The sequence below is a fragment of the Paenactinomyces guangxiensis genome, from assembly GCF_016055185.1.
Taxonomy (GTDB): Bacteria; Bacillota; Bacilli; order Thermoactinomycetales; family Thermoactinomycetaceae; genus Paenactinomyces; species Paenactinomyces guangxiensis.
Window position 1 is genome coordinate 57,672 of sequence record NZ_JAECVR010000006.1, and the last position, 57,671, is coordinate 115,342.

57 protein-coding genes, 4 pseudogenes and 1 riboswitch (1 of these 62 only partly in view) are annotated in these 57,671 nt (G+C 46.0%); of the genes and pseudogenes, 20 read left to right on the top strand and 41 right to left on the bottom strand.

What is annotated here, in order from left to right:
• Positions 1-94: 94 nt before the first annotated feature.
• From I8U27_RS07710 to I8U27_RS07765, 12 genes are all read right to left on the bottom strand, one after another.
• Positions 95-721, bottom strand: a complete 627-nt coding sequence (locus I8U27_RS07710) for a fumarylacetoacetate hydrolase family protein (protein ID WP_181751087.1) — start codon at positions 719-721, stop codon at positions 95-97.
• Positions 722-1,039: 318 nt separating this feature from the next.
• Positions 1,040-1,426, bottom strand: a complete 387-nt coding sequence (locus tag I8U27_RS07715; RefSeq protein WP_181751088.1) for a hypothetical protein — start codon at positions 1,424-1,426, stop codon at positions 1,040-1,042.
• Between the two features lie 142 nt (positions 1,427-1,568).
• Positions 1,569-2,297 (bottom strand): ABC transporter permease, encoded by a 729-nt coding sequence (locus tag I8U27_RS07720; RefSeq protein WP_309506105.1) that lies wholly within the window; start codon positions 2,295-2,297, stop codon positions 1,569-1,571.
• A 16-nt stretch (positions 2,298-2,313) separates the two neighbouring features.
• Positions 2,314-3,039: an ABC transporter permease gene (locus I8U27_RS07725; protein WP_181751089.1), complete on the bottom strand. Its 726-nt coding sequence runs from the start codon at positions 3,037-3,039 to the stop codon at positions 2,314-2,316.
• Positions 3,036-3,950, bottom strand: coding sequence for an ABC transporter ATP-binding protein (locus tag I8U27_RS07730; RefSeq protein ID WP_181751090.1), 915 nt, complete (start codon positions 3,948-3,950; stop codon positions 3,036-3,038). The genes I8U27_RS07725 and I8U27_RS07730 overlap by 4 nt, the downstream gene beginning before the upstream one ends.
• An 85-nt stretch (positions 3,951-4,035) precedes the next feature.
• On the bottom strand, positions 4,036-5,817 hold the full coding sequence (locus I8U27_RS07735; RefSeq protein WP_181751091.1) for a sensor histidine kinase: 1,782 nt from the start codon (positions 5,815-5,817) through the stop codon (positions 4,036-4,038).
• Positions 5,814-6,533 carry a response regulator transcription factor gene (locus I8U27_RS07740; RefSeq protein ID WP_181751092.1) on the bottom strand — a complete coding sequence of 240 codons (720 nt, stop codon included), beginning with the start codon at positions 6,531-6,533 and terminating at the stop codon, positions 5,814-5,816. The genes I8U27_RS07735 and I8U27_RS07740 overlap by 4 nt, the downstream gene beginning before the upstream one ends.
• Positions 6,534-6,688: 155 nt before the next feature.
• A complete protein-coding gene (locus tag I8U27_RS07745) occupies positions 6,689-7,465 on the bottom strand; it encodes a sporulation protein (RefSeq protein WP_181751093.1) in 777 nt (258 codons plus the stop codon).
• A gap of 71 nt (positions 7,466-7,536) precedes the next feature.
• Positions 7,537-8,367 (bottom strand): methyltransferase domain-containing protein, encoded by an 831-nt coding sequence (locus tag I8U27_RS07750; protein WP_181751094.1) that lies wholly within the window; start codon positions 8,365-8,367, stop codon positions 7,537-7,539.
• A 348-nt stretch (positions 8,368-8,715) separates the two neighbouring features.
• On the bottom strand, positions 8,716-9,723 hold the full coding sequence (gene bioB / locus I8U27_RS07755) for a biotin synthase BioB (protein WP_181751095.1): 1,008 nt from the start codon (positions 9,721-9,723) through the stop codon (positions 8,716-8,718).
• A 267-nt stretch (positions 9,724-9,990) separates the two neighbouring features.
• Positions 9,991-10,920: a hypothetical protein gene (locus tag I8U27_RS07760; RefSeq protein ID WP_181751096.1), complete on the bottom strand. Its 930-nt coding sequence runs from the start codon at positions 10,918-10,920 to the stop codon at positions 9,991-9,993.
• Positions 10,921-11,057: 137 nt separating this feature from the next.
• On the bottom strand, positions 11,058-12,566 hold the full coding sequence (locus I8U27_RS07765; RefSeq protein ID WP_181751097.1) for a carboxypeptidase M32: 1,509 nt from the start codon (positions 12,564-12,566) through the stop codon (positions 11,058-11,060).
• 205 nt (positions 12,567-12,771) lie between these two features.
• Between I8U27_RS07765 and I8U27_RS07770 the strand changes: the two genes are divergently transcribed.
• The 4 genes from I8U27_RS07770 (at position 12,772) to ptsP (ending at position 17,996) form a co-directional block, all read left to right on the top strand.
• Positions 12,772-15,096 carry a sigma 54-interacting transcriptional regulator gene (locus I8U27_RS07770; RefSeq protein ID WP_181751098.1) on the top strand — a complete coding sequence of 775 codons (2,325 nt, stop codon included), beginning with the start codon at positions 12,772-12,774 and terminating at the stop codon, positions 15,094-15,096.
• Between the two features lie 498 nt (positions 15,097-15,594).
• Entirely contained in the window at positions 15,595-15,993 is a 399-nt protein-coding gene (locus I8U27_RS07775; RefSeq protein ID WP_232345309.1) for a PTS sugar transporter subunit IIB, read from the top strand.
• A 6-nt stretch (positions 15,994-15,999) separates the two neighbouring features.
• The gene (locus I8U27_RS07780) at positions 16,000-16,260 is read left to right on the top strand and encodes an HPr family phosphocarrier protein (RefSeq protein WP_181751099.1); all 261 of its coding nucleotides are present in this window, start codon (positions 16,000-16,002) and stop codon (positions 16,258-16,260) included.
• 26 nt (positions 16,261-16,286) lie between these two features.
• Positions 16,287-17,996: a phosphoenolpyruvate--protein phosphotransferase gene (ptsP, locus tag I8U27_RS07785; protein ID WP_181751100.1), complete on the top strand. Its 1,710-nt coding sequence runs from the start codon at positions 16,287-16,289 to the stop codon at positions 17,994-17,996.
• Positions 17,997-18,090: 94 nt separating this feature from the next.
• Here ptsP and speD read toward each other — a convergent pair whose 3' ends face one another.
• Positions 18,091-18,498, bottom strand: a complete 408-nt coding sequence (speD, locus tag I8U27_RS07790) for an adenosylmethionine decarboxylase (RefSeq protein ID WP_181751101.1) — start codon at positions 18,496-18,498, stop codon at positions 18,091-18,093.
• Between the two features lie 313 nt (positions 18,499-18,811).
• Between speD and I8U27_RS07795 the strand changes: the two genes are divergently transcribed.
• Positions 18,812-19,294: a DinB family protein gene (locus tag I8U27_RS07795; RefSeq protein WP_181751102.1), complete on the top strand. Its 483-nt coding sequence runs from the start codon at positions 18,812-18,814 to the stop codon at positions 19,292-19,294.
• A 51-nt stretch (positions 19,295-19,345) separates the two neighbouring features.
• On the opposite strand, the gene ablB is transcribed toward I8U27_RS07795, so the two are convergent.
• Positions 19,346-20,185 carry a putative beta-lysine N-acetyltransferase gene (gene ablB, locus I8U27_RS07800; RefSeq protein ID WP_181751103.1) on the bottom strand — a complete coding sequence of 280 codons (840 nt, stop codon included), beginning with the start codon at positions 20,183-20,185 and terminating at the stop codon, positions 19,346-19,348.
• Positions 20,186-20,719: 534 nt separating this feature from the next.
• On the opposite strand from ablB, the gene I8U27_RS07805 reads away from it, so the two are divergent.
• Both I8U27_RS07805 and I8U27_RS07810 read left to right on the top strand, forming a co-directional pair.
• Complete coding sequence (locus I8U27_RS07805; RefSeq protein WP_181751104.1) at positions 20,720-20,905, top strand: hypothetical protein; 186 nt, start codon at positions 20,720-20,722, stop codon at positions 20,903-20,905.
• A 59-nt stretch (positions 20,906-20,964) separates the two neighbouring features.
• A complete protein-coding gene (locus tag I8U27_RS07810) occupies positions 20,965-21,318 on the top strand; it encodes a L,D-transpeptidase (RefSeq protein ID WP_181751105.1) in 354 nt (117 codons plus the stop codon).
• Between the two features lie 44 nt (positions 21,319-21,362).
• On the opposite strand, the gene I8U27_RS07815 is transcribed toward I8U27_RS07810, so the two are convergent.
• Entirely contained in the window at positions 21,363-21,749 is a 387-nt protein-coding gene (locus I8U27_RS07815; RefSeq protein ID WP_181751106.1) for a hypothetical protein, read from the bottom strand.
• A gap of 17 nt (positions 21,750-21,766) precedes the next feature.
• A complete protein-coding gene (locus I8U27_RS07820; RefSeq protein WP_181751107.1) occupies positions 21,767-22,696 on the bottom strand; it encodes an alkaline phosphatase family protein in 930 nt (309 codons plus the stop codon).
• 248 nt (positions 22,697-22,944) lie between these two features.
• Between I8U27_RS07820 and I8U27_RS07825 the strand changes: the two genes are divergently transcribed.
• Positions 22,945-23,124: a hypothetical protein gene (locus I8U27_RS07825; protein ID WP_181751108.1), complete on the top strand. Its 180-nt coding sequence runs from the start codon at positions 22,945-22,947 to the stop codon at positions 23,122-23,124.
• Between the two features lie 63 nt (positions 23,125-23,187).
• Here I8U27_RS07825 and I8U27_RS07830 read toward each other — a convergent pair whose 3' ends face one another.
• A complete protein-coding gene (locus I8U27_RS07830; protein WP_181751109.1) occupies positions 23,188-24,147 on the bottom strand; it encodes a 4-hydroxy-3-methylbut-2-enyl diphosphate reductase in 960 nt (319 codons plus the stop codon).
• 190 nt (positions 24,148-24,337) lie between these two features.
• Between I8U27_RS07830 and I8U27_RS07835 the strand changes: the two genes are divergently transcribed.
• Complete coding sequence (locus tag I8U27_RS07835) at positions 24,338-24,730, top strand: hypothetical protein (protein WP_181751110.1); 393 nt, start codon at positions 24,338-24,340, stop codon at positions 24,728-24,730.
• Positions 24,731-25,454: 724 nt separating this feature from the next.
• Here the strand turns inward: I8U27_RS07835 and I8U27_RS07840 are convergent.
• Genes I8U27_RS07840 through I8U27_RS07855 form a run of 4 tightly spaced genes read right to left on the bottom strand, consistent with a single transcriptional unit; the run spans position 25,455 to position 28,413 of the window.
• The gene (locus tag I8U27_RS07840) at positions 25,455-26,627 is read right to left on the bottom strand and encodes an ABC transporter permease (RefSeq protein ID WP_181751111.1); all 1,173 of its coding nucleotides are present in this window, start codon (positions 26,625-26,627) and stop codon (positions 25,455-25,457) included.
• Positions 26,624-27,313 carry an ABC transporter ATP-binding protein gene (locus tag I8U27_RS07845; protein ID WP_269751010.1) on the bottom strand — a complete coding sequence of 230 codons (690 nt, stop codon included), beginning with the start codon at positions 27,311-27,313 and terminating at the stop codon, positions 26,624-26,626. Before I8U27_RS07845 ends, I8U27_RS07840 begins: the two co-directional genes overlap by 4 nt.
• Positions 27,310-27,504, bottom strand: a complete 195-nt coding sequence (locus tag I8U27_RS07850; protein ID WP_181751112.1) for a hypothetical protein — start codon at positions 27,502-27,504, stop codon at positions 27,310-27,312. Before I8U27_RS07850 ends, I8U27_RS07845 begins: the two co-directional genes overlap by 4 nt.
• 3 nt (positions 27,505-27,507) lie before the next feature.
• Positions 27,508-28,413, bottom strand: coding sequence for an efflux RND transporter periplasmic adaptor subunit (locus I8U27_RS07855; protein WP_181751113.1), 906 nt, complete (start codon positions 28,411-28,413; stop codon positions 27,508-27,510).
• Between the two features lie 343 nt (positions 28,414-28,756).
• Here I8U27_RS07855 and I8U27_RS07860 point away from each other — a divergent pair, with 343 nt between their 5' ends.
• From I8U27_RS07860 to I8U27_RS07875, 4 genes are all read left to right on the top strand, one after another.
• Entirely contained in the window at positions 28,757-29,428 is a 672-nt protein-coding gene (locus tag I8U27_RS07860; protein ID WP_181751114.1) for a response regulator transcription factor, read from the top strand.
• Between the two features lie 2 nt (positions 29,429-29,430).
• Positions 29,431-30,663 (top strand): sensor histidine kinase, encoded by a 1,233-nt coding sequence (locus I8U27_RS07865; protein WP_181751115.1) that lies wholly within the window; start codon positions 29,431-29,433, stop codon positions 30,661-30,663.
• A 129-nt stretch (positions 30,664-30,792) separates the two neighbouring features.
• Positions 30,793-30,990: a hypothetical protein gene (locus tag I8U27_RS07870; RefSeq protein ID WP_181751116.1), complete on the top strand. Its 198-nt coding sequence runs from the start codon at positions 30,793-30,795 to the stop codon at positions 30,988-30,990.
• Between the two features lie 253 nt (positions 30,991-31,243).
• Positions 31,244-31,570 (top strand): metal-sensitive transcriptional regulator, encoded by a 327-nt coding sequence (locus I8U27_RS07875; protein WP_181751117.1) that lies wholly within the window; start codon positions 31,244-31,246, stop codon positions 31,568-31,570.
• Between the two features lie 143 nt (positions 31,571-31,713).
• Here the strand turns inward: I8U27_RS07875 and I8U27_RS07880 are convergent, their stop codons facing one another.
• The 5 genes from I8U27_RS07880 to I8U27_RS07900 form a co-directional block, all read right to left on the bottom strand.
• The gene (locus tag I8U27_RS07880) at positions 31,714-33,576 is read right to left on the bottom strand and encodes a bifunctional homocysteine S-methyltransferase/methylenetetrahydrofolate reductase (protein ID WP_181751118.1); all 1,863 of its coding nucleotides are present in this window, start codon (positions 33,574-33,576) and stop codon (positions 31,714-31,716) included.
• 12 nt (positions 33,577-33,588) lie between these two features.
• A complete protein-coding gene (metH, locus tag I8U27_RS07885) occupies positions 33,589-36,981 on the bottom strand; it encodes a methionine synthase (RefSeq protein ID WP_374057911.1) in 3,393 nt (1,130 codons plus the stop codon).
• A gap of 138 nt (positions 36,982-37,119) precedes the next feature.
• Positions 37,120-37,230: riboswitch (SAM riboswitch) on the bottom strand.
• Between the two features lie 84 nt (positions 37,231-37,314).
• The gene (locus tag I8U27_RS07890) at positions 37,315-38,649 is read right to left on the bottom strand and encodes a helix-turn-helix domain-containing protein (protein ID WP_181751120.1); all 1,335 of its coding nucleotides are present in this window, start codon (positions 38,647-38,649) and stop codon (positions 37,315-37,317) included.
• Positions 38,650-38,936: 287 nt separating this feature from the next.
• Positions 38,937-39,767 carry a DUF4397 domain-containing protein gene (locus I8U27_RS07895; RefSeq protein ID WP_181751121.1) on the bottom strand — a complete coding sequence of 277 codons (831 nt, stop codon included), beginning with the start codon at positions 39,765-39,767 and terminating at the stop codon, positions 38,937-38,939.
• Positions 39,768-39,896: 129 nt separating this feature from the next.
• Entirely contained in the window at positions 39,897-40,073 is a 177-nt protein-coding gene (locus I8U27_RS07900; RefSeq protein ID WP_181751122.1) for a hypothetical protein, read from the bottom strand.
• A 192-nt stretch (positions 40,074-40,265) separates the two neighbouring features.
• On the opposite strand from I8U27_RS07900, the gene I8U27_RS07905 reads away from it, so the two are divergent.
• Positions 40,266-41,036 (top strand): sporulation protein, encoded by a 771-nt coding sequence (locus tag I8U27_RS07905; protein ID WP_181751123.1) that lies wholly within the window; start codon positions 40,266-40,268, stop codon positions 41,034-41,036.
• Between the two features lie 139 nt (positions 41,037-41,175).
• On the opposite strand, the gene I8U27_RS07910 is transcribed toward I8U27_RS07905, so the two are convergent.
• The 6 genes from I8U27_RS07910 to I8U27_RS20955 all read right to left on the bottom strand — a co-directional run bounded on the left by I8U27_RS07910 (position 41,176) and on the right by I8U27_RS20955 (position 47,431).
• Positions 41,176-42,180, bottom strand: coding sequence for a helix-turn-helix transcriptional regulator (locus I8U27_RS07910; RefSeq protein WP_181751124.1), 1,005 nt, complete (start codon positions 42,178-42,180; stop codon positions 41,176-41,178).
• A 179-nt stretch (positions 42,181-42,359) separates the two neighbouring features.
• Positions 42,360-43,685, bottom strand: a complete 1,326-nt coding sequence (locus tag I8U27_RS07915) for a DUF4139 domain-containing protein (protein ID WP_181751125.1) — start codon at positions 43,683-43,685, stop codon at positions 42,360-42,362.
• Positions 43,686-43,741: 56 nt separating this feature from the next.
• Complete coding sequence (locus I8U27_RS07920; protein ID WP_181751126.1) at positions 43,742-44,065, bottom strand: nucleoside triphosphate pyrophosphohydrolase; 324 nt, start codon at positions 44,063-44,065, stop codon at positions 43,742-43,744.
• Between the two features lie 268 nt (positions 44,066-44,333).
• Positions 44,334-45,539, bottom strand: a complete 1,206-nt coding sequence (locus I8U27_RS07925; RefSeq protein ID WP_181751127.1) for an ATP-grasp domain-containing protein — start codon at positions 45,537-45,539, stop codon at positions 44,334-44,336.
• A 427-nt stretch (positions 45,540-45,966) separates the two neighbouring features.
• Positions 45,967-46,809, bottom strand: a complete 843-nt coding sequence (locus I8U27_RS07930) for a GNAT family N-acetyltransferase (protein ID WP_309506106.1) — start codon at positions 46,807-46,809, stop codon at positions 45,967-45,969.
• A gap of 499 nt (positions 46,810-47,308) precedes the next feature.
• Positions 47,309-47,431, bottom strand: a complete 123-nt coding sequence (locus I8U27_RS20955) for a hypothetical protein (RefSeq protein WP_258567744.1) — start codon at positions 47,429-47,431, stop codon at positions 47,309-47,311.
• A 191-nt stretch (positions 47,432-47,622) separates the two neighbouring features.
• Here I8U27_RS20955 and I8U27_RS07935 point away from each other — a divergent pair, with 191 nt between their 5' ends.
• The 3 genes from I8U27_RS07935 to I8U27_RS07945 are packed head-to-tail and all read left to right on the top strand — an operon-like array spanning position 47,623 to position 49,465.
• Positions 47,623-48,006 carry a GntR family transcriptional regulator gene (locus I8U27_RS07935; protein WP_181751128.1) on the top strand — a complete coding sequence of 128 codons (384 nt, stop codon included), beginning with the start codon at positions 47,623-47,625 and terminating at the stop codon, positions 48,004-48,006.
• Positions 48,006-48,701 carry an ABC transporter ATP-binding protein gene (locus I8U27_RS07940; protein WP_181751237.1) on the top strand — a complete coding sequence of 232 codons (696 nt, stop codon included), beginning with the start codon at positions 48,006-48,008 and terminating at the stop codon, positions 48,699-48,701. Before I8U27_RS07935 ends, I8U27_RS07940 begins: the two co-directional genes overlap by 1 nt.
• Positions 48,698-49,465: a hypothetical protein gene (locus I8U27_RS07945; RefSeq protein ID WP_181751129.1), complete on the top strand. Its 768-nt coding sequence runs from the start codon at positions 48,698-48,700 to the stop codon at positions 49,463-49,465. The genes I8U27_RS07940 and I8U27_RS07945 overlap by 4 nt, the downstream gene beginning before the upstream one ends.
• Before the next feature lie 202 nt (positions 49,466-49,667).
• Here the strand turns inward: I8U27_RS07945 and I8U27_RS07950 are convergent, their stop codons facing one another.
• Complete coding sequence (locus tag I8U27_RS07950; protein WP_181751130.1) at positions 49,668-50,147, bottom strand: DinB family protein; 480 nt, start codon at positions 50,145-50,147, stop codon at positions 49,668-49,670.
• 271 nt (positions 50,148-50,418) lie between these two features.
• On the bottom strand, positions 50,419-50,826 hold the full coding sequence (locus I8U27_RS07955) for a sensor histidine kinase (RefSeq protein ID WP_181751131.1): 408 nt from the start codon (positions 50,824-50,826) through the stop codon (positions 50,419-50,421).
• A 266-nt stretch (positions 50,827-51,092) separates the two neighbouring features.
• On the opposite strand from I8U27_RS07955, the gene I8U27_RS20960 reads away from it, so the two are divergent.
• The 3 genes and pseudogenes from I8U27_RS20960 to I8U27_RS07965 all read left to right on the top strand — a co-directional run bounded on the left by I8U27_RS20960 (position 51,093) and on the right by I8U27_RS07965 (position 52,777).
• Positions 51,093-51,224, top strand: a complete 132-nt coding sequence (locus tag I8U27_RS20960) for a hypothetical protein (RefSeq protein WP_258567745.1) — start codon at positions 51,093-51,095, stop codon at positions 51,222-51,224.
• Positions 51,225-51,236: 12 nt separating this feature from the next.
• A pseudogene (locus I8U27_RS07960) lies at positions 51,237-51,755 on the top strand (MFS transporter); the annotation flags it as partial.
• Positions 51,756-52,129: 374 nt separating this feature from the next.
• Positions 52,130-52,777 (top strand): TetR/AcrR family transcriptional regulator, encoded by a 648-nt coding sequence (locus I8U27_RS07965; protein ID WP_181751133.1) that lies wholly within the window; start codon positions 52,130-52,132, stop codon positions 52,775-52,777.
• Positions 52,778-52,873: 96 nt separating this feature from the next.
• Here I8U27_RS07965 and I8U27_RS07970 read toward each other — a convergent pair.
• The 7 genes and pseudogenes from I8U27_RS07970 to I8U27_RS07990 form a co-directional block, all read right to left on the bottom strand.
• Positions 52,874-53,035 (bottom strand): annotated as a pseudogene (locus tag I8U27_RS07970) (6-phospho-beta-glucosidase); the annotation flags it as partial.
• A 48-nt stretch (positions 53,036-53,083) separates the two neighbouring features.
• Positions 53,084-54,310: a family 16 glycosylhydrolase gene (locus I8U27_RS07975; protein WP_181751134.1), complete on the bottom strand. Its 1,227-nt coding sequence runs from the start codon at positions 54,308-54,310 to the stop codon at positions 53,084-53,086.
• Between the two features lie 463 nt (positions 54,311-54,773).
• Positions 54,774-55,200, bottom strand: a pseudogene (locus I8U27_RS20550) (family 4 glycosyl hydrolase); the annotation flags it as partial.
• Positions 55,199-55,942, bottom strand: coding sequence for a chitin disaccharide deacetylase (gene chbG / locus I8U27_RS07980; protein WP_181751135.1), 744 nt, complete (start codon positions 55,940-55,942; stop codon positions 55,199-55,201). The gene chbG and the pseudogene I8U27_RS20550, both read right to left, overlap by 2 nt.
• A gap of 19 nt (positions 55,943-55,961) precedes the next feature.
• A complete protein-coding gene (gene celB / locus I8U27_RS07985) occupies positions 55,962-57,290 on the bottom strand; it encodes a PTS cellobiose transporter subunit IIC (protein ID WP_181751136.1) in 1,329 nt (442 codons plus the stop codon).
• Position 57,291: 1 nt separating this feature from the next.
• Positions 57,292-57,549: pseudogene (locus tag I8U27_RS20555) on the bottom strand (PTS sugar transporter subunit IIB).
• A protein-coding gene (locus tag I8U27_RS07990) for a DgaE family pyridoxal phosphate-dependent ammonia lyase (RefSeq protein ID WP_181751137.1) crosses the window boundary here: on the bottom strand, positions 57,518-57,671 show its end. 1,001 nt of this gene lie beyond the right edge of the window; only the last 154 of its 1,155 coding nucleotides appear in the window; its start codon lies beyond the right edge, outside the window; the stop codon is at positions 57,518-57,520. Before I8U27_RS07990 ends, I8U27_RS20555 begins: the two are co-directional and overlap by 32 nt.

A 57,671-nucleotide genomic window follows, 5' to 3' on the forward strand; every position in this document is an offset into this window, starting at 1 on the left:
TATACCATTTACCCGTAAATGAAGCAAATCCCCCCCCGTTATCGACAAATAAAACAAAAGGGTACAGGAACTGATTCCCGCACCCTTTTTGTTTTCACCTCATTTTGACCAGACAATCGCCAAGAACCTCGTCTCCCCATCTGAGCTGCAATTGGTCTCCGTCTGCCACCGCACCAACACCTGCCGGCGTTCCGGTGAAGATAATATCCCCTTTGCCGAGTCCAAAATGAGAAGAGCAGAATGAAATAATCGTTTCTAAATCGAACAGCATGTCACTGATCTTGCCCCGTTGCACCTGTTCACCGTTTTTGACCAGGGAAAAATCAATGGTTTTACAAACGTCAATACCGGGGAATTCTCGAAATGCCGTAATGACGGCTGAGTTTGGAAACCCTTTGGCCAGGAGCCAGGGGTGCCCCTTCTTTTTCAATTGACTCTGTACGTCGCGCAAAGTGAAATCAATGCCAAGGGCCATACGGTCTACCAGTTCTTCTACTTTCATTCCGGGCTGATAGGGCTTTGAAATATGAACCACCCATTCTGCTTCATAATGCACTTCACCACGGTCTGCAGGCAACAAAATTTCCTGTCCCTTTGCTTCCACAAGAGCGTGCGTTGGTTTAGAAAATATCATGGGGGACTGAGGCACGTCATTTCCCAGTTCCTCCGCATGCATCCGATAATTTCTGCCCACACAGTAAATATTGTGAATTGATTCCATTGGCTCTCCTCTTTTCCCCTTTGGTATATTCAATTTTTGGTGTATTCCCGAAATCTTTATCTACAAATGTAACAAAAATGACGCCTTTGTCCAATATCATCATTGACATAGCAAAAACGCCTCCTAACATGTTTCGCAACCATTGATCACAAAAACACGCCAGAAGACGTTTCGGGTCTCACCGGTCGGGTCAGGTTTTCGACGGGACCATGCTTTTATTCCATTACAGGTCTGAAGAAACCTGTGACATGGTCACGACTGCGCTGCCAAACCATCATATCATTCAACCTTAACCACTAAATACCTTTTTTACCATGACTAGAGGGATGAACGATGCAGGCGGGAGGTTCTGGGGCGAAGCGCCGGGGTTTGCGGGATAAAATGTTTTACTTTCCAGGCGGCGTAAATCACCCACCAGAGATAGTTCAATACAAAAAAGACAGCCAGTTCCACCCACAACGCTTTTAACCGCAACAGGTCAATAGCGACCAGATAAGCAGGGATAATGGAAAGTTGTGCCATGCGGCCGATTGTATCAGCCATTTCCCAGTAGTAAATTTCCTCGACTCGCGCCAGCTTTTCGTGAAAATAGAGCCTTAAAACGGGGCGAACGCTGGAGTAATACAAAAAGCCAGGAATGCCTAGTAATCTCCCGTTTAAAACCATGAGGAAGTAAGTGAGGAAGATTAAAATGATGTAGGTCATGCGATCACCTCTAGCTGATCATTACACAGGGGTTCGCTGATGATCAAAACATGATGTACTAATTATTTCTTTTTTTCTTTCTCTTTTCCTTTAAAGTTTTATTTAAAAAACGTTTGGCTTTTTTAGAGCCAAACGCTTTTTTCTATTGCCAGTCCCGCTGAGTAAACGAGATCCAGCCTCCCCAGAAAAAGAAGAGAAAACTTCCCAGGATCACGATATAAAAGGTTTCCGGCGAAACGGAAAACCAGCTTTGATCCATGGACAACATGGCCAGATAAGGCTGTGCCCAGGGATACCAGGGGCCGAATGTTTCGGAGTTGGCAACCAGGATGGAAGGGATGGACAGCACCACATTTAAGGCGAGCGGAGCGGCAAAATTTTTCCACAAGAAGGAGACACACAGCTGTAAAGCAGCGAGCGGCAACAGTGCCACCCAGCCGGAAAAAATACTTAACCCCAGCGGTTCCCAGGGGATTTCACCTTTATATCCCTGAATGATACCGGCAAGTATAAATCCGCCGAACAGAATCAGCTGCATCAAGCCGGCCAGGCCGATCACAATGAGATACTTGGAAACAAACACTTGCGGGCGGGAAACAGGGAGTGCCAGCAGTTGTTTCCATCCTCCGCCTACATGTTCATACCGACAAAGGATTGCCGCAAAGACACCGACCACAATCGGCAAAAACAGAGAAGCATACTGGTTGATTGAGAACAGGTAAGCAGCGATCCATTCAGACTTAATCTCCATAAAAAGCTTTGGTCTCCCCCAGCCTGACAAGAGAGCAAGCGCCGGGCCGATCCAGATAATCCCGAAAATCAAACCCCATCTTGCTTTCATGCATTCTGCGGCAAAAACTCGGGCAAACACATGATCCGCCTCCTTTCTATTGTACCTCTTTGCGTGAAAAATGAATGGCACCGGCGATCAAAAAGAGCAAGCCGACAGCCGCCCCCATCCACACCCACTGCTCCGGTTCCTGATAAACCTCGGATAACGGGCTGGCATTGTACGGATAGGACCAAATGAGCCAGTGCAGATGCTGATGAGCCTGGCTGCTGCTAAACGGGGCAAACACAGTTCCGGCTATTCCGATCGCTACAGGCAGAGCCTGATTTTTTATGATCATCGATAACCACAATTGCAAAGCTAAGAAGGGAAAAAGCGCCAGATAAGGATAGAGGATCAATTGGGTTAGCTGCTTCCAGGGAACCGGGTCAGGCAAGCCGATGATCATGCCAAACAATCCGACTCCGGCAATTGTAAGCGTGACTGCCACAGCGAGGCAGATGACCAGCCAGATAAATTTGCCGGCAAAAAATTGAAAGCGGGAGACCGGCAAGGCAAATGTTTGTTTCCAGGCACGGGCATCATGTTCATGTGCTGAAGACATCGCGGCTAAAATCGCCGATCCCAACATCAGTGTGAAGAAGAGAAGAGCCTGGACCCAGAACATAAGGCCATTCCATCCCTGAGGAAGCAGGTAATCCATGCGGACTCCATAATTCAGCACCTGGACCAGGACAGTGCAGACAGGCCCCAGCAAAGTCAGCCAGATTACCCAGGTCCGCCTGATTTTAATCCAGTCGGCTGTCAGAATTCGGAGCATCATAAACTCCGCTCCTTTCCGGTCAGCCCAATAAAGATATCTTCCAGCGATTTTTTATTCTCAGCCACACGGTAGACGGAAAATTTGCTGAGCACAAGTGACTCTACAATAGCGGCTGTCTGCTCCCGGTCCGTTGTTTCCAAACATAATGATTTTTGCTCCAGATAGCAGTTCCAGCCCTGCTTTTGCAACAGGCGGCAGGCATCAGCCGGTCGGTTTACTTCCAGTTCCAATCTGACCTGGCTGTGGTTTCGCAAAGATTCGATGGTATCCTGAAAGATCAGCCTTCCGTCGGAGATAATCCCCACATAGGTAGCCATCTGGTCAATCTCACTTAACAGATGGCTGGAGACCAGAACAGTTACACCGGTTTGTTTGGGCAATTCTATAATCATTTCCCGTATTTCCTGGATTCCTGCAGGGTCCAGTCCGTTGGTAGGCTCATCCAGGATCAGCAGTTCCGGTTGTGCAATTAAAGCGGCAGCAATACCCAGCCGTTGTTTCATTCCCAGCGAGTATCCTTTCACTTTGCGATGGGCATCCTTTTGCAGCCGCACTATTTTTAACACTTCGGAAATGCGTGGTGAGGGTAATCCCAACAGCCTGGCAATCACATTTAAATTTTCGTAACCGGTTAAGTGGCCATAATATGAAGGAGATTCCACCAGTGAGCCGACCCGCTTCAAGATCGACATCCGATGCCGGTTCAATTCCTTGCCAAACAGACGGATCGAACCTTCTGTCGGCTTAATCAGCCCCAGCAACATACGAATCGTCGTTGTTTTTCCGGCTCCATTCGGGCCCAGAAAGCCGTAAATCTCCCCCTGGGGCACTTTCAGATCCATTTGCTGAACGGAAATCTTTTTGCCAAAGCGACGTGATAATTGATTGGTTTCTACCACATATGTGTGCATCTTTTTCACCTCATTTTGCATTTTAGCGCGGCAAAATGAAGTGAACTGAAACAAAAGCTGAACAGAAGCTTAATTATGAACCGTTTTACCTTTCAGATTCGCCCCCGCTTAAGCAGATCAAAATTTTGGTTCCCTTTCCGACCGAACTTTCTATTTTAATAGTGCCTCCGTGTGCTTTAATCAATTGCTCGGCGATGGCCATGCCAAGCCCCGTTCCTGCTCCTTTATGTGACGTACTGGTTCCCCGGTAATATCTGTCAAAAAGCCGTGATACGGTTTCCGCGTCCATTCCCTGCCCGTTATCTTCGATGGATATGACGACAGATTCCCCATCCCCGCTCTTTCCGATCTGAACCGCAATCTCAGTGCCCGGAGGGTTATGAATAGAAGCATTGGTCAGCAGATTATTAAAAGCCCGCTGGAACCACTGTTGATCGACCGGAAAATAAATGCTGTTTTCCTCCGAGTGAAAAGTGATATGCTGATCTTCCGCACTGGAGTTATTCGCCAGGTCGATCACGGAGCGGCGGACAATTTCAACCAGGTCTTCCTTTTTTCGCTGTAAAGGAAGGGCTTCATTTTTTAAGCGGAACGTCAGATTGAGATCTTCGATCAGGTGCTCCATGTAGAGAGCTTTATCCTGGATCACCTTTGCATACTGACGCACTTCATCCTGTTTCCAGTCATATCCTTCTTCTGACAGCAAATCGGCATAGCCTTTGACCGAAGATAACGGAGTTTTTAAATCGTGAGAAACCCCGGCAATCCACTCTTCCCTGGTCCTTTCCAAACGGCGCCTGTTTTCTTCATTTTCCTTCAGGGTATCTGTCAACTGTTGCAAAGAGGCAATCACCTCTTTGAAGGTACGATAGGGACGGCGCAGTTTTCCGCTGGATGGATGGATACTTTTCGGCAACCCCTTTTTATTGACAGGTTCCCGGTAGACTCCCCGCGCCAAATGTTGCAGCCAGTTCATCATATGCAAAACGGGACGGCTTATACGGTTTCCAAATAAAAAAGCCACAAACAGGAAGATCCCGATACTCCCGATAAACGATGAATAATAGAACAGCTGAAACCATTCTTTCGCTTTATTTATCTGATAATGGCTCGCCTCGGAGTAGGGGTAAATATCACTTTGCTTCTTCGCCCCTCCCAACACCCATGTGTAGGTTTTGCCGTTTATGGTGTCATTGAGATAGTACATATTTGATCCGTATTGGTCGTGATACACAAAGAAACCCGGAGGATATACCCGCGGTTGTTTGTCGGGGCGGTGATGCGCAAAAATCTCCTTGCCCTGATCATCCAAAATTTGCACCCAGGATTTCATTTTTTCAATTTTCTTCAGCACCTGGGGAGCTACTGCCGCCCGTCCGTGGTGAATGGATGTATGCTTCTTCATCTCCAGCAGAGTAAGTTCATTTATATTCGGCAAAGCATAAATCCACGTATAGATGCGGTTATTTTTCTTCTGGTACCAGGTATGGATGTCGTAACCTGACTGCTTCCGGTCATTTTGGTAATCCGCGAGGACACCCGGAGAATATCGCACCGGAAAATGGGAAGGCCGCCGATATTGGTAAATTTCCCTGCCCTGGTCGTCAAGAACTTGCATCCACCCCCGCCTCTTTTTGATTTCCTGCAAGAGATCAGGCGGGGGGGTTACTTTTTCACCATGAATGTCTGTTTTATCAGATAAATCTGCGATTAAATTTCTTGGACTCTCAAGCCGGTCTTCTTTTGGCGATTTAAGGGGAAAGTTAAATAAAACGAGAATCCCTCCGACATATAAAAGAAAGCTCAATATAGTGGCAGAGAATAACCGCCATAAAAACTGCCACATAATCCGTCCGCTCAGCTTCATCGCACCAAACCTCTTTGCGGAACAACCAGTTTATAACCAAGCCCGCGTACGGTGACCAGCCATTCGGGGTGGCTGGGGTCCCGTTCAATCTTCTCCCGCAATCTTCGCATATGGACCATAACTGTATTCTCGTCACCCAAACTCTCTTCTCCCCACACCTGTTCATAGAGTTGCTTCTTGCTGAAGATCCGGTTGGGATGGGAACAAAGAAAGAGGAGAAGTTTAAATTCCATTGCCGGACAGGAAACTTCCTTCCCTTCGACAAACAGCTGTCCTGATTCTTCATGGATACAAAAACGGCCAAAATCATGGATCTTAGGTCTTGCTTGAGAACTGGCCTGGACAAGCTGCAATCGGCGCAATTGAGCCTTGATCCGTGCCGCCAGTTCCAACGGATTAAACGGCTTGGTAATATAATCATCCCCGCCCATACTAAAGCCGGTCAATTTATCCAAGTCGGTAGTTCGTGCAGTGAGAAACAGAATCGGAGCATTTGTCATCTGTCTCATCTCCCTGCACACGTCAAATCCTTCCCCATCAGGCAACATCACATCCAGTACAATTAAATGGGGCTGGTGTTGCCGGCATTGATGTATCGCTTCAGCTGCACTCATCGCAGTAAAAATCTGCGTAAATCCTTCTTTCTTTAAAACAATGCGAATGAGGTTTAATATTTCCGTTTCATCATCGACGAGCAAAATGCGAATCTCCCTCATTCAGACCTCTCCTCCTTATCCAATTCTATCTTAGCAAAAGAAAAGAATAGTCAGGGAGAGAGGAGTAAAATTAAGGTATTGTTCAGGTTGAGATAAATGGTATAAAAAAACCGGAAGTTTATCGCTGCCGGTTCATTGGAAAAAAGAATGAGTGCTTACATTCCGTAAAGGCCTTCTGAATTGGAAATGATAAATTGACGAATCGTTTGCGCCGCTTTGTCCGGGGAGGCAAGATCTTCGGCATCAAAATAAAAACGACCTTTTTTCTCATCCAAATCAAGCTCATCCGCAATCTTGCCCAATATACCTGTCGTACGTTTATCTAATTCAAAGTATCCGCTGACGGAATTTTGTGTCAGGTGAGGTTGATACATAAAAACGATTTCGTCATACTGGCCGCGCAGCCAATTGGTGGGCCGGAACTGAATGATTTGGTACCCCTGATCTCTGCTTCCGCTATATCCTTCTCCCTGGTGAACAAATCCCAGGGCTTTAAATCCTTGTAAAAAGTTGTTCTGTATACCTGTCGCATACACGTCAACAAAATCACGATCCTGCGCATCCAGTCCCTCTTTGATCTCCAGGTGGGTCTGGAAATAGTAACGGGTATTAATAGATGAAACCGGTAAATGGCGGGGACAGATAAAGGAAAATGGATATTCTTTGATTTGATCAGGATAAACGGTAAATATCTCAGAAGTAACCGGGATTGTGGCGATATTTTCATTGATATTTACATGATGGTCACCTTTTTTATAACTGGAAGACAAACGAAATTCCACATTGAGCCCCTCGATCAGTTGTTTCACATCTCCGCCTTTCAGTACAATTTTCCCTGTAACTTCTTCGCCCATAATCACGGAATCCCGATCTAAAATAAGGTCAATTTTAGCTGCACCTACACCCAGAGAAGCAAAAAATTGTTTCAGCATGTCACCATTCCTTTCCTGTGGTAACTCCATAGTAGCACAAAATTTTCAAGAATAGAGACCGCAACCTTTTCTTATATACAGAAGCTTGGAATTGAACTCCATCCTTTTTGTCCTGCGATCTGCAACAGGTGATAGGTACTGTAAACGCCTTCCCCGGACCGGTAGGCCCAATTATATCTTTTTATGACCTCAAGCAACACAAGGCGGGCAGTACTGAAGCTTTGATCGGCTTCACTGTAGCTGTCCCCCATTGCTTTCACGGATTGTAAAAATTGCCGGCAATCGTCATAGATCGACCGATTCCAAAATTCAACGCTATAAACCCGGGACAAACCTGTTTCTTGCAGCAGCCGCTCCCAATGCCCGGCAGATCGCAACAACATGGTATGCTGTTGCGGTGTCATCCCCAGCTCAAGCTCTACCCTTTCAAATATAAGGCGCAATTCTTGAAAAGTATCCGGTCCATAGGTGGTCGCAATGAACCATCCGCCCTTTTTCAGCCTTTGCACCCAGCGGGTCAATGTTCCCTCCGGGTTTTGCAGCCAGTGTAAGGTGGCATTAGAAACGATTAAATCAAAAGAATCCTGTTTGCCGAGGTCGATCAACTCTGCATCTCCAACTAAAAAACGCACCCGTGAGCTGGGTTCCACCTTCTCACCCGCCATTTCCGACATTTTTTCCGCTAAATCAACAGCGGTTACCGATGCCTGCGGGTAATGGTCGATCAGCAGTTGTGTCAAATAGCCGGTTCCACATCCAATCTCCAAAATATTCTCCGCCTGAAGCACTTTCTCTTTTAAAGTGCAAAGAATGCGGTGAGCCATTTTTTTATGTACAACAGCATGTTCATCATAAGTGATGACTGACCGGTTCATCTGTCGTGCCAACCGCTCTTTATCCATCTTCCTGACACCCCTCTCATTATGAAAAATAGTTTAATATGAAAGTGGAAAATCTATCGTAATATTACGGAAAATTCCGTCTTTTATAGTCGGTCTAGACATCATTGAATGTTCAATTACTTTTTCGCCAACCCGGTTACAAACTCCTGCTTAAACATTCTCAAATATAAAACATTCACAACTTGACCTGTTACAGGCCGGCGGATGAACGATTTTATACATTTGCCTTCCCCTGGTGACACACACTTTCACAAAAAAATGGGGAAATGAATTCCCCACCTGAGTTACGGCATATTTTGTTATCTTCTTACTGCGATGACTGCATCACTCGAGAGTCAGAAAAGACGTTTAATATGCACATTCTTCAATCTCAAATCCCAAATCCTTGATCATCTGATGATCTGTAAAGACTTCCTGTCCTTCAGTCGTCAGATAATCACCTACAAAGACAGCGTTGGCGGGGTATAAGGAGAGCGGTTGCAAATGGCGCAAGTTTACCTCTCTTCCTCCTGAGACACGAATTTCCTTACCGGGGCAAATGAAGCGGAAAAGTGCCAGCACTTTTAAACAGTAGCGCGGATTAAGATCTTTCATATTTTCCAGGGGTGTCCCCGGGATCGGGTTTAGAAAGTTGACCGGAATCGAATCGGCGTCCAGTTCACGCAGCTCATAGGCGATCTGTATCACTTGTTCATCAGATTCACCCATGCCGACAATACAGCCTGAACAGGGGGACATTCCCGCAGCTTTAGCAGCTTTTACCGTTTGTACCCGATGATTATAAGTATGTGTAGTTGTTATGTTGTGAAAGTGGTCGGCACTGGTATTTAAATTGTGGTTATAGCGATCCACACCGGCTTCTTTCAGCCGTTTCGCCTGATCCTCCTTTAAGATCCCCAAACAGGCACACACTTTCATTTTCATCTCATGTTTAATCTCTTTCACTGCTGCAATCACTTCTTCCAGTTCCCGCTCCGTCGGTCCCCGTCCACTGGCAACAATGCAATATGTACCCACTTTCCTGGAAAGTGCTTCCCTCGCTCCTTCGACAAGCACATCTTTTTTCAGAAATGTATATTTTTCAATCGGTGCACCAGAGACGATCGATTGAGAGCAGTATCCGCAGTCTTCAGGGCAATTACCGCTCTTCGCGTTCATGATCATGTTCAGCTTCACTTTTTTTCCGAAATAATGGCGGCGGACACGGAAAGCGGCATGAAGGAGCGGAAGCAGTTCAGCATCATCCGCCCGCAGAACAGACAAGCCTTCTTCCACTGTTAAACAATCACCCGCTAAAGCCTTATCTGCATATTGTTCCCAATGTGACACTCTGCCGACAGCCATTTGTGCACTCATTCCCAACCCTCCATTTGGAATCGAACAGGACAAACTCCTGGCCCTCGTTTATACTTGCAGTTCTGCTGCCTTTACACTTCATTAAATGTAAACCATATATTAAAATTAAGTTTACATTTAAAGTAGAGTATAGCATGAGTAAAAACATAAAAAAAGAGACCGCCACAGGTCTTATATCATGAAAAGGCAAACAAATCAGAGCCATTTCCCCCCCTGCCGCCGGTGAAAAAATGGCTCCGTGACAACTCATGTCTTCCGCCAGTGCAATTAACGATGATATTGCATAATGACCCGATGCACTTCACGTGATGTTTGCACCGAATCTACCAGCTCATTGTCCACATAGATATCAAGCATAAGAGGGGCGTCTCCTTCTTTGCGTCCGACCACTTCGATCACAACATTGCTGTTGTCATAAATGCCCCATTTCCAATCATGTTCAAAAAAGTCAAACGGGTAGACTTCCCAGCCCCCGACCGGTTTGTTGTTCTCCATTTTTATGTAAGGGGAATCCTGCTCTCCGACTGCTTCAAAATATCCTTTGTTAACCTGGACCCAACCTTTTTCTGCTTTTTCCCAGAGCTTTTGATAATACTTGCCTTCAATCACTTCAAAACCATACAACTCTTCTTCAGTAAAAAAGTCAGAGGGAAAACAGCGATATTTACCAGTTTGCGGGTCTTTAATCAGTTTTGCCGGTTCGCCCTCAGCAAGTCCTTTTCTGCGAATTTTGTCCAATTCCGCTTGCCGGCAGGCTTCCTCCAAGGCTTTAAGTACAAATTCATTTCTTTTCATTTTTCTTTCTCTGACAGATTCCTCCAGGCGCTGTGACAGTTCGGGCGGGAGAGCCGTGACCAGGTATTTTTCCGGATTCAGGCGCCAGCGCTCCAGCCAGGCATCCTCTTCCCAGTTCTCTTCCAATTCCAGGCTCACAGGAAGTGGTGTATTTTCCCATTTACTATTGTTGTTAAACGGGTCCGTATCAAAGCTTTCTTCATTAAATTTATCAAGTACATTGCTGTTCAAGCGGCCGGTCGTCACCGTCTTTTCCTGAAAAAATTCAACTTCTTGATCGGCCAATTCCTCCCACTGGTCTGTTTCCAAATCATCTTCAATGGTGGTATACTCAGCTTCCAACTCTGAGGTACGGTGAAACTCCAACTCATCCGTGCTGTTAAAACTGTTTTTTGTGCTCACCAACTATACACCCTTTCTGCTTTTTATTATTTTCAATCACTATCAAAGCAAATCAATCGTCTTCGTTGATGCGAAAGGCCTAAAATTGCTAAAGAATCGGGAATCAGGATTCTTTAGCAACCATTATCTTATTTTCATTATTTGCCTGGGTACAGTTCACCATATTTGCTGCGCAGGTAGTTCATATATGGTTCAATTGTCAGGGAAGAGCCGGTTGCTCTCTCGATAATTTCTTCAGCGGTAAACTTGCTGCCGTGGCGGTAAATGTTATCTTTCAGCCATTCATGCAAGGTTCCAAACTCTCCTTGAGTAATCTGAACGGGAATTTCCGGACAGGCTTTTAAAGCCGCTTCGTAAAACTGACAGCTTAAAATATTGCCAAGTGTATAGCCCTGGAACATACCTCCTATGTAATCCATGTACCAATGAATATCCTGTAAAACCCCGTTTTTATCATCCGGGGAAGCAATGCCGATATCAGACTGGTAACGGCTGCGCCACGCTTCCGGAAGGTCTTTAACCGCCAGCTTACCTTCCAGCATGGCCAGTTCCAAATCAAAGCGGATGATCACATGCAAGTTGTAAGTCAGTTCATCTGCATCGGTACGGATGAGAGAGCGCTCCACACGGTTAATTGCGCGGTAAAATTGATCCAGCGTCACATTGCCTAACTGTGAGGGGAACACCTCCTGCAATTGCGGATAAAAATAGGTCCAGAAACCGTAGCTTCTTCCGACGATATTTTCCCACAAACGAGATTGGCTTTCGTGAACGCCGGCAGATGTTCCATCATGGAGAGGAGTTCCTTCCAGATGGGAGTCGATCCCCAATTCATACAGGGCATGTCCCGTTTCATGTATGCTGCTGAACAGCGCCTCTCCCAGTTGATTTTCATTGATGCGGGTGGTAATGCGCACATCACCGTGGGCAAATTTGGTCATAAATGGATGGGGAGCCATGTCCTGACGCCCTCGTTCAAAATCAAAACCTAACTTTTTAATGACTTTCAGCCCAAATTCAATTTGTTTCTCTTTGGGGAAATGCTGCAGCAGGCAGGAATTGTCTGTCGGCGGATATGAAGTTACTTCTTCGACCAGCGGCACCAACTGGCGGCGAAGCTCAACAAACAGCTTTTTCAAAGCAGAAGCTTTCATCCCGTAATCTGCCCGGTCAATCAGCGGATCAGCAATATGTTCATAGCCATTAAAATAACTGGCATACTGGCGGCTGTATTCCAGCGTTTTTTCCAGATACGGCTCTACTTTGGCAAAGTTATCCTCTTCACGCGCTTCCACCCATGCCTGGTAAGTTTGCGCCACATGATTATAAAAAGCCGCAATAAAGTCAGGCGGAACACGAACAGCATTTACATACTGGCGGCGCACTACGCGCAAGAAACCGGCTTCATCCGAGTCATAGGGAATATTCTTCTCATAGCCGGAGAGATCTTCCAGCAACTGTCCTACAGCCGGATCCGTCAATTTTTCATGGGCAATGTGCCCGAGCGTTGACATTTGTCTGCCCCTGGCCTCTGTTCCGGCCGGCGGCATGTAAGTATTCTGGTCCCAGCTCAATACCGACAGTGCGGAGTGAATATCATAAATCTCACGGTAGCGGGTCTTTAATTCTTGCATTTTTTTCTCCATATATTGCTGCCTCCCATGAAAGAAAAATACGTCTTAAAAATACACAGAAACATCCTGCATGGGTACAATTCTGCACCCGCCCCCTTCTTCCCTCTTCGGGTTTAGAAATAAAACAATTTCAATACCTAACATTAACATTCACATAAACTGTGCAAAGTGTGTATGATAGAAAGAGAGAAACCGGAGTAGTTTGGAGAATGATCCCATGAAAAAAATTCAGCGGGTTGAGCAAATACTGATCCAGTTACATCGAAAATATGAACAGGGAGTGCCTGCACAGGCGGTGGCACAAGAGCTGATGCTTGACCGCTCTACGGCCAGCCGCTATTTAAATCAACTGGTGAAAGAGAACAAAGCGCAAAAAAAGATCGGCCGCCCGGTCCGGTATATCCCGGTACCGCCTGTGCCGCAAATGGACAAGCCTTCTCCCGTCAGCTCCGCAAAGACACCTTTGCATTCCGGTGAGCCTGAGTTTGTCTCTTTCGCGGCGGGGGTGGGCAAAAGCCTGCAGCCGGTTTTGCACGAGGCAATGGCCGCCCTGCTTTACCCGCCCTATGGATTGCCGATCCTTCTTACCGGTGAAACAGGAGTCGGGAAAAGTTATCTTGCCCACACCCTGTACCAAATCGCTGTCAGAGACCGGCGCCTCCCTTCATCTTCACCTTTTATTTCTTTTAATTGTGCCGAATATGCCCAGAATCCCGAACTGCTGATGGCACAGTTATTTGGTGTGGAAAAAGGAGCCTTTACCGGTGCCCTGACAGATAAGGCAGGTCTCGTTGAACGGGCAAATGAGGGAATTTTATTCTTAGACGAGATTCACCGCTTGCCACCGGCGGGACAAGAAATGCTCTTTTACCTCATCGATCAGGGTTCCTATCGCCGCTTGGGAGAAACGGGCACTCACCGAAAAGGAAATATTCACCTAATCGGGGCAACCACTGAATCCCCGGAAAAAGTATTGCTGCCGGCGTTATACAGGCGCTTTTCGGTCCGGTTGACTCTTCCGCCGCTGAGAGATCGGCCTCGCGAGGAACGGGAAGATTTACTGCAATTTTTCCTGGAGCAGGAAGCCGGTAAGATGGGCGTTCCTTTACAGATGTCCCCGGAGTGTTACACTGCTTTCCTCCAATATGAATGTCCGGGAAATATTGGGCAGCTCCGGAGTGATATACAAATCGCATGCGCCCGGGCATTTCTGCGCCATCTCTACCGTCCCGGTCAAGAAGTGATGGTTCAATTTGCCGACTTACCGCGTTCTTTGCGTGAATATCGCCCTGTAACCACCGCGATTCGGCCACTTGTCTCCACAGAAGGTTTGCCAGGTACAACTGAAACGGAAGAACTGGAGAACATCTATCAACAGTGCACCAAACACCGGGAGCAGCTGCTGAAACAAAATGCAAGCTCCATGCAAATCGATCAGGAACTGCAAGCCATTATAAATCAATATATCCATTCCCTGCTTGATTCGGCGGACCGGTCCCGGCAAAACGGGCATCAGGAAGGCTCTCCTATTTGGAGTAAGTTATTTGAGGCTTTAAGGAAATCGATACAAGAGATTGGAAAACCTCTCTCTTACAGACAATTGGCTGCGTTAAGCCTTCATATTCAGGAGTTTCTCAACAAATCGCCGTCTTCGCTGCAAACAGACCCGCTGCCTTCACTGCCGGAACCACCGGCTTTTTATCATCAGGCAGCACAAAAGATCGCAAACGATTTAAGAACAGAACTGGGCATTGATTTACCCGCCCGTGAGATTAAAATCATCTCCCTGTTTCTCTCTGCAGAAGAAAAAAGAGAGAATCAGCTTAAACAGCGATTAATTGCTACGGTTTGTTTAACCGGGGAAGGAGCGGCTGTTTCCCTGGAATACTGGCTCAAGGAAAATCTGCCTCCCACTGATCAGGACGTGGTAGTACAATCTGTACAAATTGACCCTGTAAACCGCCATTCTCTGACCCTGGAACATTTAAAAGAAGAATATAACTTAATCGCAGTTGTTGGCACTGTTCCCCCCGCCATGGACGACATTTTCTATATCCCGGCCTGGGAACTCTATCAGCCGCAGGGATTTCAACGTTTAACGGAGCGCCTGGATACGACCCGGCCCAGGAAAACAAATAAGGAGGAAGCCGTTCTGAGCCGGGAAAACATCCCTGAATGGGTTCAGCAGGGGCTTTTGAAAACGGTTGTTCATTTCAACCCCTGGCGGTTTATGCAAATTGTCAGCAGTGAGATGGAAACATTTCGGGAAGTATTTGACTGGGATGCCGAGCTGGAAGCAGGTTGCTGGATGCATTTGGGGGTTTATACAGACCGCCTGTTACAAAACCGATTGGCTTCAGGAGAGACAGAAGAGGCAGTTTCCGAACCGAATAGCGACCCGGCCCATCTCTCCACTGCACAAATATTTGTCTGGGAGCAGCTATTGAAACGCCTGGAAGAAACTTTTTGTATCCAGTATCCACCTGCAACCGCACGAGAAATGGCGCGGTTTTCCGCAACGGTCGTGAAGGCGCCTGTGTAAAGTGTGCAATTGATCCTGCACACTTTTCCCTGTTATTCTGTGAAAGTGTATGTATCTGAGGGGGAAGCAGAATTCTGTCTCTCTTCCGACCGGCGCCTGCGAAGAAGTAAAAGTGGCCGCTCCAAAAACAGCACAAAGGGCGCAGTCATTAGGGCAGGGAAGCGAAGCCAATGAAGAATTGGTCGCTTTTTCCCTTGTTCCGTTTTTTCCGCTCAGAAGGTTGCCAAAAGGTCTCTCCCCACAATTCTGCTTCCCGGGCATGATGAAAACTTTATGCCAGGGGTGTGTCGCTTGGTCATGAGGGCTTTCTTTGTAAACACAGTTGGCATGAAACTTGCTTTTTAATATAATGGGCTGTTCTTTGCAGGAAAAATGATAGAGGCGGGTTTCGCACACATCTTATTTTCTTTTACTTGTGATGTTCCCACCATCTATGGTTATTACATGTCACACATATGGGCGGGAAATAATAGTCAGGAAGGATAGGATGCCCAGATGATGGTTGCCGCGGGCTGCGATGGAAGAATGAGATGTCCGATCCGGTTGATTATTTTGTGCAACCTGGGAATCAGCTCAACCGCTCTCTGCCAGAAAGTAAACGAGGCGGCAGTTCAAAGAGGAATTCACCTTGAGGTAACAGCGGTTGGAACAGTCGAATTTAAAAAAAATCCAAAAGATGCCGATCTCGTTCTGTTGGAGCCACAGGTACGTCACCTGAAAAGTGAATTGCAGCAGATCACAAGGAAGCAAAACATCCCGCTCGAATTAGCAGATCCGATCGCTTTTGTCACGATGGACGGCGAAAAAGTGTTAAACCAGGTTTTACAGATTCTGAAAGCCGGTTCAGGATCGGAAAGACCGGTCCGTTCCATGAAAAACAAATCAACAAAGGAGTAATGATTGATGGCGGAAAAAACAGTTACTATTACAAATTCAAGCGGTCTTCACGCACGTCCTGCTTCTCTGCTGGTAAAAGAGGCCGGAAACTTTAAAAGCACGATCAAACTGGTGAAAGAAGGTCGTGAGGTGGATGCCAAGAGCCTGCTTGGCGTGATGTCTCTGGCGGCAAAACAAAATGATTCCATCATCATCCGGGCTGAAGGCGAAGATGCCGAGGCAGCCGTAGAAACACTTGCCACTTTTATCGAAACCCATCAGGAATAACAATATAATCGGAAGAGGGGAATACATTGAATCTGCATATTAAAGGAGTGGGGGCCGCACCCGGTTTGGCAATCGGCCAAGTTATCTGGTGGAGAAAAGATAAACCCACTGTGCAAATTCGTCATGTGGACCAACCCGAACAGGAGCTGTCCAAATTACAGAAAGCGGTGGAACAAGCGAAAGAACAGATCACCCAATTGCGTCAAATTGCTGCCAGACGCATGGGTGAAGCGGAAGCCGCTGTCTTTGACGCTCATTTGGCCTTTTTGGATGATCCGTCTTTTACCGGTGAAATGCAAAACCGTATTCAATCCCAGTCCAAAAATGCCGAGGCCGTTTGTGCCCAGGTAACTGAAGAGATGAGCACCATGCTCGCCTCGCTTGATGATGAATACATGCGCGCCCGGGCCGATGACATTCAAGATGTTGGGAACCGCCTGCTGTTGCTGTTGTCAGGAAAAAGCCCGTTTGACCCGTCCTTGCTTAAACCTGGCAGTATTGTCGTATCAGAAGAATTAACCCCCTCAGACACTGCACAATTTCCCGAGGGAATTGCCGGGATGGCCACTGCCAGGGGAAGCAAAACGGCTCATGCCGCAATCATGGCACGCACCCTCGGCATTCCTGCTGTTCTTGGTTTGGGGAACGGGATTGACCGGATGAAAGACGGGGATACCGTTATTATTGACGGTGACAAAGGGGAAATTTATATCAACCCTTCAGCCGAAGCGGAACAAGCAGCCCGTACAAAAATGGAGCAACAAAAGAAAGTGCGCGAACAAGCTCTGGCGGAAGCAGCACAGGAAGCTGTTACTGCCGATGGCAAACGGATCCAGGTCTTTGCCAATATCGGTAGCCTGAATGATGTAGAAATCGCTCTGGCTAATCATGCTGAGGGAGTAGGTTTGTTCCGGACCGAGTTTCTCTATCTGGAAAATGATCACTGGCCAACTGAAGAAGAGCAATATAAAGCGTACTCCCGGGTCTTAAAAGCGTTTGGGGAACGGCCGGTCGTCATACGCACACTGGATATCGGAGGGGATAAAGATCTTCCTTACGCCGATCTCCCCAAAGAAGAAAATCCTTTCCTCGGGCATCGAGCGATTCGTTACTGTTTAGCCAATCCGGAGATGTTTAAAGTACAACTGCGAGCCCTATTGCGGGCCAGTGTAGACGGCACATTATGGATTATGTTCCCCATGATTCAGAGTGTCTCGGAAATTCGTGCCGCCAAAGCTTTGCTTGAAGAGTGCCGAAATGAACTAAAACAGGAAGGCGTTGCCGTCGCGGATTCAATTCCGGTCGGAATTATGATCGAAATCCCCGCAGCCGCGGTTACCGCAGACCTGCTGGCAAAAGAAGCAGACTTTATGAGCATCGGAACCAATGACTTGACTCAATACACACTTGCAGCTGACCGGGGCAACGAACAAGTGGCCCACCTGTATGATGCTGCTCATCCCGCCGTCCTTCGCCTGGTTCAAATGACTTGCCAGGCTGCTGAAAAAGCCGGGATTGTCGTTGGCATGTGCGGAGAGTTGGCAGGGGACAGAGAAATGGCTGAAGTGCTGATCGGATTGGGACTTCACGAATTGTCGATGAGCGCCGGAGCCATCCCGGAAGTGAAGCAAGCTGTTCGCCGTGTTGATTCAAAAACGGCAGAAGGATTGGCCCAGAAAGCCATTCAACAGGAAAACGGCGATCAAGTGAGGAAAATGGCCAAACGCAGTCAGTGATAAAATAAGGAACCTGAGCGAAAAACAGCCCGGGTTCCTTTTTTGATATAATTAAAAATCCCCCCACTTCAACAGTGAGGGGACAGTGTATCCGTTAAACAGTCACTTCTTTTTTCAGCTCAATTGCTGCCGGTTGGACAACCTCAATGGGCCCAACGCCTCTCCGAAGTACTTTCGGGAATGCTTGGGTCGGTTTTAATACATTCAGCATGTACTCAATAGCGATCATGGGGTCAACAGTGTGACCGCAAGTATAACAGTCTAAAGCAGCAAACCCTTTTTCCGGGTATGTGTGAATCGATAAATGGCTTTCTGACAGCATCACCAAGACGGTGACCCCTTGTGGTTCAAATGGTTGGGCTTGAACAGAGAGGACAGTCGCTCCACATGCTTCGGCTGCTTTCCTCAAGTGATTCTCCAGAAAAGAAACATCATTTAGCAAATTAAATTCAACACCCCATGTGTCCATGGCTACATGCCTTCCGAAAGTAGCGTATTCCATCTCTTTCGGCCCCCTTCCTAGCAAAAAGTTGGTGTGAGCCAAATTCCGCTAGGATCTGCTTGTTCACCACGGGGGAAGGTTAGTCCAGTGAGGTCCCAACCCTTTAAGTGAATCCTGGATCCTACTAGCTCAATGTCACAATGATTAACTTAGCACATTCTCTTTCAAACTTCAATAGTTATTTTACCTTATTTTAAATGGATCCATCCACAGCCGAATGTGATCAAAATGAATCATCCGGCAGGAGATCTCCGATAAAAATAGAAATAGAATATTTGTTCCCCTTACTTCCGACAGAAAGGAATGAGATGTAATGACCTCTCCGGTTACAACCAGAGAATTGCTTTTTCACGAACTATCGGTACTTGTCCGCACTACCAGGCAACTGTTATCTAAAATAGATGGAGACCACTGGACCTTCCGACCTCATCCGTCGATGCGCACTCTTCATGAATTAGCTGAACATCTTGTCCAGATCCCCGCCGTCGATTTGGCCATCCTTCAGGAAAAGGATCAGAGGTCGGTTCAGCAACTGGAAGCGGAGCTTTCTTCCGATAACAAAGAGGGACTGATTGCTGTTTTGGAAACAGGACAACAACAGTTACGGGAATACATGGAATCATTGGACGAACAGAGCTTTTTCGAGAAAAGAACGACTGCTTTCTATGCTCAGGAATCCAGTACCCAGGCCAAGTGGCTGTTGGAAATTGTCACCCATATGGCACACCACCGAAGCCAATTATTCAACTATCTTAAACAGTTGGATTATAATGTGAACATGTTTGATCTTTATTGATAAAACAATTGCAACCAACCCCTGCAGGATTGGTTGCATCGTTTTATTTTTTTATTTCATTGACAGTTTTTTGACCCAGATATTCATATCTTCAAACTGACCGGCAATCTGGCTGTTTTGAATCAAACGGCCCTGATACTCAAATCCCAGTTTCGATATGACCACATTCATTCCTGTTGAAACGGCCCGGGTGAGAGAAAAGAGATTGGGAACACCCAATTCCTGCATCCGTTTTTCCAAATCAAAGATGATTGCACTTAAAAGCCCTTTTCCGCGGTATTCCGGATTGGTGGCACAATCGGTAATCTCTGCGCAATTATATTTTGTAAAAACATCTGCCGATGCTGCACTGACGATTTTGTTCTCATGAGTAACAACCGTAAAATATACATCTTTTTCCATACACTCTCTGATAAACTTCTCATCATGGATCGGGGTAGGATAAGTCTCAAAGACCAGCTGGTACAACCCGGCCAATTCTTTGGCATCGGCGGGTGTCGCTCGACGAAGGGTAAAAGAGGGGTCAAGTGGAGGCGGCTCCTCAATTGTTTCTGCTTGTTCGGCAATCTCAATAATTTGATCCTTTTTCTCTCCGTCTTCACTCACAGATCGGCTGTCATCAATGAACCGGGATAAGATGAAGGCCGGCTCTCCGTTAAAAAAGACGCTGATCTCTCCTTCTTGTTCAAAACCGAGCTTTTCAAATTCGGCAATATCTTCAGGGTCCGCATAAATCAACACTTTCCCTATATCCTTTTCATTAGCCAATTCTTCCAGATGCTTCGTTAATGCTTCCAGGTCATCCGTCGTATAGCGCATTAACTTGATTCGACTGTTGTACTCATCCAGTTCAATAGACGCATTTTTCGATGATACTTCTGAAGCAATCATTGAATTATAACCCTCCAAGGTTTAATTTTACAAACGGCAAACCGACATAAGAGGTCACTTTTATAATCCCCTCCCCTGAAAAAGCTAAACTTCTTTTTCCGATCTATTTTGATGACATATTTTTAATCAGTGCATTTTTTTATTTTTTCAGTGAAAGTGTATAGCAGTGGGGGGGAGGACAGAATTCTGTCTCCCCAGGGGCTTTATACAATCTTTCATCCCGGGGCTGCAACAGTTATGCCCCATTCCCCGGAAAACATACATAAACCCTTTTGGAGACGAATATTTTTTACGAGTAACTTTCATTTATATTGGGAAGGATATTATTATGAACTTCTCTCCTTAAAGTGGTAGAGTTTGAGGAAGTGATCCTCTCCACGAGCGTAACTCCCCGCAGTCCTCATATTACAACTTAAAATGCGTGTGAATGAATCCGACAAGCACAAAACTCGCTCTCATCTACTATTTAAAATGGGGAGTTTTCCCGCTCGCTAATCATAAATGATACTTTTTTAAAAACAGGGGGCTATGTCCATGTATTTATCGGCCAAAGAGCGCGGCATCGTTATACGTGCCTTAACAAAGGTGCTTGAGACAGAACCTCCATATGCAAGAGCAGATGAATATAAAAAATTATTAGAACGTCTTAAAGATGAACAAAATGCGATGGATGAACCTGTCATTCCTGAACGTTTCCGCTGTGACATTGACGACGGGTAATAAGTGCCATGAACCACCCACTCTTCTTCTTCGTAAGCTGAAGAAAGGAGTGGGTTTTTATGTATACGATTCTCGTTCGGCTTTCCCGGCGCTGGCTCTATTTATTGAAAGACTCCAAAGTCATTAAATCTTATCCCGTTGGAATTGGGAAAGTTGCCACCAGAACTCCGGAAGGTGACTACACCATCATCAACAAAGTGCCTTACCCTTACTCATATCCGGGAGGGCCGCTGAGCCCGTTTGGTACCCTGTGGATGGGTTTATCCCGCCCCCACTATGGAATTCACGGAACTAACCGCCCTTCTTCCATCGGCAAGATGGTTTCCAGGGGATGCATCCGCATGCACAACCGTGATGTGGAGGATTTAGCAAGGTACGCCGGGATCGGGACCTCTGTGAAGATCCGCCCGTGATCCCGAAAAAAGGTGACCGCCCTAAACAGCGATCACCTTTTTTATTACCATCCGGCCTGGGGATGCCTTTTCAGTTGGACATGGCGGAGCAGTAACAAGGGAGTGTCTTTCTTCGTTTCTTCAAGACTTTCCCCGGTGATGAGGATGGAGAAAGGCCGGTGCGCTTTTTCATCCTGCAACAACAGGCCTGCGTGATCACGGGGAAAAGCAACGGCCCTCTCTAACCGGCTGCTTAAACGAAAGCAGAAGAGATAAGCATCTTCGGCCCGGTCATACATCCATACATACTGATGACCTTCTGTAGGCTGTTCAATCATTTCTTTCCACTCCGGAATGGAAAGGATGAGGACCGGAGTGTTTTCAAGTTCAGCCCAGGCTCCATCTTCAGGGATGGAAGCTTCTGTGATTTGAGGTATATACCGTTCTGACATATCATCCGTCCTTTTTTCTAATTCCCCTCTATTTGTCGTTGCACTAAACGATGCAACAAAGGAACAATATGAGTAAGGTCCCATTTTTCTGTTTCTTGTTCACAGACCGCACCCCGGTCCCCGATGATCAGAGTGGGAACCGGATTTTTGGTATGGGTTTTCACCCGTAAATCTTCACTGTTTCCGTGATCGCTGACAAGGACGATTGTATCACCCGGCCGTTTCAGCTGAACCAGCCGGCCGAGAAAGCGGTCATAGTTTTCAATCACCCAGGAAACCAATTCCGGTTCTTGTTTGTGGCCTGCCCGGTCACTCAGAAAAAATTCATGGACAACCAGGTGATAATCCCGGGCGATATTCCATAGATCCTGTGCCGCCTGTTCCGGCTCAATCTCTGATATTTCGGGCAAAAATCTCCTTAGTGTACAGCGCGTCAGATCATGATAAACAGCACTTCCCGCCAGTAAATCCGGCAAGTAGCGAAGTGGTTCATCCACGGACTGAATCGCCGCCGTCGTGACAGATACCCATCCCCGTTTAGTCGCAGGCCGCTCAAAATATTCATTCGTATAACAGTTGGCAAAGGTGGAACGCCATCCTTTTTGCCGAAACTGCCGATAGATATTATCTTCCTTCACCCATTCCCGCAAACGGCGAAAAGGAAGGCCGCTCATATGCAAGCCCATCGCAGCCGGTGCATTTCTGCCTGTAAAGATGGCTGCCTGGCCGGTTGCACTTTGAGGAATTCCCTCTACTCCCAGCGTGGCATCTGTTTTCAGCAGTAAAACATCTGACCCGTAAACGCCTGCCCCCCGTTCGGATAAGGAGTTTCCACCGAGAAGGTCACACAGATTCGGGGTGGGATGTGTCACCCATGGATTGTACGGGGCATGATCGCCTAACCCCACACCGTCGATAAATAACAGAACGACTGCGATGGTTCCCACCTCCCAGAATCCTTATCGCCAAAATGAAAGAAACGGTTTGATTTATTCAACTGTTTCATCATGGCCCTGTCAAGGTACTAAATCCCTTCATCTCTCATTATAACAAAGTTGATATTCTGCACACGGCAACCAGTAAAGTATGTTTTACACACAGGCTGTCATCATATGATGAAAAAGAATTTTTTATGTAAAATCATGGTTAAATTTTATTTTTTTGAACATACTACAGCTAGGAGGTGTTTGCTGTAGTGTATTATGTAATCAGGGATTCTGAGAAATTGCCGCCATCTATTATCCACGAGGATAACTATTTTGCCTGGTACAATCCGATGAAAAAGGATCATCGTGTGGAGTTTCGCGGCACCATGAATCAATGCTATGATTTCATGTCTACCCGTTACCCGCAAAGCAATCAGACTACCATGTAGCCAAAATTGACAGAATAATAACAATAGGATCGAGATAACAAACCGGGAGACTTTTGCTCCCGGTTACCCTTTTGCCTGCACTTTTTTTTCCCGTACAGGCGGAAGAACTTTTTTCTTGTTGAGAGTGCGTACTTTTTTCCAGGTGGAAGGGTCGTTCTCATCAAACTGTTCCAGAAAACCAATCACTTCTCTGGTAATAGGTGTCGGTGTTGATGCACCGGCTGTGACTCCTACTATTTTATTCCCTTTCAACCATTCAATGTCGATCTCCGTTACATCGGCTACACGATATGCAGGAACTCCGGCAATTTCCTGAGCCACCTGGGCCAACCGATTGGAGTTATTGCTGCGCGGATCACCGACCACGATCACTAAATCTGTCTCTTTTGCCTGCTCAGCTACAGCTTCCTGGCGTTCTTGAGTGGCCAAACAAATCTCGTTGTAAATTTCTACATTCGGGAACCGCTCACGTACTTTATTCATCAGATGAGATGTATCCCACTGACTCATGGTCGTCTGGTTGGTTACCAGGAGCCGGTCCGTTGAAAAGTTCAGTTTCTCAATATCCTCTTCATTTTCGACAAGATGAACGTGCCCGGGTGCAACACCGATCGCGCCTTCCGGCTCGGGATGGCCGTGTTTCCCGACATAGATAATCTCATAACCTTCCGCTACCTTTTCACGAATCAGATCATGGGTGCGTGTCACATCGGGGCAGGTCGCATCCACAACGGTAAGCCCTTTTTCTCTGGCCCGGCGGCGCACTTCGGGGGAAACGCCATGGGCAGTAAAGATAACCGTACCTTTCTCCACCTGTTCCAGCAACTCTAAACGGTTCTCACCGTCAAGCGTAATAATATCTTCCTCTGTAAATGCATCAACAACATGTTTATTGTGAACAATCATCCCCAGGATATAGATCGGACGTGGTAAATCCAGATTTCTGGCTGCTTGCCTTGCCAGTACCATCGCATCTACCACCCCGTAACAATATCCTCTGGGTGTTATTTTTAATACTTCCATGAAATCGTCCCTCCCGACCCCGTGATGGTCCGAGGTGTAGTCTATCCCATTATAGCTTATTATCCTCCATCCACCAAGGGAGATTTATGTTCCTCCGCAATTGACCAAAGATAGGCTGGTACATCCGGTACAAATGTGTCCGCAACATCATAGGATACAGTGTTAACTAACCAGGAAGGAAGTGGATCTTGTGGAGAAGCCGAAAAAACCGGTCGCACCGCCTAAGATGCCTCCGATGCCAAAGATACCATACAAAAAACCTGTGCATCCACCCATGCCTCCGAAAATGCCGCCGATGCACATGCCGATGATGCCGCCGATGCACATGCCGATGATGCCGCCGACTTACCACATTCCATGTGACCCTCATATGCTGCATCACATGTACCGGCAATTGAAAATGTGCCATAAATATGAAATGAAAATGTTAAAATGGTATATGAAATACTGCGGTTGCAGACCTCACAAACATATGCCGTATGATTCGTCTTCTCGCGGCTGGGACTCAAGTCATTACAGCCGTTATGATTCCTCCCGCCATCACGATATTTGCGATACTCCTTTAGAGAGCTCTTATGACTGACCGGAAGTTACCCTCCTGTCCATTTGGAGGGTAACTTGTTGTCATAAAATAAAAGACCCCGCAATTGTAGCGAGGGTTCACAGGAGGTTCCTATTATTTTGAACTTTTTATTCTTTCACGAATGTAAAGGGTCGCCAAAACAAATGAAATAATCATAAAAAATATCAACAGTGCCGATGAGTCTAAAAAACTCTCATTCATTTGCAAGTGTTTCCTCCCGTAATTAATCCTTGTGCATATACATATATACTACATGATTGAAAGCTTGTACAGTGTTACAATGGTGTAAATGATTCGTTCAACTTTCATTTTTTTTGATTATCTGCCTTTTTTATTAGATTTCTATCAATGTCTATTGTAAAGAGAGACTATAAAAATATCTCAAGGATATAAATATAAGTATAATTTGGAAGAAACTCCGGATAAATCAGTTATGTATTATGAGTCTTTTTACGATCTCCAGGGGCCAGCGCGGCTCGTTTCTGTAGAAATAGAACCAAACATATTTTAGCAGAAAATCAATATACCATAGTTGTGTCTGATTTAAAAGAAGTAGTTGAATATATATTAGATCCTAAAAAGGGACGAAATATCTGATGAAGAATTTGAGAAGCTATTCAAAGATACTAAGAAAGACCACCCACGATATTATGAACTTTTCTGAAGCACTCACCGAATATGAAGGTGAGTGCTTATTTAATTTCAATCGAAACAGAGTCTGCTTCTATTCATATCGGAGTGCTTCTACCGGGTCTAACTTAGCCGCTTTCCGGGCAGGGAATATCCCGAAGATAATACCGATTATGCAAGAGAAGCCGAATGCAATTGCTGAAATATCCAATGAAAGTTGTACGGATATATCAAGGAAAGAAGAGAGAGCCTGGCAGCTGGCTATTCCGAGCAGCAATCCCAATCCGCCACCCAGTCCACTCAAAGTAATCGCTTCGATCAGAAATTGAATCATGATGGCAGTGGTATTGGCACCAACTGCTTTGCGAATCCCGATTTCTCGCGTCCGCTCAGTGACTGAGACGAGCATCATATTCATAATGCCAATTCCGCCGACGAAGAGCGAGATGCCTGCAATGCCTCCCAGCATATTTGACATCGTATCCGAGATTGAAGACATGGTGTCGAGCATTTCCTGCTGGTTGTTAATTCGAAAGCTGTTTGAGTCACCACGAAACTCCCCGGTGAGCATTCTCTCAATCTTGCTCTCCGCTTGGAAAATGACAGACTCGCTTTCTGCCTGTACGTAAAACTGACTGACTCCTCTTGTCTTAAAGAGGCGTTCAGCTGTGGAGAATGGGATCAGGACTTTATCATCTACTGAACCCATCATCGAGCCACCTTTTTCTTCCAGGAGCCCCACCACTTTAAACAGCTTTCCGTTGATATACAGTTTTTGTCCGACCGGAGATGCTTCTCCAAACAGCTCTCTGGCAAGTGATGTACCAATCAAGGCTACTTTACTTCGATACTCCATATCAATGGGAAGCAGAAACCGACCAGCCTGTACATGGGTGTTGCGAACAGTCTCATATGCATCGTTGATTCCTTCCACACTGGCTGAAGTATTTTTATTCCCGGTGGCCAGGGTAGTGTTTTGGGAAAGGACAGGAGCGACATCTTTGATGCCATCTTTTCCTTTCAAGGACATCACTTGGTCGTATTCAACCGATGTTTGGGTTCCTCGCCCACTGATATTAACCGTCAGAAGATTGGTTCCCATCGCTTTTACTTGTTCTGTCACTTGCTGGCTGGAACCTCGCCCGATTGAGACTAGTGAGATAACTGCCGCCACTCCGATGATGATCCCTAACATAGTGAGGAAGGAACGCATTTTTCGTGCCCGGATATTGTGAAAGGCGATCTTAACTGCTGAGAAGATGTTCATCCCGCCCACCTCCGGTCTTCCACCAATTTGCCATCCTGGAGACGAATGACGCGCTTGGCTTCTTTGGCGATTTCCTGATCATGTGTGATCAGCACAATCGTATGGCCTTCCTGATTTAGCTTTTGTAAAATCTGCAAAATATCTCGTCCTGTCTTGCTGTCTAAGGCTCCAGTCGGCTCATCCGCCAGAATCAACGGGGGTTTGGCTGCCAGAGCACGGGCGATGGCGACGCGTTGTTGCTGCCCGCCGGACAGTTGGGATGGACGGTGAGAGAGGCGGTCACCGAGTCCGACGCTGTGAAGAGCTTTCTCTGCAAGCCTGCGCCTTTTCTTAGCTGACATCCCCTGGTAAATTAAAGGCAGTTCTACATTTTCCGCAGCGGTCAGACTCGGAAGCAAATTAAAGTTTTGAAAGACAAACCCAATCTTTGTGTTGCGAATAGTGGCAATCTGATGGTCATTGAGTTTGCTGATCTCATCACCGCCGAATTGGTACACACCGGATGTAGGGCGATCGAGACAACCGACCACGTTCATCAATGTTGATTTGCCTGAACCTGATTGGCCGACGATGGCAACAAATTCCCCTTCGCTTATTTCAAGGGAAACATTATGCAAGGCATAGACGGTCTCATCACCCAACAGGTACGTTTTATGTATGTCTTGCAGGGTGATCAACTGGCTCATTGAGATACTCCTTTTTTAGCACCTGTTATATCATCTTTTGGTACAATCATGGTATTTGGGGCTCTGGGAGGCATGTTTTGTACCTGCTGTCCAGCCTTGGAAATCATGTAGTAATAAACTCCGGATCCTGAAATGGTGCCGGTGAGAAGAAATACCGCAAGCGCTGACAAAAATTTAGAGGTCTTACTCACTGTTTATCTCCCTCCTTGTATAAAAATCCTGCCACCCATACCGCCGTCGCCCATTCTCTGCATGTCCCGCTGTTGCATCTTTTCTGTGCCCGATGAAGCGGCAACAGGTAAAACTACCTGATCCCCTTCTGACAAACCGCTTTTAATTTCGATATACTCTTCATCATGAATTCCTGTTTCCACTTGTCTCGGTGCAGGTGATGTTTTGGAACCTGTCTGTACCATGACGAATGATTTGTCGTTCATCTTTCGTACGGCTTCAACCGGAACAGTCAGTGTATCTTGCGCTGTATCTGTGATGATCGAAGCATTTATTGACATACCTGCTATCAAGCCTTTCGTACTCATTAACCTGACGGTAACATCAAAAGTGGAAACTCCGTTTTCTGTTACACCTTTTCTTGCGATTTCACTTACTTTTCCGCTATACTCTTTTCCGTTTTGGTCAATCTTGACTGTCTGTCCTGCCTCGACCCTCTGAATATCCAGTTCATCTACCTTGATAATGGCTTCAAGTTTGTTATAGTTGATAACTTCACCGAGATTGGAACCTTTTTGTACAGAGGTGTAGATGTTTAGATTATCATTTAGTGTAACTTCACCATCAATGGGGGACTCAATTTCGTAGCCGTTTTCCAGCTCAATCAGATCCTGTCCGGCTTTAACCGTGTCACCGTTCTTCACCAAAATTTCCTCGATGGCACCGGAATGCTCGGCCACCACTTTTTGTGATTCTGCAACTTCTATATTGCCGTCACCATCTACTTTTGCTTCAATGTTTCGCTTCATCACAGGAGCTGTATTTGTATTGATCTTGACAGGTTGAGCTTGCAATGATGCGATTTTCCAACCGGTTCCGCCGCCTGCGACGATTCCTATGATCACGGCGGAAATCATCCATTTCTTCATTTACGCACCCCTTTCAAGAAAACCAATATTTACAACGCAATTATGCAATTTGTTCCTTAGGATTTTATAAGAGGGAGAGGAAAAAAGGAGGATGTGCTGATCATCTGTTTACTTTTTAATAAAATCGAAGCCTTGCTGAACACCGAGTTTTCACACCGACTCAGACATCTGACAGTTCAATCATCAACTTGAAAAGCCGGACTCCATGGAACTTATGCCAGGAGGCATCGCGGGGTCTCCCTTTTAGTTGGCGGAACTGGTATGATAAATATGATGTTTGCCCGGAAAGCAGCCAGACTCCATCTTGTTGATGCTTGCGTTATGAATAGGGGGGAGCCGTTCCGTGAAAATTTTACTCGTTGAAGACGACCTGCCTCTGCTTGAATCAATTGAACGGATATTGGGGGAAGAATTTCAAGTTGCTGCGGCCCAATCCGGAGATGAGGGTTTATACCTGGCTGAACAAAACATTTATGACCTGATTATCCTTGATATTATGCTGCCGGTTATGAGCGGTCTCGATGTTCTAAGACAGATCCGGCAGCAAGGTCTTGATGTCCCTGTGCTGTTGCTTACAGCAAAAGACAGTGTGGAAGATAAAGTGCGGGGATTGGATCAGGGTGCAGATGATTACCTGGTCAAACCATTCGCCGTACCTGAACTGTTGGCCCGGGTGCGCGCTCTGTTGCGCCGCAAAGGAGCACTGGGCATCGAAGGCACTCTCCGATACGGGCCCATCACTCTTCATCCCAGGGAACAAACCGGTTATATTCATGAGAAGCTGCTTAGTTTAACAGCCAAGGAATACGCTCTGCTGGAATACCTGGTCCAAAATGCCGGCAACATTTTAACCCGTGAACAGCTGTTTGACCGCGTCTGGGGGTTTGATTCAGATACCACCATTTCAGTTGTTGAGTTATACATTCATTACCTTCGTAAAAAATTAACACCATTTCATCTGCAAAAAATGATTCGTACCGTCCGCGGAATTGGTTATATGTTAAAGGAAGAATGAGCATGTTTCGTAAAACGCTGATCCGCCTGACCCTGCAAAATTCGGTTGTTTTTCTGGTCGCTATCAGCTTGCTGGGAGCGTGGCTCTACTGGTTTATGGAAGGTCAGGTCTTTGGGGAAATCGATGAGATGCTGCTTACCCGCTCCAAACGGGCAAAAGCAGAACTTATGCTGGACCAGGATTTTTCTACGCCTTCCGTCCCTTATACGGCTGTGATCCTCTGGGACAAGAACAGAGAAATTGTTCATCGTCTCAAGGGAGATCCTCTCTTTGCAAATGTAAAGCTGTCTTATCCTGAGCAAATAGATGGAAAAATTCATTCCGTACAGATGGATATACCACAGTTTGACGATCCCTTGCAGTTTCGATTTGTGGCGGTCTCCCTTCCCACTGTCACCGGAGATTCACTGGTCATTCAAGTGATTCGTTTCGTAGGCGCAGAGGTTGCCTGGCTGGATAACTTGCGCAAAAATATTATCATTGGTTGCTGCCTGGCCGTAGGAATCGCAATCGCTGCCGGGTATTGGCTGGCACGCCGCGCACTCATTCCCATTCAAAATTCCTGGCAGGCTCAACAGCAGTTTGTCGCTGATGCGTCGCACGAATTGCGCACCCCGTTAGCTGTGATTAGGGCAAGAGCCGAACTGCTCTTACGCGATCCGAAACAGACCATTGAAGAAAAAATCTCTGACATCTCCACGATCTACCGGGAAACCAGGCGACTGCACAAGCTGGTCGCTCATTTGCTCACACTGGCACGCAGTGATTCCAATCAACTGGAACTAAATATAGAGTCATTTGCTTTTGATTCACTCGTTCATGAGGTGGCCGGCCATTTTAAAGAGCTGGCACAGATTGAGCAAATTTACTTTCAGACAGAGATTTCCCCCTCCTTATTTATTCAGGGAGACCGCGAACGACTGCACCAACTGCTGGTCATATTACTGGATAATGCCTTTAAATACACACCTTCCCCCGGTGAGGTTACATTGACCTGCCGTAAAAGCGGCAACCATGTGCTCCTCGAAGTGAAAGATACCGGAGTGGGGATTCCGGAAAAAGATATCCCCCACATCTTTGACCGCTTTTACCGGGCCGATCCGGCGCGAAAACGAACAGATGGAGGTACAGGCCTCGGTTTGGCAATCGCCAGATGGATCGTTGAAAAGCACGGAGGCAAAATCTCCGTTCAGAGTGAACCGGGGAAGGGAACCTCTTTCTTGGTCAAACTGTAAAAACAACTGACTTAAATAAACATAGTTATCTTTTTATGTCAAAAAAGGAAATATTTTTAAAAGTTATGTCGAATGGAAGGGATCAAAACAGCCCCTTGTCAAATATGACTTGTAAAGGGGGCGATATACATGATGGAAGCAAACCAATTGGCAGGGGGCTTCAAAAGAAGGCTCGGGTATAAATACCGGGTCAGGCATCAGCTTCTTCGTCCGGTGGTAGAACGCATTTCCAATGTCCAATACGGACGCAATAAAACCCTGCAAGAGCAACAACAGGGGACAGAATTGAAAAAACGCCCGAAATCTAAGGAATCAGCAAATATCTAAAAAGGGTTCACAGACGAACCTCCTTTCGAATGATAAATTATAGAAGAAACATTTTTACCGCCTTATCATTGATGTGGACAGATGACAGGGTTTCATTAATCAGATCTTAAGGTATCAGATGATATTATTGATGGCTCCCCCGGTTAACGGGGGCTTTTCTTTTTTCGTTTTCCGGACGTTTTTCCTTATAAGCATACTTACATCCCCCCTGGCGGGTAGAGTAGAATAAGAGCAACAGAAAGGTGTGATGTAAATGGAAACAGAAAACACACGACATGAATCCCACTGCTCTGATTCCGGTAACAGAAAAAGCCACCACCCTGATAAGCTAAAAAACAATCTGATCACCCGCCTGAATCGGATTGAAGGCCAGATCCGGGGGATAAAACGATTAATTGAAGAGGATACCTATTGTGATGATGTACTCAACCTGATTGCAGCGGTTCAATCGGCTCTTAACAGTGTGGGGAGCCTGTTGCTTGAAAATCATATGAAAAGCTGTGTCATCGAACGGATTCATGAAGGAGACCAGGAAGTGATTGATGAGTTGATGGTGACGGTAAAAAAGCTGATGAGATAGCGGGCAGGGAATTGTGCAGTGATTGGCTGACTAAATCAATAAAAGATCCCCTTGCCTGCTTAACTAACACGTTTTTCCGAACAGAAAAGCTCATAGAGAAAAAGCGATGCCCCCGTAATACAAAAAGGTCATCGCTTTTCTTGTTATGAAACCTGTGCGGCGGCGCGCTTGTGATCTTTCCGGCGAATATAGCTGGTCAGTTCCACGGTCATCTGCCAGAAGGAGAAAGGGGTAATCAGGTATATGCCCCGGAACTTTTCCATGGCCACATCCAGCAGGTTTTTGGTGATTTCCACCCCTTCTCTCCGGGCTGATTCTTTATCGGTTTGCGCTTCCATCCGCTGTAACACGCTCTGCGGAATCTTAATGCCGGGAACTTCGTTGTGTAAGAACAGCGCATTCCGGTATCCGGTTAAAGGCATGATCCCGATAAAGGTGGGGATTCCTACATCTTTCGTCGCCTCATACACATCCAGGATTCCTTTTTCGTCATAGACCGGCTGGGTCATGATAAAGTCGGCACCGGCAGCTACTTTTTTCTCCAGCCGCCTTACCGCCGCATCCAGTTGACGGACATGGGGATTAAAAGCAGTGCCGACGACAAAGCTGGCTTTTTGTTTTAACTGTTTGCCTGAAAACGAGATCCCTTCATTTAACTGTTTCACCATGCGAATCAGCTCAAATGAAGTAACATCATAAATGGAACTGGCTCCCGGCAAATCGCCGACACGGGTCGGGTCTCCGGTGATCACAAGAATTTGGTCAATTCCCAGGGCATGAAGCCCCATCAGATGGGATTGCTGGCCAAGTAAATTCCGGTCCCGGCATGCCACGTGTACGAGCGGTTCAATCCCCAGTTGTGATTTTAAAATCGCTCCTGCGGCCAGATTGCTCATGCGGGCTGTGGCCAGAGAATTATCTGCCATCGTAATCGTATCCACGCCCGCCTGGTGGAGACGTTCCGCCCCGGCTAAAAATCCGGAGATATCCAAACCTTTGGGGGTGTCAAATTCACAGATGATGGTCCGCCCGTATTTGACCTTATCTACGACGGTTGGCTTTTTCCTTGCCGTTTCTGCATGTTCCGCCCCTGTCACTTCAATCTGCCGCAATTCAGGATTGACCCTCTGAACCGGCTTTTTACCGGCAAGAGCGGCCGCCACCCGGCGAATATGGTCGGGAGTGGTCCCGCAGCATCCCCCGAGCAGCCGAACCCCCTGCGCCACCAGTAAGTCTGCTGTCTCCTCAAAATAACCCGGAGAGGATTTATATTTAAACTCTCCATCACTCACTCCCAACCTTCCGGCATTGGGGAAGGCAGATAAGATCAAGTGTTCCGGCACCACTGTTTTCTCTAAACTGCGCAAAATCTCCATCGGGCCGAGCCGGCAATTCAACCCGACTCCATCCACGCCGTGCCGGGCTAAGATTTGAAATGCCTCAGATAAGGAAAAGGCATCTCTTGTACGCCCTACTTCAATTGTGGACAGTTGTGCGATCAGCGGCAGGTCGGTCAGGGGACGAATCGCATCAACAGCAACCAGCACTTCTTTAAGATCCAAAAAGGTTTCCAGCAGGATTCCGTCCACTCCGGCATGCAGAAGAGCAGTGGCTTGTTCTTCATACATATCCCGATATTCATCTTCATCAAAGGCCAGGACCCGCCCGGCACAAATGGAACCGATCGATCCCACCACATAGGCGTCTTCACCCACTGTATTGCGGGCCAGTTTGACAGCTTCCCGGTTTATCCGCGTTACTTTGCTCTCCAGTCCATAGCGTGTGAGGCGCTCCCGGTTGGCCCCGTAGGTATTGGTTTCAATCAGACGGGCCCCGGCTTCGTAGTAGGCTTTATGGACATTGGCAATGAAAGCGGGGTTGCTCAGCACCAATTCTTCATTGCAATGCCCAATCGACACCCCCTGCTGATACAGATAGGTGGCCATCGCTCCGTCTCCCGTGACTAATGAATCGGATAAATGCTCTTTTAACGGTCTCTTTTTCACTTTGTTCCCTCCTCACACCGCGTTGAAGTAACGTGCTTGCGGGTGTGAGAAAACCATCGCCGAAACAGAAGCTTCCGGTTCCATCATGCACCCGTCCGTCAATTCAATCCCAATCTCTTCCGGCCGCAGCAGCCGAAACAATTTTTTCTGATCTTCCAGATCCGGACAGGCCGGGTATCCGAAAGAGACACGAATCCCCTGGTAGCGGGCGCCAAACCGCTGCTTCATCGTCATTTCCGCCGGATCGGGAAATCCCCAGCGATCCCTCATCACATGGTGCAAACGTTCGGCAAATGCTTCAGCCAATTCCAGAGCCAGTGCTTGAATCATATGGGAGTGAAGATAGTCGCCGCTATTTTTCCACTGCTCAGACAGTTCTCTCACTCCAACCCCCGCTGTGACTGCCAGAAATCCGACAAAATCCATCACACCCGATTCCACCGGGCGCAAAAAGTCGGCCAGGCACAGGTACGGCGGCTGAGTTTGACGCGGGAAGGAAAAGCATTCCAGTATGACACCGGTGTCCTCCGGATCATAGATAAAAATATCATTCCCCTCTGCCTGGGCGGGGAAAAACTGATACATTCCCTGGGGACGGATCAGCCGGTCTCTCATGACATGCCGGAGCAAATCATCAACCTTTCCCTTAAGCTCTACCGCTTTTTCGTCCCCTTCTTTCAGAAGTTGCTCTACATTGCCGCGCAGTCCAAGGTGTTTCCCCAGCAACATCTGCTCATTGAGATAAGGCTGCAGGTGGGTAAGAGGAAAGTCGCGGTAGACGTGACGTTCAAAGTCCGGTGGCGTAAACACAGGTGCCTCACGGTCCACCGAACCTCTTACCGATGAAGAGGAAACACTTCCAGCCCCCTGCTCCTTTTTCTCCGCCCTCTCAATGGCTGACAGGCTGCTCCGGCGAAGTTCTTCCACCAGCGCTTCCCTTTCTTCCGAACTGATCAACCGGTTCGCCAGTTCCAAACCGTTCATCGCATCTTTGGCGTAAAGTACAGGTCCGCCATACTCCGGAGCAATCCTTGTTTCCGTAAATTTGCGGGATAAAGCCGCCCCCCCGACCAGCAATGGAACATCAATCCGGGCAGCTTTTAAATCCTGCGCGGTAATCACCATCTGTTGCGCCGATTTAACCAGCAGCCCGGACAAACCAATGGCGTCCGGCTTTTCCCTGCGGGCGGCTTCAATCAGCTGTTCCGGCGGCACTTTAATTCCCAGATTGACCACCTCGTAGCCGTTGTTGGATAAAATAATCTCCACCAGATTTTTGCCGATATCATGCACATCCCCTTTTACGGTTGCGAGTATGATTTTCCCTTTGCTGTTGGTTTCAGTTTTATCCATGTGCGGTTCCAGAAAAGCCACAGATGCTTTCATCACTTCGGCGCTCTGCAACACTTCAGCAACGATCAGCTGATTATCATTAAACAGCCTCCCTACTTCATCCATTCCGGACATGAGGGGACCATTGATGATTCCCAGCGGAGTATCCTTTTGCAGGGCTTCCTCCAGATCCTCAATCAGGCCATCCTTGCTCCCTTCGACAACATATCGGGCCAGTCTCTCCTCCAGAGAGAGGTTGCTGATCGGCTTTTTCTCTTCAACTTTTTTCTCACGGTAAAAAGCGGTAAACTTTGCCAGCACTTCGTCGTAATTATCATGGCCGGTCTCAAACAAAAGCTGATGGGACAAGCGGCGTTCCTCTTCGGGAATGGAGGCGTATCTCTCTAACTTTTCTGTATTGACGATGGCATAATCAAGTCCTGCCTTCGTGCATTCATACATATAAACGGCATTTAATACTTCGCGGCCCGCACCGGGGAGACCGAAGGAAACATTGGATACGCCGAGAATGATGGAGCACTCCGGCAAATCTTCTTTAATCATGCGAATCCCTTCAACCGTTTCCAGCGCAGAGCCGATATACTGCTCATCCCCTGTGCCAACCGGAAAGACAAGCGGGTCAAAAATGATATCCTGGGGATGAAGTCCGTACTTGTTGACCAACAGGTCATAAGAGCGTCTGGCTACCTCCAGCTTCCGCTCCCTGGAAACGGCCATTCCTTGCTCATCAATCGTTCCCACAACCACTGCCGCCCCATAGCGATGGATGAGGGGAACAACTTCGGCAAAGCGTTCTTCGCCATCTTCCAGATTGATCGAATTGATAATTGCTTTTCCCTGTGAATAGGTGAGGGCACGGTCAATCACTCTGGCATCTGTTGAGTCGATCATCAGGGGAACTTTCACTTTTTTCGTGACAAATTCTAAAAACCTCTCCATGTCATTTAATTCGTCCCGGTCGGGGTCAGCCAGACAGATATCAATAATCTGCGCTCCGCCTTTCACCTGTTTGCGGGCGATTTCTGATGCTTCTTCATACTTTCCTTCGGCAATCAAGCGCTTAAATTTGCGTGAACCAATCACATTGGTACGCTCACCAACCAGGAGCGGCCGGTTGTCTGTCTCCAAATAGACAGGTTCAATTCCGGATACAGCGGGAGGGTGGCTGCTGACAGGTTGCCGCGGCTGTTTATCTTTCATCACTTCAGCAATGGCCCGGATATGTTCCGGAGTGGTTCCGCAACAGCCCCCCGCCATGTTCAACCAGCCGGCATCGGCAAAGTCAGCCAGCTTCCGCGCCAACGCCTGGGGAGTCTCCAAATAGTTTCCATTCTCATCGGGAAGGCCGGCGTTTGGATAGCAACTGACCGCACAACTGGCCAGACCGGATAAGGTCCGGATATGATCTTTCATAAACTCAGGGCCTGTAGCACAGTTCAACCCAACCAACACCGGATTCAGATGTTCAATGGATAGATAAAAAGCTTCGATATTTTGCCCTGCCAGCATCGTTCCCATCGGCTCAATCGTACCGGAGATCATGATCGGAATTTCTTTCCCCAACTCCGAAAATGCCCGGCGAATCCCGATGCTCCCCGCTTTGACGTTTAGTGTATCCTGGGAGGTTTCCAGCAGAAGGAGATCCACTCCCCCCTGGATTAATGCTTTCGCTTGCCGATAATAGGAGTCGACCAGCTCATCAAAAGTAACTCCTCCTGTCACTGACAGTGTTTTCGTTGTCGGCCCCATCGCTCCCGCCACATATCTGGGATATTCAGGAGTTGACCATTTATCCCGCATCTCTACTGCACAACGGGCTGCAGCCAGATTGATTTCTTCCGTATAATGCTGAAGATCATACTCGGCAAGCACCACCGGAGTTGCACCGAAGGTATTGGTTTCAACAATATCTGCCCCTGCTCTGTAGTAGGCATCATGAATGTTGCGAATCACATCAGAACGGGTGAGATTGAGAAATTCGTTGCATCCGTCATACTCTTCCCCGCCAAAATCCCGGGCCGTCAGATTTGCCTGCTGAAGCATCGTTCCCATTGCCCCGTCCAAAATGAGAATCTTCTCTTTGAGCCGCTCCGCAACCGTCTTTTTCTTCACAATCTTCATCCTCTTCTCTGTATAATAAAAACGCCTTCCATCCCTGAAAGATGAAAGGCGTTGGTCTCCGCTCTTGAACTCTCATCTTTCAGAGAAAACTCTCTGCAGGAATTGGCACCTCATTGGATGTCAGATCCAACCGGTTGCCGGGCTTCATCGGGCCAGTCCCTCCGCCACTCTGGATAAGAGAACATATATATTTAACTAATATATAAATCTTTCGCCGAAATGTCAATGGTGTAACAAATGATATCAATTTGCGAACATCCGGCTTTACCAGGAACTGAACAAACTCTCTTCACAATTTAAATGACGTTGCGCTTGATACATCAGTTCTGTGGCTTCCCTAAACTCTTCCACTTTTCCAAGCTGTTCGTAACAGTCAGCCAGCTCATAATAACCCAGCCATACGTTTTGGTAAAATTGACGTTCTTCCGCGACCAGAACCGCCTGCAACAAATACTTTATCGCCTCAGACAAATTTCCCGTCTTTTTCAACAAGCGCCCCATCAGCAGAAGGGCAACATTAAGCTGCCAGTGATCTTTCAGGCTTTTTCCCCATTTGATCGCCTGTTCAAGAATCTCCCGGGACTGGTCTGTCTTTCCTTGCAACAGATATAAACGACCCAGAGAACAATAGGCACGGAGCAACTCATGCCTGTCGGAAATCTGGTCTTCCAGCTCCAACACAAACTCAAAACATGTCTCAGCGTCATCGAAATTGGAAAGTTCCGTGTACACGCTTCCTAATGTAGTCCAAAGCTTAAACATCTCATTAAAGTATCTGCTGTTCACCGCCAGCCGGATCCCTTCGCGCGCATACCGAACAGAATCACGGTGCAATCTCATCCGGCGGAACAGATCAGCGCGCAGGGCATACAAGTTGAGTACTACATCCTTGTCCTGAATGTGCGGAATTGAGCCCCACAAATCATCCAGGCTTTTCAACGCTTCATCGACCCGGCCGAGCTTTTCCAGATAAACAACCTGCTTCATTTTCAAGTTATACTTGATTTGATTGAAGCGGTCCGCGTCTTCCCGTAAAACTTCCAGCCCCCGCTCAACAAACTTAAGGGCTTGCTCCCAGTTGCTTTGTGCAGAACGGCAATAGGCCAGTTGATCATAGATGGAGGCTTCCAGATTGGTTTTCTGTGAAGAAGGATCTTGTTGGGCTAAGCGAATCGCTTCGCTCAGCTCACGCTCCGCTTTTTTCCAATCTCCTTTTTGAATATAACATTTTCCCTTTAACAGATGGACAGTGGCCTGATGGCGGGAAAACATTGATTCTGGGATTCCGGATAACAGCGTGAGAGCCCGTGCAACCTTCCCCACTTTGATCATGGTCTCAATTGCAGTAAATTTCAACTGCATACTCTCCAGATTTTCGCTTTCCTTATCCATCATTTGCGGAATTTCGCTCAAATCCAGATCCAGTTTGCCCATTAGATACAAGACTTTGTCCTTATTGACGTGAGGAACGCCCCGTTCAATATTGCTGATTGTTGCCGTAGATATATGATTATCTGAGAGATCCTCAAGTCTTAAGCCTCGCTCTTTTCTGACTTTACGGATAAATTTTCCAATTTCGTTGATTTCTAAAACATTCAACCTCAATCTTCCTTTCGGAATTCTTCTTATTCCTAGTTTAATCGATCACTGGCATTTAATAAATAAATAACTGGAATATTTAGGAGTGTAAATTTTCCCAACAGTTGCTTTTTGCATATTGCAGATTTTGACCACCTGGCTTTACAGCCACTTCCCAATATCACTTGGTCAGGAAATGTTCTCTATCCAAAAAAAATAACCGGGCAAACCTGATCCCCGGCTCATATTTCCTTTTTTGTGGTGAGGCCAACCCGAGATAAAGGACTGTTGCCAGCATGCCAAAAGGCTTACCTTCTCAGGGATTGGTCCCTTAAAACCAGTGCAGACATTTGTCTGTTTGGACAAATGGCGATGATGGTATACGCTTTTCCCGGTCGGAAATGAACATCGGGAGTCGTTGCAAGCACCCCATCAGTCTTGGCCTGCCTTATCAGTAAGCGGGTTCTTACCGGCGGGAGGGCGAAATACTCCATTACCTCTTGATATGTAACGTCCGGGAAGAGGACCGTTCCGTCACGAAGAGACAGGTCCAACACAGGCCCCCCCTCTGCAAGGTGAATAAACCTTACTCCCGCCTCGCCGCTCATCTGTGCAGGGTATTCCGGATAAGGGAGCAGCCGCAGGTTCCATGGATATGCTACTTCGCTGTCCACCAGAGCGATCAGGTAGTTTTTCTCCCGTTCGAGCACAGCAGTTTGCCTGAGTAAAGGCCTGGTTCCTTTTCTTCCCGCCGGATATAGATCAAATCGTTTCTCCCCCGCCGGTAAGCGTAAATACCGGGTGGCCACTCCATAAGGAAGGCTTCTGGCAAGAAGCTGGCCGTCAATGTATACATCTACAGGAGTTTTCTGCTCATTCACGGATGCATGCAACAAGCGTATATTTACCGGCTCGTGGGAAACCTGTGCCCGGTTCAAAAAGAAGTATGAGGACGGATAAGGGGGGAACGGAGGCTTGGGAGGCTTCACCCCTTTTTCCTTTTCATAAGCAGCCACAAACTTCTTCGTGTATTCATAGTATTTTCGTTTATACTCATGATACAATTTTGAGTTTCTGTATTTGTAATAGTCCGCTAATCCCTTATATAAATTGGCCTTTTCCAGGTATTCATTCCACATCGATTTAAAGGCACTCCTCTGCAAATATCTGTTTTGTTACCAGTCTATGCGGAAGTCTATAAAAGTGAACTAAAATTTAAACAAGAGATTTATCTTTTTAATCTATAAAAAAGAAGAGCAAGGAATTTTCTATTCCTGCCCCCTGTTCTCTTTCAGTGTCTGATCTTTTTCGTAAGCTTCTACAAGCTTTTCCAGGTATTTATCATATTTCCGGCGGTAAGTTTTGTATGAAGTATAGTTCCTGTATTTATAAAAGTCCGCTAATATTTTGTACATATTTGCTTTGTACAGGTACTCTTTCCACATTGCTTTTGTCCTCCCCGTGTGGCCCAATCCGTATACCCTATGCCTCCGCACCGGGGGAGGTGAAAAATCAGAATCGCTATGGCAGGTTCAGATCCATCATATTTTTTGAATTATTCACGTTACATGAATAGAATCTCTTACATGTATGCTAAGATTATTTTATACTTCAAATTGATTTGAGGAGGTACACTGATGTTTAAAACCTTACTGGCATCTGCCGGTGTCGGAGCAGCCAGAATTGATCTAGTGTTGGATGATTCCAAAGTGACGATGGGCGAAACCGTTGCAGGAAAAATCATCGCCGTTGGCGGAAGTACAGAGCAAAAAGTAGATGAGCTTACCGTAAAGTTCAACATGGAATCCTATCACGGCAAAAATTTAAACACGATTCAAAGGGAGATTGCCAGCATCGAAGTAACAGATGATGATTTTGTCATCCGGCCCGGTGAGGAAAAAGTTTTTCCGTTCCAATTTGACTGCCCCTTTACCCTTCCGGTTTCATCTGTCAGTACCAAATACTATTTTGACACCAATTTGGAGATTAAATGGGGGAAAGATTCCAAGGACCGGGATTATATTGATGTGTTGCCCGCCGGTTTCCTGAAAAACTTTCTCGATGGTTTTCAACTGTTAGGCTTTAAACCGAAATGGGAAGGCCTACTCGAAGATGACGGCAAATTCTCTCAACTGATTCAATTCCAGCCAGTCAAACAGTTCCGGGACGATTTTGAGGAGGTAACTTTTATCTACCAAACCAGAAAAACCTACAAAGGAGTCAAAGGCTATTTTGAATTTGATGCCAATACAACCGGCGATCATTCCGTCCTGATCGATATGCTCAATTTGGACGAGATGAGTGGAAAGTTTAAATTTGACGCCGACGACTTAGCCACTCCTGAAAAAGCGAAAGAGAAAATAGAAGCATTGGTCAAAAAAAGCTTAACTCAGATTGAAATGAAGTAAATACATAAAAGCAGGGACTGAGTCGCATCATTGTGTCCCTGCTTTTTCTCCGTATTTATCCCCCGTCTCAAATGCCTTTTTCCGATTTTGAAAACGCCCCTGCTAATCATCACCCCGTATAAGATTTTGTGAATCCTGCCTAACCTGAATGGTAGAGCTCATACATTTTTTTCGTTTCAGCTATAACATCCTCTACAAGCTCCTGTGGCGACAACACTTTTGCTTTAGAACCCCAGGTTAAAATCCAGTTTACAAGCCCCTGGCTCACCTTGGCATTGGTAGTCACAATAAAATAGTTATCCTGCAGTTTCTCGATAAACACATCTTTGCCAAACCGGTCAAAAACCACATTGACAAAATTATTGTCATCGTTTTCAAACTGAATTTGAATCGGTTTTTCTTCTCCGTGAAACATATGGAACGTTTTATTTACATAATCGGCAACATTGAATAACTCTCTACTAAAAGATTGATTCGTCATTTCCACCTTTCTCATGCGGTCTACCCGATAGTGGCGAAAGTCCTTTTCTTCACCGTATTTTGCAACGAGATAATAATTATTTTGCCACCAGACGAGAGCATACGGCTTCACTTCATACCACTCGCCGTTCTTTTTTAATACAAACTCTTTATCCAGATTATACTTTCCGTACTGAAAGCGAATCATCTGCATTTCCGAACAGGCAGTGTAAATCGTATCAACATAATACTTCAGCTTTTGGTTTTCCGCCTTATTGACCGAGTCCAGATGCTTGATTTGCTCGTCCAGCTTTTTGGATACATGGCAGCTCGTTTGTTTTTGTAACTTTTTAATTAATGTTTTTGCGTCTTCCTTTGTAATAAAGTAGGAATACATTACGGCATCTATGAGCATGCGCAATTCGTGCAGTTCAAACAGGCGATGGGGATAGCTGTACAGTTTCTGTCCAAACTTGCCTTTGCTTTCAATAATATCAATGCCAATCTCTTGTAATGCTTTAATATCTGAAATAAGGGCTTTTTTCCCTACCGAAAAATTCTGGTCAAATTCCACGATCAGCTTTTGCTCAAGATCAGCCAGACTGAGTTGATGTTCTTCGTCCGTCTCCCTTTCCAGAATTTCCAATAACTTTAACAGTCGTGCTTTTCCGCTGATATCTTTCATCATAGCCTCCAGATCTGTAGAATCCTTAGAAGAGTTTTATTCATAAAAGCTTTAAAATATTTTGTGATCACTAGCGGGTTTACCGGTTTAACAAAATAATACTGCATGACAGCTCCGATCATTTTACTACAAAAAACAGGAGCTGTCCTGATCAGACGCTCCCCATTTTTCAATCATCTTTATTCTTCATCATTGACATTAACTTGAATGGACCGGGGGATTCGATACTTAAATTCAATTGTTTTGCTTTCCTCCGGTTCTACTTCCGCCCAGAAGAGAATCGTCCCGGAATCCTCAGCCACGTATGGGTCGCTATAATCAACTATCTCCCAGTTCTCCCGGCAAAAATCGTGATTGATTTTAACACGGATCTTTTCCTGCTTATTATTTCTTACTGTGTATACAAACTGTTCGTATTGATACCCCTTTTTCTTATAGCTATTCACTTTTTTGCCTTCACAGTTAATATCAAATGCCTTTCCGATATGCAGCGTCAGTTTTTCATTGACGGCTGTATGGTCAATTCCTTCTTCCCCGATTAACTCCATGCTCCCGTCCGCAGGATCTTCACTGTATACTTTAACTTTTCCTTTTGGCAAGGGGATGCCAAGACCTTCACTCTCTTTATTTACAAATTCAATGATAATTTTGGGCTTGTCTTCATCATAAAGACTATACTCATAATACCGGCGAAACGGAACCTGATCGATTTTCAAAAAGTTCATCTGCTTGGACTGTTGATTTTTCAGTGTAGTTGTCTCGTTAAAGCTATAAAGATGATAGTCTTGAAAGCTTTTTTCTTTAATATTTTGGGTTTCTCCCAACCTGTCTCTCCCCCTCGGCCGGGAAAATACCGGCATCTCCAGCAGGTCAAAATGATCATTCACTCTTTTCACATCACCGGCCAATAACTTTAACCTGCTATTTTCAAAGGTAGCCCCCGAATGGTTATTGATGCTTACCCAGCCGGACAGATCAAAGGTGTTCCCTTTTAGGTTTAGTACATAATTCGCATTCCAGGAAAATCCTTTTGTGATATAGTAAACATGTACGGTTCGAGCCGCGGAAGGTTTAATCTTCCACACCAGACCGGGCTTCACGATGAGTCCGCTTGGCAGCTTGGGAAGGGTTAATTCACCCTCGGGATTGATGACGATCTCCCTGGTCGCTGTATTTTCAACAACCATCCCGTCACCGACACTCAATAACCGGTATTCTGTTTTCTCTTTTGTTTCCGGGTCGTAAATATAAACCTTTTGATCAATATACTTCTCCAACAATTTTTCTTTACTGACAAGATCAAACTCGTAATTTAATTCCTGAATATCCAGTCCGTCAACCACGATGGAATCTGTTTCAATTTTCTCCGCAACATCGAGGTACCGAATCTCAAGGTCTTCTTCTGATAAATTCATCTCTCTCGTTTCCTTCACTAAGCCAAAGCCGTCATTGTAAATGGTGAGAGAGAGTTGCCTGGTATCATTTTTCGTAGACAGGTATGGCATGAAGAGGCCCCCTGATCTTTTAAAGTAGCCGATTGGGCGATTTTCGCATGATTGACTCAATCTGTAACCTCTTTTAAGAACAGCTTTTTGGCAAATTCACCGTGCTTCTTGGCTTTCTCATGCCGGATTTGTTCCAGCTGGTCCGTAGAAGAACCGTGAACGGCAGCGAGCGCATAGACCAACTCCATGATATCGGCCAACTCCGCCAGCGCTTCTTCGTCATTTGTGACAGCCTTATACTCTGCCAGTTCCTCATATAACTTTTTCCTGGCTTCTACTATGTATTCTTCATTGGAAAGCGCTCTAACAACAGCTTTTTTGCCGGATGCGGCAATCACCTCAGGAATTTTGTCACGGATGAGTTTGTTGTAGACAGGCATCACTCACCCCCATTTCATTTGTACCTTGCTGTAAAGAATGTATCAATATTTCCCTAATAATATTAATTATATCAAAAATGTTTATTTCTTAATATTTTATTCTCCCCATTTTTCCTACCATCCTTCAACAGTGAAGTCCGCATTACAATCAGCAAAAAACAGCCGGGACAGAATGGGGTTCCTCTGTTCCCGGCTGTTTTTTCGCGAGTGCAAAAGCAGGCAAAACAAAAAAGCCCTGCATACGACAGGGCCTATGTTATACCTCCCATTAATCCCATACCATCTTATTCTCAAGAAACTCGGCAATATCCTGGATCCGCTGAACCACCTGCTGTTCGGTGTTTCCTTTAACCACCAGTGTCAACACATAATCTACACTTGTATGTGCTCCAGTAAAACTTTGCCCCGGTTTTGCCAGCACATTGTACTCTGTCACCCAGTGGGGTAACTCCTGCCATGTGGGCGCCCCCTGAAAAACTCCATGTTTGGGGGGCAAACCGATAAACCCAAATTGTGTTTTGGGGCCTTCCCTCTGTAAAAATCTTTCCGAAACATCTGTTTTTAATCCGCACTGTGCCTGCACTGATAATTTGGTAAGATCAACATCGAAAGCCTGCCGGTACTCTTCTATAATTCGGGAACCACCTGTCCGACAAGCGATTTCGCAAGTGATCAACTCATCCTGAGGAGTATGAAATATTTCAGCATGAAAGGTGGTGTTGGCAGGAGTGGGGAGAATTTGTAAGATAGAAATAACTTCGTTGCGAAGCCGTTCTGTGAGTGGATTTTGAGGTGCAAGGAGATAGCTGCCCAGATACTTCCCATCATGGAACGCCAGACAGTCATTAAAATACTTGGACGGCCAACAATGGATAAACTTTCCGCCCAAAACCAAGCCGTCGATATGATACATTTCGCCTTCAATAAACTCTTCTACGATCAGATTGGAAGCTAATCCTTGAGAAAGATATTCAATCGTCTCTTCTCTGTTTTTAAGAATGGCTGTATTTCTGGAGCCCATTCCGTCTACAGGTTTGACTACCACCGGATAACCATGTTGCTTGATAAATTTGTATAAATCAACCGCCGTTTCTAACATCGCAAAAGCAGGCACTTTGATATTCGCCCTGCTCAGGAGCGTTTTCATCTTTACCTTGTCCCGAAATGCCAGCGCACTCTCCCACGATTGCCCTTCAATCCCCAGAAACTCCCTTAGTTTTGCTGCCCTCAGAATATCACGCTCAGCTGTGGCAATCACTGTAGAGTACGGAACCTGCTCATACAATTCAAGAGCCATAAATTCTACGGCGTTGTTTGTATCATAATTTTCAAAAGCGTGTACTTGTGTATAGCCCGTGAATCCAGTTTCCTGTTTCTTGTCCGTAAACAAATACAAGTCTTCATCCAGATCCTTTAACCATTGCTCATAAGGGACATCGGAGTGCGACAATCTGTTGAAAATTAAAATAGCCACAACCTTCGCTTCCCCCTTTTATATTGACTTGCAAACTAATCCGGCTTTAAGGGTAAATCACGAAAAATTAATGAAAATTTAACCGCTTAAACCTTCAAGCATATCGGGGATTAGTTAAACCGAACATGGATCACACAGGGCCATCTTCATACGCAATCAATTCAAAATCAAGCCTGAACAATTGGTTAACAGTTCTCTTGTTAAAGAGTCAGTCATTTAATATTATAAAAAAATATGATATTTTTGTCTATAAAATTATTTATTTTAAATAGAATTTGTTGTTCTAATGCTTGTCTTAATCTCCAATCTACTAAACACCTTCCTTACCTTTTTATCAAAGCGTTGGCATCTGATTTTAATATGAAAAATTAGCCAATGATTGTTGAAAATGTTGGCGGGGAAAAAAATATATTATCCGCAACCCAGGTCATGAGGATTTTTGCATTTCATAAAAATTGACCGGTATCTCTTGATTGATATTTTTAATAAAGTTCGTAACTTCCCATCCCCCGGCAAAGTAGTGGGTAAAAACGGCACGGGTTTTCAGCCGCCATTGCCTGGCCACTGAGATATCTATTTCTTTTAAGTGTTGGAATTTTGCCGGAATCGCCACATAGACGGTATCATATTTTTCAGCCATTGAGAGGTCTATCTGATCAGCGACAGGTAATCCTCTCTCATTCACTCTCCATTGAATCACACAGGCATTCCCGGCCTCTTGGACCTTATTTTCCCCGACTCTCCTCCGGGTTTCCTCCGGCCGGTTGATCCGCCACTCCACCTGAAACCTGTCGGATGGCAAGCCGCTGTTAAGGTGGTCGTTCATTTCACCATAACAATTTTCAATATATGTTGAACAGACAGCCCCTAACTTCCCGATGTTCAGATAGCCGTTTATACTTTCCAGCGGGTCATAGGTCCATCTGATTAAGGAATACCCCATCTGCCGTGCCTGTTCCCGCTGAGCATGCTTTAGCTTTTCACCAATTCCCCTGTTCCGAAACCGCGGATCAATGGCAAGCATATGTGAGCAAAGATAGACGGATGTTCCGTCAAAACCCGGAAAGCTGTATTGAAACCCGACGAGCTCCCCGCCGACATAAGCCCCCAGGACAAAACCGCCGTTTTTTGACACCGTCAGTGTTTGATGCACAGGAGTGGAGTCAATATTTCCCCATGTTTTGCTCTCCAGTTTCCTCACTTCCCGAAGCTCCCCGATGGATAAAAGCTGGCGAATCATAACCTTATCGCCCAGGTTTAATTTACTCACGGTTTCTCCCTCCCGGCCTGTCTGCCGTTTCCAACAGCATTTTCCTGTTGGTTCAACCATAAGGTCTCACAATTCAATTGTTTTCAGCAGTTTCGCTTAAGACCCGTTTATAGATACTTAACCTATATTTTAAACGATAAGCCTGGTTCAATCATGGCCTGAAGGCAAACATAATATATCGGTCTATCTTCATTGAGGCGGCGGTGCAATATATCTCGAATCATAAGGAAAACTCATGTCATTTCCCGGGAAATTTTGACAAGGTTTGTTCTTTTATTAAACCTTGAGAGATTTTTTCTTTACTGATTCCAGACCCCAACACACTGTTGTGATCCTGCATGAGTATTGTCTTTTCATCTGCTCCCAAATGGAAAAAGGTAAATACCCGCTTTTTGCTGTGAAAGTGCTGTGTATCACAGGGGGAGGGCAGAATTCTGTCTCGCTCCTAATCTGGACCCTGCATGGAAGTAGAGATGAAAGCTTCAAAAAGTGGACTGATTTAAGCCAAGGAACTCCTGGGAACACCCGCAATCGAATCTGCCCCTTCTTCGTCCATCCCCTTTACTTTACCCGACACCTTATCTCCGGTCGCAGACAGATCCTTTGTTCTCCATTTGTACAATAGACCAGACCACCTTTCCTATATTTTCAGACAGCGGAAACTTGATCACGCCGGCCGGACGCAACTTTCCTTTCTCATCGATGTTGGGGCCTTCTTTACTAACAGCGTATATAAAGATATAATAAATCCAAACATAAAGAGTTTGGTGTGAATTCATACACTTCATACAATAGAGCATGAAGGAGGCGGGTATGGAGAAGAAAAAGGTTGGACCCTTGATCTTTCAGTTAGATCTTTCCTTGCCCATTTATGAACAGGTGATGAAACAAATCAAACTTGCTGTAGCGAGAGGAGAGGTGGAATTGGGAACCAAGATACCGTCTGTCCGGGAGTTGGCTCAGCAGTTAAAAATCAATCCGAGTACGGTGGTGCGCGCTTATCTCGAATTGGAACGGGATGGATTGTGCGAGAAAAGGCGGGGGCAGGGAACATATATCACCACTTCCCCAGAGAGGGTGCTTCAGGTGAAAAAAGGGCTGGCGGCCGATGCGATCACTTCATTTGTAGAGACGATGAAGGCACTTGGTGTGAGCCGCGAGACAGCGGAACAATGGATTAAGGAGGCGAAGTGGTGATGGAAGCGGCGGTCGAGTTAAAACAAGTGGTCAAACAGTATGGAAAAAAACGGGTGCTTGATGGGGCGACGGTTTCATTTCAAACGGGCAAGCTGACGGGGTTGCTGGGGGAAAATGGTGCAGGTAAATCGACACTGTTTAAACTGGTGATGGGTTTGACCCAACCAACAGAGGGAGAGGTACGCGTCTTTGGACATAAACCATCCTGGAAGCTAAATGAGCGGATCGCCTATCTGGGAGACCGTTCCCGCTGGTATCCTCAGCACACGATCAGGGAAGCGCTCCGGTTTGCGGCTGCTGTTTTTCCACGCTTTGATGAGAAGCGGGCTCAGGAATATATTCAGTTGATGGAACTGGATGCAGAGGCAAAAGTAAGAAGTTTATCCAGAGGGCAGGAGGCGCGTTTACAACTGTCGCTTTGTGTGGCCAACCGGGTCGATCTAATCCTGTTGGACGAGCCGTTTGCCGGGGTTGACCTTCTGTCACGTGAGCGGATGGTCAGACTGTTGATCGATCTGATGCTGGAAAAAGAGGGGACCATGATCATCAGCACCCATGATATCCACGAAGTAGAGGGATTGTTTGACAATGTGGTATTTATCAAAGGCGGAAAGTGCATCGGCGATCAGAATGTAGAAGAGTTACGTGCCGACAGGAGCTCGATTCAAGATGAGTACAGGAGGTTGTTTGGATGAGCGTATTTTGGACGCTGGTGCAAAATGAACGTGGGGATCGCAAGCGCTTTTGGCAGTTCGTATCAGGATTAACAGTACTCACTTTGTTCATCGTCTGCGTGAGTCTCCTGTTTTTTTCAGAAGAACCGCGACACGAAGAAGTGATGGGGCTGATTTCCTTTTTATACCGGATTGAATCAATCGGGCTGTTTATCATGGTTGGCATCGTGATGAATGCCGGGAAACGTGAATGGTACCAGGGGGTCTTCAGTTGGTGGGCGGGTCTCCCTTATTCCAGAGCTATATTGCTTGGTACGGCATTGCTGATTCAGATTCTACAAACCGCTCTTTTTTTGCTGATTCTCAATGTTGCGCTGTACTTAAGCAGCCTGTTTTTATCATTTGGAATCTATATGCCGATGTCGGTCGATCATCGGCAAATGACTCAATCAACCATTCATTTTATTTATCAGGTAATTAACCTGGCTCCTATGATTATCAGCTTCGGGCTTATGTTAAGTCTGCAAGGTCATATTCAACGGGCTTTTAAGGTAGTCTCTACTTCATTTTTTTTGATTTGGATCATTCTTGTAGGTTTATACGTTCAATTTGTTGACTTTTATCTCCCACTTTTTGTGGATGAGGTATTGTTTGGCGTTCCCCAGCCCGATATACCCGATGGGTATTACTGGAACCTATTGCTTCCCCCGATTGGAAGTTGCTTAATAGCAGGGTTGATCTTTTGGTTTAACGTTTATATATTTGAACGGAAATTAGATCTTTAGATTCATATTTTTCTCAGGTCTGACACCGGCGGGTCTCGTGTGGATAGTCCCGGCCATATGAGAGATGGATTAAGACAGAATTTTTTAGATGATCACTTATCTATATTACCTCGTGGCAATCAAATAATAGAAGGAGCGCAAATCCTCAGTAAATTTGCGTTCTCTCAATAAGTTTCATATATGGAATAAATAACACTGTCCTTTACTCACTGCGAAACAAACCTCGTCCGATTACATTTGCAGAGACCGGTTGAAGCCCAAGCTCTCTCGCCCAAACTGAAAGCTGGCCAATATGATGAATCTCATGTGCGACCACATGACGTAAAACTTCACCATGAGTAAACTTGTGAAGCTGTCCATCACGCATTGGGACTGTCAATATATTGTTCTCCATCTCATCAGACCATACTTTGAGAAAGCTGTCCACCTCACCATGAAAAGTGACAGATAAGTTTCTCACTTGAGTAAGAGTCTGATAATCCTCGAATTTTCCATCAAAATCGGGCTTTCCTTGAAGCGTGCGAATCCAGCTGTATTCCACATCCACGATGTGAAAAAGAGTACGCAGCATGCTGCCAACCCCGCCCATACGCTCGCGCAATAATTCATCTTCCGGTAACTGCCCGCATAAATCGAACCACTCCTCACGCACCTGCCAGTTATAGCGAAACAATGTCAACATATGATCAGTCCTTTCGGTGAACTTAAAAGAGTACAGAGGAACAAAACCCACTACCAGTGGGATAAGCACCGCTCATATGTTCGATTATACAGAAAATTGTTGCTCTATGCAATCACATGAAGGGATTACCGAGCAACATCGTCTTTCATCCAACGATTGAAACCATGGGCTTTCAGTCGACAATTGTTGTAATCAATAAATAGTTTCGGCTCATACTTTCTTCACTCCTTCCAATTCTTCTCAGCCGGATCATTAGCAGAACTAAACTATTTCACCGCTTTACTTTTGGAAGCGAAAACTTGATGCCAAGGCCGCCGCTTACACTGTTATATGCCTGAATCTGCCCACCGTGCGCTTCAATAATACTTTTACAAATGGCTAAACCTAAACCACTGCCGCCTTTGTCTCGTGAACGGGACTTGTCGATTCGATAAAAGGATTGGAAAATCTGTGATAATTCGTTTTCCGGTATACCCGGCCCGTTGTCCCCCATACAAAAATGGACATATTTTTTGTCAGCTGTAAAGCTCATGTGAACCTTTAATGGGGGTTCCACATACTCGATCGCATTCCTCATGATATTGGCAAAAACTCTGTGAATCTTTTTTTGGTCAATGGCAATGAAATCTTTTTCGGATGCCTCGTTGCAATAAGAAAGGCCGGCTCGGTATCCTTCCAATTCCTCTTCATACTCTTTGCAGATCGAATCAAAAAACTTCCTGATGTTAACTACTTCTCTTTTTTGTTTGACTAACTCATGCTCATTAAAATTTATTTTATTAATAGTTAGAAAGAACGATCATTTAGAATTTCCTGCTACTAAAATTGGGTCATTTTAGATATCTAACAGTAAGCGCTTACTTTACATCCATAAAAGTTTATATTAGAATGAACCTGAACCGAATTTCTCAATAAGGCGGAGCTGGTTAAAACCAGTTGTAAAGAATGAGTAAGCGTTCAATTATATTTACGGGGATTCTATTGGGTGCGGCGGCGAACATGATGATGCAAACTGTCGTCGCCACCATTCTGCCTCAGGCCGCTCAGGAATTGGGCGATTCCCACTTGTATGGATGAGTCTTTAGCGGATATTTGCTCATGTCCACGATTACGATCCCGTTGTTCGCCAAATTAGCGGATCTTTATGGTTATAAGTTGTTTTTCAACCTTGGGATGTCTGTTTTTCTCATTGGCTCTTTCCTGTGCGGGTTGGCACCTTCTCTTTCATTTTTAGTTATGGCACGGTTGATTCAAGGGGTTGGGGCTGGTGCACTCGGTCCTGTCACAGTCGCTTTAATTAGTACATTGTTCCCCATTGAAAGCAGAGGAAAAGCCCTGAGTGCTTTTGCTGCTATTCAACTGTTTTCCAATCTTTTGGGACCGATTGCCGGAGGGATCGTTTTCGCATCCTTTGGATGTTCTTCCGTCTTCTATATGGTCATTTCATTTGGACTCCTTTCCTTGATCACCATCCAGTTCGCCCGAATGCACAGAGACCAGACAAAACCAACTTCCTTGAAAAATATTGACTATTGGGGAGCATTGCTTCTCGGTACCGCTATTGCTTTATTTATTCAAATATGGATATTATATGAAAAATATGGTTGAAACTAGAATATCACCGCCCTGTTGGTTGGCAGTATTCTGTTGTTTATCTGGTTTATGTTTCAAGAGAACAAACACCCGGATCCCGTCTTGTCGCCACACCTGATCCGAATTCGCAACATGTCCTTAGCGAATCTGAGTGCCCTGTTGGTTGGCATATTAATGTATGGGGCCATTGCAATCTTTCCTCTTTACGCTACAGTTATATTTGAAAGCAGTTCCACTCAAAGCACTCAGTTTTTACTGCCCTTATGCTGGGGTTAAGCACCGGTATACTCTTTTCAGGTCGCATGATACAAAAGATTTCTTACAAAATGTTGGCGATTGGTAGTCAGTTTGAAGGAGCAGCCGCGAATGGAAAACGGAAGGGGTAGAAAATGAACGATCAGCTAAAAGCATTATTAAAAGAATCTCACAATATTTTGATCGACACCAACCTGACAGATAAACAAAAAGATATCATCCGGGCAGCCTTGGAGTTATTTGCAGAAAAGGGCTATGACGGGACCACTACCCAGTCTATTGCACAAAAAGCAAAGGTGTCAGAGAAAACGCTCTTTAAGTACTATCGCAGTAAACAGGAGTTGTTCAGACAAACGGTTTACCCTGCCATGTTACAAGCATTACAACCCATGTTTATGGAACGTATAGAAGGAATTTTAAGCAAAGAAAATGACTATCATGATATCCTTCACGCCGTATTTAAGGACAGAGTAGAATTTGCCATAGAAAACACAGATGTCATGAAGTTAGTATTTCAGGAACTTCTCTTAAGTCCGGAATTTCGCGAAGTGATGTCGGTGTTTGTGAAACAAAATGTGTTGCCGAGGATTTCACAAGTATTCCAAACCATGAGCGAAGCTGAACATTTAAGCATGCCTCTTCCCTCTTTGATCCGCGTTGTTCTCAGCTTGCTTGCCGGATATGTTATAACTCGAACGATTCTCATACCTGATCAGGAATGGGACGATGAAAAAGAAATTCAATTCATGTTGGATATTCTATTTAACGGTATAGACAGATAAAAAAGAAAAAACCCTTTCCTTTCAAGGGTTCTGATCAGTGGAAACATCACTTGATAACTCCGGGAAATGAGATTAGGAGGAAATATGAACCTCCTCTTAAAAAAATTGCGGCAAATATTTTTTGTGCGCCTCTAACATCTCATCAAGAATTTGCTTTGCAATCGTATCTGAAGGGACTAATGGATTGATCGTCATCGCCAACAGCGCTGAGCCGTCGTCACCCGTTACAGCCGCTTCAGCAGTTACCCGTCTTCTCGACCAATCATTTCTGCCGGCCATACTTATTCTCCATTCATTACTATATCATTATGGCTTTGTATAGGAGTACCAAGCGGTGTCATACTGGGTTCCCCCGGTATTATAAGTAAATTGATACTGGAGAACCTGACCCGGACTCAAACCGGTCACAGTGTACTCCCACCGGGCTGAACTGCTGTTGTATGTCATATAAACATTTTGCTGGGACAAACCAGGACGAATGTAGTGCAAAATCACATAGTTCGCAGTTGCGGGAGGTTTGTACCAGACTTTCGCCTGAGTCGGGCTAACATTCTCCACACCATAATTAGAGCTGCCGGGTGGGTCGCCTGGATTGCCACCGTTGCCTCCTTTCGTCCATACAGCTACATAGTCAATGCTCATCGATGCACCTGAAGCGGTAGAGGATGTCGGATTACCCGGCCAGCCACCGCCGATCGCGAGGTTCAGGATGATGTAGAATCCATGGTTTGTTGCGTTCGCCCAGGTTGTTGCGTCAACTTGATTCGCGTTAACTGTATGGAAATGCGAACCATCGACATACCAGCGGATTTGTTCCGGCGATACACTCCTGTCCCACTCGATCGTATACCTATGGTACGCGGACTGAAGTGAAGGGGAGAATCCGGATTGGCTGCCTCCAATTCCACTTGTCTCATTACAGGGTCCCCCGGGGCTCACCCCACAGTGGAGTGTGCCCCAGACTGTATTGGCTCCATTGACGTTCTCCAGGATGTCGATCTCGCCAATACCGGGCCAGTTCCAATAATTGCCGCGATATGGCTCACCAAGCATCCAGAATGCCGGCCAGTAGCCCTGAGCGGCAGCGCCCGTAACGTTTGGCAGCCGGATGGAGGCCTCCACACGCATCACGCCACCCGGAGGTGGCTGAAAGTCCGTCCGTTGAGTTTCAATCCGGCCGGAAGTCCATCCTCCGCTCGAGTCCCGAATGGCTTTAATCACAAGGTGACCCGAACCGTCCTGGTAGACGTTGTTCGTACTATCCGTCATAAACTCTATTTCACCTGTACCCCAATTTGCCGGACCACCAGGATAGCCGTGGCCAATGTCGTAGATCCATTTTGCCCTGTCCACACCGGTACCTGAAGCTCCATTGAAGTCATCGCTAAACTGCAGGGTCCAGCCGGGCATCTGAGGTACCGATGCATGAGCCCTGGGAGAATGATAGAATAAGGAAACAATCATCGTTAGGATCAAAGTAACGATGAGGAGTATACGTGAAACACTCTTCCGTACAGCTAACAAAGTTGACATCACTTTTACCTCCTTATTCAGATCATTGGAGATTTGACTCTTCCCCAAAAACCACATGCAAAAAAAGAGTTTACTGTCATATGCGGGCACAAAATTGCTTCAGCAAACCAGAACTTAAGCCCATGAAAGTTCTTTGCCATAAATTGTTTTTCAATCATCTGTCTATTCAAACAATTCCATCGAAATCGGTTTCATATAGAATAACAAATTTGAGTCGTGAAAACCATGGGTAAAAAGTCCCATAATCCACTTGTTTGGCAGACTCCATACATTCGTAAAAGCAAGAACCCTTAAAAAGCAAGGGTTCTGGTTAATCGAAACATCACTTGCCCCCGGTTTACCGGGAGCTCTTTTTTATGCACAACAGGTGGAGTTTTCAGGGGTTTTCGTACAACCAGGTTGCCCTATCATGTTGTTCGAAAGTTTATAGTAGAATGTAGGTTGATATATCCAAAAAATAGAGTTAGGAAGAAATATTCACTCCATTAAAAAATTGCGGCAAATATTTTTTGTGTGCCTCTAACATCTCATCAAGTATCTGCTTCGCAATCGTATCTGCAGTTCCCGTTCAAACGATTTTATTTGTTGCACGAGACCTCTGACTGCAACTGGCAGATCTCCACCCGCAATCGGCTTCAGCCCCTCTCCGGTGATGGCGCAATGATTTCTACGGCCGGGTCATCGGGGATGCCCCCGGCAATGGCCTTGTTAATTCCTTACGTTTACATCCCGCTTATCATTGTAGATTGAATGAATTAAGCTGCATGCTGCATCACTATAATAAGCATTGCCAAATTTGTATCTTTGTATCGTTCAAACAATTCCTCTTCAATGATCTTAACCACTTCTGCCTGTGTACTCTCTTTTCTGACCGCCTCACACTCCTGTTCATTCTATTTCCCTGAATGTGATCAGTTCCATGTTTCGCTCCCTGATCAATTCCTTTGTACGCGGATCGGTCAGAACAGCCAATTCCTTCGTACGCGGCAGATGATAAGAACTCCCCGTGAGCACCCCGGCATCCAGGTAGGCGGGATGGCACATGATTTCAGCCGTCTCTGCCTCTTCAACAGTATCCAGCATCTTTTCAAACCATTCAACCGTTACGTGATCTCCGTAAAAGCCGGAAAGAAAAAGATCGGTTGTCTTCACTAGCTTCCGGTTTTCCTTATGGACCGGGCTGGTTGTGAAATTCCGGACAGGAAGCTGATACCGTTCAGCCAGACGAAGGACGATCGGCAAAACGGCGTTGTGAAAATGAACATGATGGTGAGAGTCAATATGGGTCGGTGTTATACCGGACGAGAAAAATCTTTCCATCTGGCAGGTAAATTCCCGTTCAATATCAGACACTTGGGCATAGGAGAAAAGATCCTCCTTTTTGTGAAATTCCCCCTGATCATTGACTAATGACGGGACATGGTCACTAAGGGGCGATCCGCATGTTAATGTAAGGTGAATTCCCACTCCAAGTCCCGGATGTTCTTTTGCCAGTTCAAAGGCATGGCTGGCTCCAGGCATATTTACCAGCAAGGTTGCCGAGGTGACAATTCCATATTTATACGCATCGATGATCCCAAAATTAACTGCGCGAGAATACCCGAAGTCGTCTGCGTTCACAATCAGTTTCATCATTGACATCCCCTTTCGCTCAACCCCCGGTTGCCTCCTGATTCTCTTCCTTCAGCTTTTGCTTATCCCACAATCGGAAGAATGGGTAATAAATCGCCAGAGCAACCAAAAAGTTTACCAGTTGCAGAATACTTCCCGAGATCTTTCCGCCTGTCGCCAGATAACCGCTGATCAGAATCGGGGTTGTAAAAGGGGCAGCCACCCCGTTCGGCCTGGCCACCAGTCCCGTCGACATCGCAAAGTAAGAAATAATAACCAGTACAACAGGTGTAATGATAAAGGGAATAAACAAAATCGGATTCATGACGACAGGCATCCCAAAGATGACAGGCTCATTAATGTTAAAAATTCCTGCACCGATCGACAGTTTTCCCAAACTTTTCATCTGCTGGCTTCGGGCCCTGATCACCATCCATACGACAAGGGCCAGAGTTGCACCCGACCCTCCTACATAGATCCACAGGTCCAAAAATTGCATTGTAATCACGTTGGGAAGTTCCGCATTCGGACTCGCTTGAAACACGGCCCTGTTTTCGTCCATTAACGCTAACCAGATCGGTTTCATAACGGTGTTGACCAGTGCGCCTCCGTGCAAACCCGTTGTCCAGAGCAGATGAACAAGGACAACAGCAATAAGGGTTCCGATCAAACTGCCGCCGAAAGCACTTAACGGAGCACTGAGCCATTTTCCAATGATATTGTGAATGCTCTCAAATGATGTCTGTTCAATACCAATCCGGATCAGCCAGACAACCGTCAAAACAACAAACGCCGGAATTAAAGCAACAAAAGAGGCGGAGACATTAGGCGGCACACCATCAGGCAGCTTGATCACAAAATTGCGCTGTATGATTCTTCTGTATATTTCTGTTGAGAATATGGCGATTATCATGGCAACAAACAACCCTTTGCTTCCCATCAGGGTCACGGGAATCACGTCTCCAACCTCAAGTGCTTCTTTCCCACCGGGTGGAGTAAACATCGTTTTATAGGGGGTCGCCAACAAAAAAGCTGCTACCGAAATGGCTCCCGCTGACAAGGAATCAATTTTATACCTTTCTGCCAGCCTGTAAGCAACACCGAAACCGGCAATCAGGGCCATGATATCAAACGTTGCCCCTACAGGATAAAGCACTTTTTCCTTCCAGGCATCTCCGAATATTCCTGCCATAAACTCTTCATAGCCCGGAATGGGGAGAGAGGCAACAATCAGGAAAAATGAACCAATAATGATTAATGGCATTGCCAAAATAATTCCATCGCGAACCGCTTGAAGGTGCTTCATTTCAGCAATCCTCCCCGCGATCGGCATCAAATAACTTTCGAGGAATTTCATTAAGGCATTCATATCATTTTTTCCCCCTATTAATCAAACTTAAAGCGTACTCAAGCACCTTCTTCCCATTCACCATTCCATAGTCGGCCGGGTTGATCATCTCCGCTGGGATGCCTCTGGCCTCCCCATCCTTTTTCAGCCCAAAAAGTTTGTAACGAATCTGCGGGTCAACCAACTAAACATCTGCCTGGTTAAAATAAGATTCAACTTCATCTGCCGAAACAGCCCGAATCTTTACCTCAATCCCCATCTGTTTCGCCGCCTGCTCCATTTTTGCGACAAGCAGGCTTGCGGATGAGACCCGCGATTTCTTTAATCCGTTTGATGATAAGCTGTTCCTGACCCGGTAACAAAGGTCTTGGATCAATATAGATCATTCCGGTATTCGCATAA

Excerpts from the sequence above, each read along its gene's own strand:
- I8U27_RS07815 (WP_181751106.1), bottom strand. The coding sequence starts at position 21,749 with ATGTCAGAACGGTATATACCTCAAATCACAGAAGCTTCCATCCCTGAA.
- I8U27_RS07765 (WP_181751097.1), bottom strand. The coding sequence starts at position 12,566 with ATGGAGAAAAAAATGCAAGAATTAAAGACCCGCTACCGTGAGATTTAT.
- bioB (WP_181751095.1), bottom strand. The coding sequence starts at position 9,723 with ATGAGTGCACAAATGGCTGTCGGCAGAGTGTCACATTGGGAACAATAT.
- I8U27_RS07855 (WP_181751113.1), bottom strand. The coding sequence starts at position 28,413 with ATGAAGAAATGGATGATTTCCGCCGTGATCATAGGAATCGTCGCAGGC.
- I8U27_RS07810 (WP_181751105.1), top strand. The coding sequence starts at position 20,965 with ATGTATACGATTCTCGTTCGGCTTTCCCGGCGCTGGCTCTATTTATTG.
- I8U27_RS07935 (WP_181751128.1), top strand. The coding sequence starts at position 47,623 with ATGGAGAAGAAAAAGGTTGGACCCTTGATCTTTCAGTTAGATCTTTCC.
- I8U27_RS07950 (WP_181751130.1), bottom strand. The coding sequence starts at position 50,147 with ATGTTGACATTGTTTCGCTATAACTGGCAGGTGCGTGAGGAGTGGTTC.
- I8U27_RS07875 (WP_181751117.1), top strand. The coding sequence starts at position 31,244 with ATGGAAACAGAAAACACACGACATGAATCCCACTGCTCTGATTCCGGT.
- I8U27_RS07735 (WP_181751091.1), bottom strand. The coding sequence starts at position 5,817 with ATGAAGCTGAGCGGACGGATTATGTGGCAGTTTTTATGGCGGTTATTC.
- I8U27_RS07725 (WP_181751089.1), bottom strand. The coding sequence starts at position 3,039 with ATGATGCTCCGAATTCTGACAGCCGACTGGATTAAAATCAGGCGGACC.
- I8U27_RS07830 (WP_181751109.1), bottom strand. The coding sequence starts at position 24,147 with ATGGAAGTATTAAAAATAACACCCAGAGGATATTGTTACGGGGTGGTA.
- metH (WP_374057911.1), bottom strand. The coding sequence starts at position 36,981 with ATGGGAACGATGCTTCAGCAGGCAAATCTGACGGCCCGGGATTTTGGC.
- I8U27_RS07805 (WP_181751104.1), top strand. The coding sequence starts at position 20,720 with ATGTATTTATCGGCCAAAGAGCGCGGCATCGTTATACGTGCCTTAACA.
- I8U27_RS20960 (WP_258567745.1), top strand. The coding sequence starts at position 51,093 with ATGAGTAAGCGTTCAATTATATTTACGGGGATTCTATTGGGTGCGGCG.
- I8U27_RS07710 (WP_181751087.1), bottom strand. The coding sequence starts at position 721 with ATGGAATCAATTCACAATATTTACTGTGTGGGCAGAAATTATCGGATG.
- I8U27_RS07745 (WP_181751093.1), bottom strand. The coding sequence starts at position 7,465 with ATGCTGAAACAATTTTTTGCTTCTCTGGGTGTAGGTGCAGCTAAAATT.
- I8U27_RS07775 (WP_232345309.1), top strand. The coding sequence starts at position 15,595 with ATGGTTGCCGCGGGCTGCGATGGAAGAATGAGATGTCCGATCCGGTTG.
- I8U27_RS07895 (WP_181751121.1), bottom strand. The coding sequence starts at position 39,767 with ATGTGGAATGAATACCTGGAAAAGGCCAATTTATATAAGGGATTAGCG.
- I8U27_RS07920 (WP_181751126.1), bottom strand. The coding sequence starts at position 44,065 with ATGCCTGTCTACAACAAACTCATCCGTGACAAAATTCCTGAGGTGATT.
- I8U27_RS07865 (WP_181751115.1), top strand. The coding sequence starts at position 29,431 with ATGTTTCGTAAAACGCTGATCCGCCTGACCCTGCAAAATTCGGTTGTT.
- I8U27_RS07715 (WP_181751088.1), bottom strand. The coding sequence starts at position 1,426 with ATGACCTACATCATTTTAATCTTCCTCACTTACTTCCTCATGGTTTTA.
- ablB (WP_181751103.1), bottom strand. The coding sequence starts at position 20,185 with ATGATTGCTTCAGAAGTATCATCGAAAAATGCGTCTATTGAACTGGAT.
- I8U27_RS07770 (WP_181751098.1), top strand. The coding sequence starts at position 12,772 with ATGAAAAAAATTCAGCGGGTTGAGCAAATACTGATCCAGTTACATCGA.
- I8U27_RS07730 (WP_181751090.1), bottom strand. The coding sequence starts at position 3,950 with ATGCACACATATGTGGTAGAAACCAATCAATTATCACGTCGCTTTGGC.
- I8U27_RS07740 (WP_181751092.1), bottom strand. The coding sequence starts at position 6,533 with ATGAGGGAGATTCGCATTTTGCTCGTCGATGATGAAACGGAAATATTA.
- I8U27_RS07900 (WP_181751122.1), bottom strand. The coding sequence starts at position 40,073 with ATGTGGAAAGAGTACCTGTACAAAGCAAATATGTACAAAATATTAGCG.
- I8U27_RS07870 (WP_181751116.1), top strand. The coding sequence starts at position 30,793 with ATGATGGAAGCAAACCAATTGGCAGGGGGCTTCAAAAGAAGGCTCGGG.
- I8U27_RS07750 (WP_181751094.1), bottom strand. The coding sequence starts at position 8,367 with ATGGATAAAGAGCGGTTGGCACGACAGATGAACCGGTCAGTCATCACT.
- I8U27_RS07845 (WP_269751010.1), bottom strand. The coding sequence starts at position 27,313 with ATGAGCCAGTTGATCACCCTGCAAGACATACATAAAACGTACCTGTTG.
- I8U27_RS07915 (WP_181751125.1), bottom strand. The coding sequence starts at position 43,685 with ATGCCATACCTGTCTACGAAAAATGATACCAGGCAACTCTCTCTCACC.
- I8U27_RS07975 (WP_181751134.1), bottom strand. The coding sequence starts at position 54,310 with ATGTCAACTTTGTTAGCTGTACGGAAGAGTGTTTCACGTATACTCCTC.
- I8U27_RS07795 (WP_181751102.1), top strand. The coding sequence starts at position 18,812 with ATGACCTCTCCGGTTACAACCAGAGAATTGCTTTTTCACGAACTATCG.
- chbG (WP_181751135.1), bottom strand. The coding sequence starts at position 55,942 with ATGAAACTGATTGTGAACGCAGACGACTTCGGGTATTCTCGCGCAGTT.
- celB (WP_181751136.1), bottom strand. The coding sequence starts at position 57,290 with ATGAATGCCTTAATGAAATTCCTCGAAAGTTATTTGATGCCGATCGCG.
- I8U27_RS07940 (WP_181751237.1), top strand. The coding sequence starts at position 48,006 with ATGGAAGCGGCGGTCGAGTTAAAACAAGTGGTCAAACAGTATGGAAAA.
- I8U27_RS07945 (WP_181751129.1), top strand. The coding sequence starts at position 48,698 with ATGAGCGTATTTTGGACGCTGGTGCAAAATGAACGTGGGGATCGCAAG.
- I8U27_RS07780 (WP_181751099.1), top strand. The coding sequence starts at position 16,000 with ATGGCGGAAAAAACAGTTACTATTACAAATTCAAGCGGTCTTCACGCA.
- I8U27_RS07905 (WP_181751123.1), top strand. The coding sequence starts at position 40,266 with ATGTTTAAAACCTTACTGGCATCTGCCGGTGTCGGAGCAGCCAGAATT.
- I8U27_RS07965 (WP_181751133.1), top strand. The coding sequence starts at position 52,130 with ATGAACGATCAGCTAAAAGCATTATTAAAAGAATCTCACAATATTTTG.
- I8U27_RS07910 (WP_181751124.1), bottom strand. The coding sequence starts at position 42,180 with ATGAAAGATATCAGCGGAAAAGCACGACTGTTAAAGTTATTGGAAATT.
- speD (WP_181751101.1), bottom strand. The coding sequence starts at position 18,498 with ATGGAATACGCTACTTTCGGAAGGCATGTAGCCATGGACACATGGGGT.
- I8U27_RS07840 (WP_181751111.1), bottom strand. The coding sequence starts at position 26,627 with ATGAACATCTTCTCAGCAGTTAAGATCGCCTTTCACAATATCCGGGCA.